Source organism: Actinoplanes sp. NBRC 103695, assembly GCF_030269485.1.
GTDB lineage: Bacteria > Actinomycetota > Actinomycetes > Mycobacteriales > Micromonosporaceae > Actinoplanes.
Genome location: NZ_BSTL01000012.1, coordinates 170,870 through 227,603, shown reverse-complemented (window position 1 = coordinate 227,603; position 56,734 = coordinate 170,870). Strand labels below are relative to the sequence as shown.

Here is a 56,734-nt window from a genome sequence, read left to right as displayed (position 1 = left end):
CCGCGGCACGGCCGGACCGGCGACGGTGTGCTGGTCGCGCCGCTGAGCGAGGCGGCCGGGCTGGACGTCGACGAGGTGTTCGTACTCGGGCTGGCCGAGGACATCGTGCCGGGCCGGCGCGGGACCGACGCGCTGCTGCCCGACGAGCTGCGCGAGCTGACCGGCGGCCGCCTGCGCACCACCCGCGACCGCATCGAACGCCGGCGCCGTCAGCTGCACGCGGCGTTCGCGGTCGCGCCGGTGGTGACCGCCTCGTACCCGAGGGGTGACCTGCGGCGCAGCACCGAACGCCGGCCGTCGCGCTGGCTGCCCGAGGCGCCGCTGACCGAGCTGCCGTCCTACGCGTCGGCGCTGTCCGCCGCGACCGAGCTGGCCACCGACCAGGAGTGGCGGATCCGGGCGGCGGCCGCGGACCGGCTGGACGACCCGATCGTCGCGCTGTCGGCGGAGATGCGGCAGCAGCGGGAGAGTCCCGGGCTGACCCGTTTCGACGGCGACCTGTCCGGCCACGACCTGCCCGATCCGACCGCCGGGCGGGTGGTGTCGCCGACCGCGCTGGAGGCGTGGACGCGCTGCCCGCACGCCTACCTGATGGAGAAGCTGCTGCGGATCCGGCCGGTGGAGTCGCCCGAGGAGCAGCTCACGATCAGCCCGATCGAGCTCGGCAACCTCTACCACCACACGCTGGAACGGTTCTTCGTCGAGCAGGACCACGTGGGCGCGGTGCCGGGCGGCGCGACGCCGTGGTCGGCCGGGCAGCGTGCGGCGCTGCGGCAGACCGCGGTCGAGGTCGCTCAGGATCTTTCGGTACGCGGTCAGACCGGTCACCGTCTGCTCTGGCGCCGCGAACTGGCCGCCGTGCTGTCCCGGCTGGACGCGTTCCTAACGCTGGACGACGAGGTGCGCGCCGCGACCGGCCGGCACCAGGTGCGCTCCGAGCTGCGCTTCGGGCTGTCCGACGATCAGCCGCCGGTGCCGGTGCCGCTGCTGGACGGGCGGGTGCTGCTGATGCACGGCAGCGCGGATCGGGTGGACCGGGCCGGCGACACGATCACGGTGGTCGACTACAAGACCGGATCGGCGCACTCGTTCAAGGGCCTCGGCGTCGACGACCCCACGCGGGGCGGGACCAAACTTCAACTCCCGGTGTACGGGCTGGCGGCGTGCCTGGCCCTCGGCGCGCTGGACGTCCCGGTCACCGCCGAGTACTGGTTCCTGCACTCCGACGCGGGCAAGCGGGTCGAACTGCCGATCACGCAGGCCGTGGCCGACGCGTTCATCGCCTCGGTCACCGTGATCGCCGACGGGATCGCGGCCGGGCTGTTCCCGCACCGGCCGCCCGGCGACGACGGGTTCGGCGGGCACATCCCGTGCCGGTACTGCGACCCCGACGGCATGGGCGCCGGTGAGCTGCGCGACCGCTGGTCCCGTAAACGGCAGGACCCGCGACTGGACGGCTATCTGCGGATGATCGGGGACGTGTGATGTTGTCGGACGCTGATGCGCGGCGGGCGATCCGGGAAGACCTCGACCAGACCCTGTTCGTCGAGGCCGGGGCGGGATCGGGCAAGACGTCGTCATTGGTCGACCGGGTTGTGGAAAACGTGCTGACGGAAGGCGTACCCCTGCGGTCGATCGCAGCGGTGACCTTCACCGACAAGGCCGCGGCAGAGTTGCGGGGCCGGCTCCGCCGGGAGCTGCTTCCGCACGCTTCGAGTGCGGCGGCACGCGAGGCGATCAATGAGATCGACACGGCCGCGATCGGTACGTTGCACGCGTTCGCGCAGCGCATCCTGACCGAGCATCCGATCGAGGCCGGGCTGCCGCCGCTGATCGAGGTCCGCGACGAGGTGGCGTCCGGTGTGGACGCCGACGCCCGCTGGACGACGCTGCGCAACGACCTGCTCGACGACGAGGACCTGACCGACACGCTGGTCCTGGCGATGGCCGGTGGCCTGAAGCTGGACGATCTCCGGGCGATGGCCGGCACGTTCAACGCGAACTGGGACCTGCTGCCCGCCCGGGTGCTCGCCGTGCCGGTGCCGGACCTGCCCGCCGCCTTCCGCGGCGAAGCCTTCCACGGCGAGGGCACGGGCGCGGCCTCTCTCGGCGAGGGCACGGGCGCGGCCTCTCGCGGCGAGGGCACGGGCGCGGCCTCTCGCGGCGAGGGCACGGGCGCGGCCTCTCGCGGCGAGGGCACGGGCGCGGCCTCTCGCGGCGAGGGCACGGGCGGCGTGGCCGCGATGATCGCCGAGGCCCGCCGCCTGGCCGCGCTCGCCGACGGGTGCGCGGAGGCCGACGACAAGCTGCTGGAGCCGCTCGCGCAGCTCGGGCTCTGGGCGGACCAGCTGGACCAGGCGCCGGACGACGCCGCCCGGATGACCGTCCTCGGCGACGCGGTCGTCAAGGGCTGGCACCTCGGCCGGGCCGGCAACTGGCAGTTCTACGGCGCGGGCCGGCTCCGCGACGAATGCCGCGCGGTCGGCGAGCGGGCCCAGCGACTGCGCGACGAGATCATCGACGTGACGTTGCGCCGCCTCGCCCACCGGATCGCCGCGGGGGTGCTGGACGCCGCCCGGGCCCGCCGCGCCGAGGGCCGGCTGGAGTTCCACGACCTGCTGGTGATGGCCCGTGACCTGCTGCGCTCGCCGGAGCACGGCGCGGCTGTCCGGTCCCGCCTCCAGCAGCGTTACCGCCGCCTGCTGCTGGACGAGTTCCAGGACACCGACCCGATCCAGATCGAGCTGGCGGTCCGCATCGCCGGCGGCGCCGACGCCACCCAGGACGAGTGGGCCGACGTGCCGGTGCCGGCCGGCAGCCTGTTCGTCGTCGGCGACCCGAAGCAGTCCATCTACCGTTTCCGCCGGGCGGACATCGCCACCTACCTCGAGGCACAGTCCGCTCTGGGCCGGGAGGTGGTGCTGAACGCCAACTTCCGGACCACGGCACCGATCCTGAGCTGGGTGAACGTCGTTTTCGGGCAACTGATCCAGGCCGCCCCCGACTCGCAGCCGCCGTACCGGGCGCTCACCGCGACCCGGGAGGAGGCGCCGGTCGGGCCGCCGGTGGTGACCCTGGGCGCGGCCGGGCACACGGACAATCCGAACGCGGCGACCCTGCGCGAACGGGAGGCCGCGGACGTGGTCGGCGCGATCCGGACCGCCCTCGACGAGAAGTGGCAGGTCTCCGACGGCCCCGGCTGGCGGGACATCACGCCGGGCGACATCGCGGTCCTCGTCCCGTCGCGCACCTCGTTGCCGCAGCTGGAGAACGCCCTCGACGAGGCCGGGGTCGGTTACCACCCGGGGGCGACGTCGCTGGTCTACCGCAGCCGCGAGGTCCGGGATCTGCTGACCGCGGCCCGCGCCTGCGATGACCCCAGTGATCAGCTGGCCCTGGTCAGCGCGTTGCGGTCGCCGCTGTTCGGCTGTGGTGACGATGACCTGTGGACGTGGCGGCAGGCGGGTGGCCGCTTCTCGATCTTCTCCTCGATTGCCGGGGATCATCCCGTCGGACGGGCGCTCGACTATCTGCTGCGGTTGCACAACGAGAGCCGGTGGCTGTCGCCCGGCGAGGTGCTCGGGATGCTGATCGCGGAGCGGCGGATGTTCGAGCAGGCGGTCGGCCATCCGTCGGCGGCTCAGTCGCGGACCCGGGACGTATGGCGCCGGCTGCGTTTCGTGGTCGACCAGGCCCGGGCGTGGTCCGAGTCCGAGCACGGCAGCCTGCGCGAATATCTGGCGTGGGCGGCTCGCCAGGGCAGCGACGTCGCCCGGGTGGCCGAGGCGGCGCTGCCGGAGACCGACACCGACACCGTGAAGATCATGACGATCCACAGTGCCAAGGGCCTCGAGTTCCCGATGGTGATCGTCTCCGGGATGACCACCCGGCTGACCCGGCGCAACGCCGGTCTGCGGGTGCTGTGGCCGCGCGGCGGCGGCTGCGAGATGAAGCTGCACAGCACCGTCAAGACGGCTGATTTCGACGCCGCCCTGCCGGTGGACGAGCAGATGGGTCTCGACGAGAAGATGCGGCTGCTCTACGTCGCGTGCACGCGACCTCGTGATCATCTGGTCGTCTCCCTCCATCGTCGTGGCTCCGGCACGTCCACCAGCGCCGAGCTGCTGGCCGGTGCGACGCCTCCCGTGCCGCGCTTTGCCCCGCCCTCGCTGTCCGCGGTGATTCGTCCCAAGCCGGATGTCCGTTCGCCACAGACCTTTGGGCAATGGGCCGCCGGCGCCGCCGAGTCACGCGCCGCGGCGGCACGGTCGTTCGCGGTCACCGCGTCCGGATTGGAAGGAACGTTGCCCAGTCCCGATCCGGGCCTGGCGAAGGGTCCGCGGAACCTGGAGCTCGCGCCCTGGTTCAAGGGCCGGTACGGCACCGCGATCGGCCGGGCCGTGCACGGCGTCCTGCAGTCGGTGGATCTGACCACCGGCGCCGGCGTGGACGACGCGGTGGCGGCGCAATGCCTCGCCGAGGGTGTCGTCCCCTACGCCGGCCTGGTCGCCCGCCTGACCTCGTCGGCCCTGGCCGCGCCGCTGGTCAAGCGGGCCGCCGCGCGCCGGCACTGGCGCGAGACGTGGGTGGCGACGGCCATCGGCGACCGGGTGCTCGAAGGGATCGTCGACCTGCTCTACGAGGACGATGACGGCCTGGTGGTGGTCGACTACAAGACCGACGTGGTCACCGCCTCCAGCCTGTCGGCGCGGGCGGATTTCTACCGGCCGCAGATGGCGGCGTACGCGGCGGCGGTGGAAGCCGCCACGAGCAGGCCGGTCGCCCGGTGCGTGCTGCTCTTCCTGCACCCGAACGGCGCCGAGGCCTGGGAAGTGCCCGATCTGCAGGCCGCGGTGACGTCGGTACGTGCTCACGTGCTCACCTAGTTGTATATTGGTGCGGCTCTATGGAAGCGCTCCCAAATTTCTGAGGTGACCCCGTGAAGATCCTCGCCTTCCTTGCCGCGGCCCTCGTCGCCGTCACGCCCGGTGTGGCGTACGCCGACGAGACCGACCTCATCATCAACGGCGGCTTCGACACCGAGGTGGCCCCGTGGTGGTCGAGCGCGCAGGCGCCGATCACCCTCGTCGACGGCCGCGCCTGCGTGGACATTCCCGGCGGCACCACCAACCGCTGGGACATCGTCGTCGGTCAGAACGACATCCCGCTCGTCGCCGGTGAGACGTACCGCTTCGAGTTCTTCGCCACCGGCACCTCCATCGTCCGCGCGGTGGTGTCCCAGCCCGATCCGCCCTACGCCACCTACTTCGAGGAGTCGCCGCTGCTCAGCGCGGCCGGCGACGACCACGTGTACACCTTCACCTCGACCGTGACCGGGCCGTCCTCGGTCCAGTTCCAGCTCGGCGGCAGCCCCACGCCGTGGCGGTTCTGCCTCGACGACGTGGCCTTCGTCAAGGGAGCCACCCCCATCCCGTACGAGCCGGACACCGGACCCGCCGTCCGCGTCAACCAGGTCGCCTACCTGCCGGACGGCCCGAAGAACGCGACGCTGGTCTCCTCGTCGCCGACGCCGGTCCGCTGGGAGCTGCGCAATCGCCGCAAGGCCATCGTGGACCACGGCCTCACCAAGCCGCGCGGCAAGGACGTGACCAGCGGCCAGGACGTGCACTCCATCGACTTCAGCCGGTTCCGCGGGCGGGGCACCGGCTTCGAGCTGACCGCCGCCGGCGAGACCAGCCGGCCCTTCGACATCGACCCTTCCGCGTACGAACGGCTACGCGCCGATTCGCTGAAGTTCTACTACACGCAGCGGTCCGGCATCGCGATCAGCGACGAGCTGCGACCGGGGTACGCCCGGCCGGCCGGCCACGTCGACGTGGCACCGAACCAGGGCGACGGGAACGTCCCCTGCCAGGCCGGCGTGTGCGACTACCGCCTCGACGTGACCGGCGGCTGGTACGACGCGGGCGACCACGGCAAGTACGTCGTCAACGGCGGCATCTCGGCGTGGCAGCTGATGAACCTGTACGAACGCCGCCACGGCAACGTCGGACTCGCGATCCCGGAGAGCGGCGACCGGACCCCCGACATCCTGGACGAGGTGCGCTGGGAGCTCGACTTCCTGCTCGAGATGCAGGTGCCGGCCGGGCAGCCGCTCGCGGGCATGGTCCACCACAAGATCCACGACCGGGCGTGGACCGGCCTTCCGCTGCTGCCGCACCTCGACCCGCAGCCGCGCGAACTGCACCCGGTGTCGACCGCGGCCACCCTCAACCTCGCCGCCACGGCAGCGCAGGCCGCCCGGCTCTACCGCCGGTACGACCGCGCGTTCGCCGACCGTTCGCTGGCCGCGGCACGCACCGCGTTCGCCGCCGCGGTCGCCAACCCGGACCGGCTCGCCTCGCCGGACGACGGCACCGGCGGAGGCGCCTACTCCGACGCGCAGGTCGGCGACGAGTTCTACTGGGCGGCCGTCGAGCTGTACCTCACCACCGGCTCACCGGAGTACGCCGACCGGGTCCTGGCCTCGCCGTTCCACACCGCCGACGTCTTCGGGCCCGGCGCGTTCGACTGGGGCAACACCGCCGCCGCGGCCCGGCTCGACCTGGCCACGGTGCCGAGCAAACTGCCCGGCCGCGCCCGGGTGGTCCGCTCGGTGGTGCAGGGGGCCGACAAGTACGTGGCCGTGCAGCGCGCCAACCCGTACGCGATCCCCTACGCCCCCGCGAACAACAGCTGGGACTGGGGCTCGAACAGCCTGGTGCTCAACAACCTGAGCGTCATCGGCACCGCCTACGACCTGACGCGCCGCCCCGCCTACCGCGACGCCGTCGTCGAAGGCATGGACTACATCCTCGGCCGCAACGCCCTGAACTACTCCTACGTCACCGGATACGGCGAGGCGGCCGCCCACAACCAGCACAGCCGGTGGTACGCACACCAGCTCGACCCGACCCTGCCCAACCCGCCGGCCGGCACCCTGGCCGGCGGCCCGAACTCGTCGCTGCAGGACCCGTACGCCCAGAGCAAGCTCGCCGGCTGCGTCGGCCAGTTCTGCTACATCGACGACATCCAGTCCTGGTCCACCAACGAACTCACCATCAACTGGAACTCCTCCCTGGCCTGGGTGGCGTCCTTCGTCGCCGACCAGAACGCCGGCTGACACGTTTCTTCGGAGCCGGGCCCGCCCCTCACGGGCGGGCCCGGCCGATCGAGGGCCATCCTGTCATGATCACCGCTCGCCGCGGCGGGTGAAGAGAACCCCCGCGGTCAGGAACGCCACCACGAGAATGCCGCCGAACCAGGCCACCGCGGTCGCCGCCTCGGCCGCGACCGGCGTGCCGATCATCAGCCCGCGCAGCGTCTCGATCACCGGCGTCAGCGGCTGATGTTCCGCGAAGCCGCGCAGCACCGCAGGCATCGTCTCGACCGGCACGAACGCGCTGCTCAGATAGGGCAGGAACAGGATCACGAAGCCGAACGCCGAAGCGCTCTCCGGTGTGCTCGCGATCAATCCGAAGCACACCGCCACCCAGGACATCGCCAGGATGAAGAGCGTCAGCACGGCCAGCGCGAGCAGCCAGTCGAGCGGCCCCGCCACCGGCCGGAAGCCGATCACGAACGCCACCGCGAGCACGAGCAGCGTGGAGAACAGGTTGCGCACCACGCTCGCCATCACATGCCCGATCAGCACCGCCGACCGCAGGATCGGCAACGACCGAAACCGGTCGACGGCGCCGGTCGTCATGTCGTTCGCGATGGGCACCGCCGTCCCGGCCGCGCCGTAGCCCGCGCACAGCAACACGATGCCGGGCACCACATAGGTCACGTACGCACCGTCCGGCGAGATCGCGCCGCCGAACACGTACACGAAAAGGAAGAGCAACATCACCGGCAGAAGGACCCCGAGCAGCAGCGTGTCCAGCGCCCGGGACGCGTGGCGGAGGCTCCGCCCGATCATGATCGAGGCGTCGTCGATCGCGGCAAGCATCGTCACTCCCATCGTGGTTCAGCCCTTCGTCATCGAGAGGAAGACGTCGTCGAGGGTGGGGCGGTGGACCGCGACCTGGCCGACGTCGACGCCGGCCGCGTCCAGGCGGTTGAGCAGCTCACGAACCTCACGTGCCGTCCCGCCGGTCGGCACCATGAGCCCGCCACGAGCGGCGACCGCACCGGCGCCGGCCAGCTCGAGCGCCCGCCCGGCCGCCTCGGGAGCGTCGATCCGCAGCTCCACCCGCTCCCCTGCCAGCTGCGCCTTCAGGTCGGCCGGCCGGCCCATCGCGATGATGTCGCCGTGGTCGAGGAAAGCGATGCGGTCGGCCAGCTGATCGGCCTCCTCGAGATATTGCGTGGTGAGGAAGACGGTCACCCCCGCGGCGGAGAGCTCGCGGACCGCGGCCCAGGTGGTCTGCCGGCTCCGCGGATCGAGCCCGGTGGTCGGCTCGTCGAGGAACAACACGCGCGGCGCCACCACCAGGCTGACCGCGAGGTCGAGGCGGCGGCGCATGCCCCCGGAATAGGTGCGGACACGCCGCCGGCCGGCCCCGGCGAGGTCGAACTGCTCCAGCAGCTCGGCCGCCCTCTGCCGCGCGCCCCGCCGGCCGAGACGTCTCAGCCGGCCGAGCAGAACGAGGTTTTCCTCGCCGGTCAGCAACTCGTCGACCGCGGCGGACTGCCCCGTCAGGCTGATCGACCGCTGGACCTCGCGCGGATCGGCGGTGACGTCGAAGCCGCACACCCGCGCGACACCGGCGTCGGGCCGCAGCAGCGTGGCCAGGATGCGAACCGCTGTCGTCTTACCCGCGCCATTGGGCCCGAGCAGCGCGAACACCTCCCCCGGCCGGACCTCCAGGTCGATGCCACGGAGCACCTCGACGTCGCCGAAGGACTTCCGCACCCCCGTCAACGTAACTGTGTATGTCGTACGCATATGTTTAGGCTATACGCAGTTTTAAGATGGGGTCAATGGACCTCAGCTGGCTTCCTCCGAACCTGGTCGTGCTGTACGAACCGCGCGACGGCCAGCGCCGTGGCCCACGACCGGCGATGAGCCTGGCCGCCGTGATCGAGGCCGGCGTCGCGATCGCCGACGCCGAGGGCCTGGCCGGGGTGTCGATGGCCAAGGTCGCCGAGCGGCTGGGCCACACGACCATGTCGCTGTACCGCTACGTCCGTAACAAGGACGAACTGCTCCTGCTCATGGCCAACTCGGCGAACGCCGAACCACCGCCCGCCCCCGTGCCGGGTTCATGGCGCGACGGCCTGGAGTCGTGGGCGTCAGGCATCTTCGGCCTTTACCGCCGGCACCGCTGGCTCCTCCAGGTGCCGATCAGCGGCCCACCGGCCGGTCCCGCGCAGCTCATGTGGATGGAGGCCGGCCTGGCCAACCTCGCCGAGCTCGACCTCCACGACGGCATCAAACTGCAGATCATTCAACTGCTTCACGGGTACGCCCGGGGCGAGGCTCAACTGAGCAACGACCTCGACAGTCTCGACCCGGCGGCCAACACCGCCCAGCGGTACGGGCAGATCCTCCGAGCGGTGACCACGCCCGAGACGCATCCCGCGCTGGGCAGGCTGCTGGCGAGCGGGGTGCTCGACGCGCCCACCCAGTACGACGAGGAGATGGACCTCGGATTCGGCCTGCGAACCATCCTCGACGGCGTGGCCCGGCTGGTGGACAGCATGACCACGCCGCAAGCCTGACCTATGGCCACCGCCGCAGACCCGACTGACCACGCCGCAAACCCGACCTATGGCCACGCCGCAATTTGACCTCGCCGCCGGCGACCCGGTCATCCTCGAGCGGATCGAGGCGTCACGGCTTCCGGTTTTACGTCCTCTTGCCGTCACCCTTCGCGGCGTCGCACCTTCGCGGCGTCGGCGCACTGTCTCTCTGCGGGTGGCCGTCAGGGGAACTGCATGCGGCGCGGCCGGGGGATCACCGGCGGAGGCAGCGGCAGGTCGTCGAGGTGGCTCCAGTTGAGGATGCCGTTGTCGGTGGACTTGACCTCGCCGAGGCAGGCGCGGAGCAGACCCAGGTTCGGCGCCCCGGCGAACCCGGCGATGACCACCTCCGGCTTGGGGTCGAGCTGGGCGATCGCCGCGCAGATCTTCGCCACCTCACGCTCGTCGACCGCGTCGAGTGGCAGCGGCGCCTCGGCCGGCGGCCGGCGCCACGGCGGCCCGAAGCGACGAAGCAGCTCGCGGGCGAGCCGCCCGAACGAGCGGCCGACCTCGGCGTCACGCATGGACTCCCGGGCCGACTGGCCGTAGCACCACGGCACCACGACGTGCCCGTTGATCACCACGAGCTGGTAGACCGATTTCGGGACGCTGATGATCTCGGCGCCCGGCAACGTCCCGAGGAAGAGGACGAGCTCTTCGTACGGGAGAGGCCAACGCGGGTTGACGAGCACGCGTTCGGTGGTCTGGGTGGTGTGCGGGTGCGCGTTCACTTCACGGTCGATCGCGGTGCTCAACGCCTCGGGAACCCGGGTCCAGAGTTCGGCGGCGACCTTGTCACCGAACTGCTCGACCACCCACTCGCTCGGACCGACCAGAACGTCTGGACGCATTCCGTACCACCACCGTCCGTGTCGCTGGCGCTACTGCTGGCTAGAAGAGTTCCACCTCCGGTGATCGACTGGAAGAGGGAACCTGCGGTATCTCAAAAACGCTCATGAATGAAATCCAGTCGATCGCTCAATCCGCTGTTTCGACTCTGGATCAGCAGGCCCCAGGGCTGCGAAACATGCAACTTGCACGGCGCACCGCACGTGCAAGTTGCATGCCGGCTTCGCTATTCGCCCCAGTGGATCCATCCAACCGCACTCTTATTTCACTGCGGTGTCCATCATGCAAACAAAGCCTCACCACAACCCTGTGCAGGAAGAATGCCGCGATCACCAAAAACCCCATGAAGATCGACCACCCACTGTGGACAATGATCAAGACGCGGATCCCACCGGCCGACGAAGCCGAACCCTCCCGGCAAGCTGTCATATTGCTGACACTGTGCATTTTTGAGCGACAATCACACTCGCCAAGATCGTCGGCGGGACCAATCAATATCGGTCAGGCAAATACTCTGACAATCCCAAAGGAATCATTGTCAGCCCGGCGCGCCCAACAGATAGGGCAGCCATAGGTCCCGCTGGTCCTCGAAGGGACTCGTGCCCTCCGGCATGGCCACCACCCCGGTCCGCGGGTGGCTGATCGCGATGAGGAAGTCGACCGAGCGGATCAGCGCCAACACCAACGGCGCGGCCGACAACTCGCCGAACAGCACCCGCGCCTCCGCCAGCCGGATGTCTTCGTCACCGCCGGTGTAGTGCACCTCGAACGCCGTGGGGAACGCATCGAACATCGTTCGTTCGCCGTTGGTGCGCCAGTCGGGCTCCCACATGTCGTTGAGGACGAGCTCACCGCCGACGCGACCAGGCCCCAGCCGGGCCGGGCGTCCGAGGATGAGCTGGCCACGGCTCCCGCGCTGGATCTCCAGGCCGGCGAGCGGCGCAAGCACATCGGCGGTGATCTCCGGCGATCGGTCCGTCATCACGAGGATGTTGTCCCACGAAGACACGTGCCACACCCCCTCGTCACGGAAGCTCGATCATGCTGCCGTCGCCCAGAATGACACGGATGCGGTCGGGCAGCGCGGAGCCGTGCGCGACCTGCTTGCCACGTGCGCGTTCGTAGCCTGTCCTTGCCGTCTCCTCGGTCAGACCGACGCCGCGGCCGTCGATCACCATGTCGCCTCCGCCGACATACGCCACCTGCTTACCGGCGTCGGTGATCCGCTGCGAGACAGCACCGCTCGACGAACTCTCCAGTGTCTTGAACTCGGTCACCGTGCCCATGTCGCCCGGGCCCGTCCGCACCATCGCATCCGGACTCTTCTCGCCCTCGGTCAAGCTGCGGAGACGAGGGTGAACCATTTCGCCCTCGGCGGCGAGACGCTCGGCGACTGCTGTTTCCTTCGGCTTGAAGCGTCGCTCCGGATCGTGCACGCCGGGACCGAAGTCGTCGCCGAGTGGGGCCCTGTGTAGACCGCCGTCGAAGTCGGGGTCGCCGGGCCGCGGTCCGGACGGTGCGTCCCGGCCGGCGCCACCGCCCGGGCCGGCGTCGTTGTGCATGGGGTCGGCGCCGAGGAGGCGCTTGAGGAAGTCGATGAGGCGGCGGAGGCGTTCGCCGTCGCCGAGGAGTTTGCGCAGGCTGGCGAGCAGGCCCCGCAGCCAGCCCGCGATCCGCGCGCCCCAGGCCGCACACAACGTCGCCACCTGCTCGGCCACCAGCGGCGTCGCGAGCCCGGCGCTGGCGAGCACCTCGCCCGCGTAGACGATGAGCCGCGACACCACCGTGGCGACCGCGTCCCGGACCATCAGGCGGACCGTGCCGATCAGCGCACCGGCGCCCTCGGTGAGCAGCGCCATCGTCTCCGACGCCTGGCCCAGCGCTCGCAGCGCCTGCTCCCGGCCGGAGGCCCAGCTCCGGTACGCGTCACCCGCCGCGCCCGTCCATCCGGCGACGTCGCCGCGTACCGCCCGGCCGAGCGCCTCCGCCTCGGCGGCCAGTGTCGCCGCCGCCCCGCGCCAGGCCTGCGCGTGCGCGGCGATCGCCGCCGGGTCGCCGGCCAGCCAGTCGAGTGCCTCGGACAGCGGCTTGACGTGCTCGATCAGCCACGCGATGCCGTACTGCAGGAGGGCGCCGACCGGGTCGGAGATCAGCGCGAGTCCGTCCAGGCCGGTGCTGACCACGCCGATGGCGCCGTCCACCCAGTTTCCGTCGCGCGCACCCTGCGCGATGAGCTCGATGTCCTCGGCGATCCAGACACCGGCCCACGGGCTCGGCTCGCTCATGAGCCCGGCGCGCCTGCCTTGGGGGCGGACGAGGACCGCACCGCCGAGGCGTTCCCGGCATCCGTCGTCTCGTAGTCGGTGGCTGTCGCGCGCAGCCGGGAACCGGTGTCCCGCAACGATTCCGCCGCCGATCCGATGCCGTCGACCAGGGTGTCCTGCAGAACGTTCAGCAGGACCGGCACCATCGTGCAGAGTTTCCCGTACGCCTCGTTGCCGGCTCGTGTGGCCGCACCGGCCCGCGCCGCCGTGTCCACCCGCCCGGCGATGTTCTCGACCGCGCCGGCGTGCGTCACGAGGTCAGCGGGCCGCACCCCGAGTTGCTCAGCCATGGCGAGCCGCGTACGAGGCGATCACGGCCTTGCCCGTCTCGGAGTCGGCGCCGACCGTCTCCTCGGTGACCACGGTGGCGGCGGCGGTCAGTTTCACCCGCGCCTCCCGCATGGTGGCGAGGATCGCCGCCGCGGTCTCCGTGGCCGGGCGCCGCCGGATGCCCTCGGCCAGTTCCAGGCCGGTCAGGCCGGTCGCGTCCACGGTGACCGTGACAAGCTTGTCCTCGCTCCGCGCCGACGCCGTCAGCCCGGCCAGCCGGGACGCGAGCTCCCGCGCCTCGGCCGCCCGCCGCTCCAGGCCGGCCTGCCACTCGTCCACCCGCTGCTCCGCGGCGTCCAGGTCGTCTCCGTCGAACATGCGCCCACGCTATCGGCGTGGCACCCCGGCGGTCGTCCGCCTGTGGACAGACATCGGTTGTGGACAACCGCGGCATCCGATCCTGACCGTGCTACCAGCGAGCATCAGCCGGCGACGCGCAGCGCCAGGCGCATCAGCTCGGCCGCCCGATAGCCGTTCCACCCGTGCACCACCTGCAGCCATTCCTCCGGAATGCCCGACACTCCCCACCGCGCGCCGAGCAGCGCCCCTGCGATCGCCGCGACGGTGTCCGTGTCGTTGCCGGCGTACACGGCAGCGGAGGTCGCCTTCCGGAAGTGATCGTCCTCGGGCGTGCGGGTGATCGCCGACCACGCCGCCTGCAACGCGGTGACCACGAACCCGTTGTTCGGAAAGTGATCAGGCGGGAACCGCTCGGCCTCGTCGAGCCACCCGGCCCACTGCTGCCGACGCTCGGCCGTAAGCAGTTCGACGCCGGCCCGCACCCCGTCGAAGGTCCCGTCCAGCACCGCCCGCCGCAGCCCTTCGCACCAGATCACGCACGCCTCGCCGGCGAGCGGATCGCGATGGGTGAGCTCGCTGACGGCCCGTGCCGCCTCCGCCAGCCCCGCCGGGTCGTCGAGGTACGCGACAGCGACCGGCCCGGTACGCATGAGCGACCCGTTGCCCGCCGACCGTCCCGTCTCCGCATGCAATTGCTGGGCGGCCGCGGCCATCGCCGCGCCCAGGCCGACCGTGTTCCGGCCGATCACCGAGTCGAGCACCCGCGCCGTCTGCACGCCGATGTCGGTGGCGCCCTCGGCACGCCAGCGCAGGAACTTGGCCGCGATCAGATCGAGCGCCTCCGAGTCCCGCAGGTCGGCGCCGGTCGCCGCCACCTCCGCGACGCAGACCGCCATCTGGGTGTCGTCGCTGTACTCCCCCGGCGCGTAGTCGCCCAGCCCGCCGCCGAGCATCCGTGGCTCCCCGGCGAGCGCCCGGCTGCCGAACTCGTACGGCACACCGAGGGCATCCCCGCAGGCCCCGCCGACCAGCACGCCGGCGATCCGATCGCTTCGCTCATCCACCGCGCGAGGCTATCCCGTCCCCTCGGCCCCGTCCCCTCGGCTGGAATCGGGCCCGTCACCCGGCCGGATCGGGTGAACCGGCCACCGTCACTATCGCGCCCTCGGCGGTGGCCGCCCACCGTTTGGCCCACCCGTCCCGGCAGGTCTCGAACTCGGCGTCGGACAGCCCGTAGGTCGACACGATGATCTGCATGGCGTTCGGCGGCGACGCGTCCAGCGGCCGGTTGCCCGCCGTCACCACGAGATGCCCGTCCGGGTCGACGGTCCAGGCCACGCGGCTGCCGACCCGCTGCCATCCGGTGTCGGCCAGCCCGAGTGCCTCCCCGCCGGTGCATTCGCCGGTCAGGTAGATCGTCCGGCGTACGCCCTGGGGGTTGTGCTCGAGCAGGAAGCGCAACTGCACCAGGAAGGCCTTCCACCCCTCCTCGATCGCGTCGAAGTGGTCGGGACCGCTCGCCGGCGGCCCTTCCCGCACCACGCGCACCACGCTCTGCCCGGCGTCGCCGATGATCTCCAGATAGGAGCCGTCGGCCCAGCCCATCCGTTTCTCCCGGGCGACCCGCGTCACCGCTTTCACGAAGATCTGCTGGATCTCGGCGTCGAGTCCCACGTAGTCCCAGCCGAACCATCGGTGCAGCACCGGCGGCTTGCTGACCGCCTCCCACACCCGATCGCGACCGGCCCGGACCGGCATCTCGACCTCGTACGCCTTCAGTCTGCGCTCGTGAGTCACGCGTTCCATCCTGGCCGTTCACGGATCGTCACGCCACGCCCTCTCGACCCCATCAGAGAGCCTTCAGTCCGGTTATGGGCGGTGGCGGGGCTGGGATGGCCGGTGAGCGCATGCCGGCGGTCAGCCCGGAGTGGATCGTGGCCCGCGTCTCGGCCCGGCCCAGCCCGCAGCGCCAGGCCGCGGTCTCCAGTTCGCGCCGCACGTCGGCCGACCGCAGCAGGCCCCCGCCCACCAGGCGGCCGAGCCGGAAGGCCGCCCGGTTCAACGTGTCGTTGCGGGTGCCGGCCGGGGCGTTCGCCACGCGTTCGACGGATGCCGTCAGGGCCGCCTCGGCATAGCGCTCCGGGTGGCCGATCGCTCCGCCCGGCGGCTCGTACGCCGGACCGCGCACCAGCTCGCGCAACGTGTCCGAGGCGTCGGGCAGCACGCCACCCGGCCGGCGCACCCAGGAGTAGGCGGAACCACTCGCGTGCCGTGACGGCGGGGCGATCACGTAGCCGCCGGCTCCTCGCCAGTCGAGACCGGGCAGCAGGCGCACCCGGTTGCCGTACCCCAGAGGTCTGAACCAGAAATGCCACCCGCCGCCGCCGGTGCGGACCTCGGGCCCCGCGGGGATCGCGCCTCCGAAGAGGTGGCGCAGCGCGTGCCACCCGGTCACCGAGTCGACGTCGGCGACATCCATCACGACGCCGGTGACCAGGCCCAGGTTGGCCGTCGGCCACCTGTCCCACCACATCTCGATCCGCCGCGGGTCGGTGCTCGCGTCGCGCAGCCCGTGGCGCAGCAGCGGATGCTTTCCGGGCCGGTCGCAACCGGGTCTGCCACATGAACACCCTCCGTCCGCGGCAGGGGCGTGCACCGGCACGACGGGGATGCCGTGCCGGGCGTGTGCGAGCGCCGCGGTGAGGGACATTAGAACAAATGTACGACAGGAACAAGCCGTCAGTCCGGAGTCAGCGAATGCGGCACGTGGGAACCGACGGATCAGCGGCGCCAGGTCCAGGCCGGACTCCATCTCGAAGATCGGCAGGATGCTCGCCGCGGCCGGCGGATCGAGGTGATGCAGCGCCGCCGGCTCGCCGCGGCGCGGTCGCAGAATGGGCCGGTACCTCACGTTCCGCACCGGGGACGTCTACTAAAAGTAGCCGCAGAGGTTTTCCACAGCGTTGCGGGAAACTGTCGGAGGTCCGAGTTACCGTCCTGTCCGTGCCCATCGCAACGCTGCCCCTGAGCCCATCCGCCGAGGCCGACCAGGTCATCGGCGCGGTCCTCGCCGACCTCGCCGAGGGCGACCACCGCGGCGTGGTCGTCGACTCGCCGCCCGGCGCCGGCAAGTCCACTCTGGTCGTTCGCGCGGCCGGTGAGCTGGCCGCCGCGGGTGAGCCCCTGATGATCGTGGCGCAGACGAACGAGCAGGTCGACGACCTCATCGACCGGCTCGGCGTGCGGTCGCCCGAGCTGCCCGTCGGCCGGTTGTCGGCGGTCGACTACGTGCCGGCCGAGCGGGTGCGCAACCATCCGCGGTGCCGGGTGGGCGCCAAGGTGGGCGACCTGGGCAGCCCGCTGATCACCATCGGCACGGCCGCCAAGTGGGCCACGGTCACCGAGGGGCTGTGGCCGTGGGCGATCGTCGACGAGGCGTACCAGATGCGGTCCGACGCCCTGCTCCGCGTCGCGGCGCGGTTCGCCCGGGCGTTGTTCGTCGGCGACCCCGGTCAGCTCGACCCGTTCTCCACGGTCGAGGTCGACCGGTGGACCGGCCTGTCGTGGGATCCGATGCAGAGCGCGGTCGCGGTGCTGCTGCGGCACAACCCCGACCTTCCGGTGCATCGGCTCCCGGTGTCCTGGCGGCTGCCCGCGTCCGCCGCGCCGGTCGTGGCCGAGGCCTTCTACCCGTTCACCGGCTTCCGGTCCGGCACCGGGCCGGGCGACCGCACGCTGTCCTTCAGCAGGCCGGCCGGGTCGCCGCTGGATGAGGTGCTCGACACGGCCGCCGCGACCGGGTGGGGGCTGCACGAGCTACCGGCACGGTTCACCGTGCGCACCGACGCCGAGGCGGCCGCGGCCTGCGCCCAGCTCGCGGCCCGGGCGCTGGCGCGCGGCGGGCACACCGAGGCCGCACCCCTGACGCCGGGCCGGGTGGCCATCGGCGCGGCGCACCGCGACCAGGCCGCCGCGATCCGGGCGTGCCTGCCGCCCGAGGCCACCGGCGTCACGGTCGACACGGCAAACCGGCTGCAGGGCCGGGAGTACGACCTGACGGTCGTCCTGCATCCGCTGTCCGGCCGGCAGGACGCGACCGCGTTCCACCTGGAGTCCGGCCGGCTGTGCGTGCTGACCTCCCGGCACCGCAACGCGTGCGTGGTCGTGGCCCGCGCCGGCATCGCCGACCTGCTCGACGCGCATCCCTCGACGGAACCGGTCCACCTCAACGTCCCGGTCAAGTTCCCGGACGGCTGGGAGGCCAACCAGGCGATCCTCGCCCACCTCGGCACCGTGGCCCGGTCCTGATCATGAGCCGCGTGGCCGACAGCCTGATCAGGAAGCGCGTGGCTTGGGCACCGCCGAACGCACCCGCACCCCGGCGCCGGTGTCGGTGATGGTCGCCATCCACCGGCCGTCGGCGGACGAGATCGAGTCTCCGGTCTCCGCCGCGGGCACCGGCCGGTCGCCGTCGAAGCTCAGGCGGCTGGTCTCGGCCGTGCAGGCGTTCGGCTCCTGGCTGGTCAATACACCCCGGCGCGTCCAGATGCGCACGGTTCCGTCGGCGCAGGCCGTCGCGATGCGGGTGCTGGTCCCGTCGATCGCGACCGCGGTCAGGTCGGCGGGGTGCTGGCGCTTGAGGATCAGCCGGCCGGTGCGCAGGTCACGGACCTTGAGGTGTTCGCCGCCGGCTGCCGCCAGCAGGCTGCCGTCGGGGGCGAAGGCGACCGCGCGGACAGGGCTGCCGAGCAGATCGTGCACGAAATGGCGCAGCGGCCGGCCGGTGTCCACGCGCCAGAGGCCGACCAGGCCGTTCGAGCCGCCGATGGCGAGCAGGGTCGCGTCGGGGCTGAACGCCAGGCTCACGCAGCGGTACTCGTCCAGAGTGACGGCGAACACACCATCACTCAACCACCGGACCGCCGTGAGTCCAAGGGGTCTGTGCCGGGTCGGGGAAGGCGGCGCCGGGGCGGAAGGCGTCGCTCAACGTCGTCAGCAGGAGGCGTTCGCCGACCGCGGGGACGCTGCCGGGCTCGGCCACCAGCTTGCGGCCCATCCCGCCGGAGAGCTCCAGCAGCACGTCGGCCCCGTCCGGGGTGGGCGTGATCGAGACGACCTTGGCCTTCTGCGCGGGGCGGGCCGGGGAGGTCAGGTTGGCGCCGGCCTCCACGCGTACCGGCTCGGTGGTGGCGACCATGATGCGCGGCCGCAGCACCGGGCGTTTGCCGGTCTCGTCGACCCGGTCGTCCTTCGCCATCGTCACGACCCCGGCGAAAGCGGCGCCGGTCAGCCGGTGCTCGGCCATCACCAGCGGGTCGTCGAGGGCGCGCTGGACGCCGTACCGGGTGGCCGCGTTCTCCAGCCGGTGCAGCCGGGACGCCGCGGCCACCGGCCCGTCCCGGCGGGGCTGCGGCGGCAGGCCCTCCTCGATCCCGGCGACGTAGGCGGAGAAGCCGTCCCGGTCGGCGTCCCACCGCGACGCCACCCGTGCGCCCGGCGGCAGGGCGCGCAGCAGGGACAGCGCGTGCCACATCTGGTCCCACACCGGCTGCAGGACGTCGCGCAGCGCCGTCGTCAGCCCGGGCACGTCGTCCGCCTCCATCAGCGGGGCGAGCACCTTGTTGTCGAATTCCGGGTCGGTGGCCGGGCCGGCTGCGGCGCCCTCCGCGGCGCGGGCGGCGTCGCGGCCGGTCATCCCGGGCGGCGGCGAGATCCAGGCCAGCTGGGCGGCCAGCTGCGCGTCCTCGGCGCCGCTCTGCCCGGTGGCCCAGTGCAGCCCCAGGGCCTGCACCATGTTCAGCAGCAGCGACGAGCCGGGCATCTCGGCGGCCTGGCCGAAATAGGTGAGCCACCGGCCGAGCAGCGGCACGCCGGGCGGCACGGGGTAATCGCCGTCGGTACGCCGGAAACGGGTCGACCGGCCGAGCAGCTTGACGAACTCGACGCCGCCGGTGTTCGGCACCCAGAGCTGCGGCGCGTCGGTGAACCGGTACCGCACGTCACGGCCGCGGTCGACGGCGATCGGCTCGGCCATGCCGGTGAACGAGTCCACGTACGGCAGGAGCACCTCGGCCAGCTCGGAGGCGAAGCGGAAACGCTGGTCGCGGTTGCGTGGCTGCGGCACGACCAGCAGAGTCGGCGACATCTGCGAGGCGCCGGCCAGGGCGGCCAGCGGCGCATTGGCCTCACCGGCCATGGTCAGCGGGACCAGGACGAACGGCTTTCGGTGCAGGTGCAGGTGGCGCACGGTGGCGATTGGTTCGGCCTCGCCCGACGCGACGGCCTGGGCGCGGGCGAGGGCGGTCAGCGTGCTCACGGAGGCGGCGCCCCCAGCGCCTCGGCGCGCAACCGCGCGGCGGTCCGGAGCAGGGCGGCCGCCTCGGCCTGGTCCTCGTTCGCCGGGCGGGCGCCACCGGCCAGGGCCAGCGCTTCCTCCACCGTCGCGATCCCGCCCAGCGCGTCGCGGACCGGGCGGCCCAGCGCGGCTGTCGTGCCCGCGGCCTCGTTCCGGCAGTAGGAGGCCAGCTCGCAGGCGGAGAGGCACTCCGGCGCGTAGCGGGCCGACACCCCGGCCAGGGCGTTGGCCAGCGTCTCCGGCGGCAGCGCGAGGTCGAACGAGGTGTCCGGGGGCAGCGCGGCGACCAGGGTCGCGGCCGACGCCATGCGGGCGAGCTGGCGGCGCAGGGTGGCGAGTTGCTTGCGCACGTCCAGCACGACGGCGACCGGGCTGAACGAGAAGTTCTCCGGGCAGACCAGCACGACCTCGTGGCTGACCAGGCCCGGGTCCTGACCGAGCGAGGAGAGGAGGTTGCGCAGGGCGAGGACGTAGACGGCGGCCTGGGTGGCCGCGGCGGAGACCTTCGCGCTGTCCGCCTGGCCGTCGATGATCGCGAACGACTTGATCTCGACGACCTGCAGGCGGCCGGCTCGCTGGAAGGCGATCAGGTCCGGTTCGAGGAAGACGGTCTGGCCGGCCACGTCCAGCATGAGCAGGGGGTGGTCGATCAGGGCGGCGCCGGCCTCGTCGCCGAGCAGTTCCCGGGTGCGGGCGTGGCGCTGGGCGAGCGTCTCGTCGGCGTCGGCGCCGAGGTCGTCGTAGCCGACCTTGAGCGCCGGGTAGCCCAGGGCGGTGAGCAGCAGGGCGCCCTCGTCGGCCTTCAGCATGGCCTCGAAGCCGTTGCCGCGGGCCAGGGCGAACCGCGACTGGCCGAACTGGCCGGGGAACCCGACCCGCTCGGAGAGTTTCGGCTTGTCGATGCCGGCCGCGTCCAGCACGGCGCGCCGGTTGCAGCCGGGATTGCTGGTCAGCGCGGCGATGGTGCGAGCGTTGTGCCGCTTCCGAGGCGAAGACCCGCGAAGTCGCTCGAGCGCGGGATCGACCGAGGGCGGCGCCGGCCGAGCACGGTCGGCCGAGGGTGGCGCGGGGCGAGCACGGTCGGCCGAGGGCGTGGTCTGCGCAGGCTGACGCGGGATGGCGCCCGTCACGCGGGCCCCCGCTGGTGCGGCAGGGCGGGGACGCCGAAGAGGCGGTGGCGCTCGTCGAGGTGCTCCGCGCGGGCGAGGGCGGCCAGCCGGGCCGGTTCCTCCGCGGCGGCGGCAGCGGCCAGTGCCGGGTCGTCCAGCGCGGCACGGGCGGCCTCGGCGAGGTCGAGTGCCTCGGGACCGCCGGGTACGTCGGCGGCCAGCCGGCGCAGCAGCTCGTGCGCACAGGAGCCGGCACCCGAGCGAACCGCGGCGAACTCCGCGATGCGCACGGTCGCGACCAGCGCGTGGGCCCGGGCCAGCGCGGGCGAGCTCAGCCTGTCCTCCACCGACCAGGTCGAGAGCGTGACGATCCCGCGCGACGCCGTCAGATCATGCTGCAGAGCAGGGCAGACGAAGAAGGGTGGCGGCTGGGTGCGCGACCGCTCGTCCTCACGCATCAGCGTGGCCAGCCCCGGCACCGAGAGGTCGCCGTCGAAGAAAGCCGCGTGCACCTCGGCCACCAGACGCGCCGGTGCGGGCACGCCCAGCAGGAGCAGGGCGTGCCGTGCCTGCTCTCGCAGGCTGGGCAGCGTGCTCTGGCGGGTCATCTCGGCAGCCTTCGTCGGGGGGGTTCGCCGGTCGACACTAGATCTTCGCGCACCGGACCGGCAATGTCCGTGCGACGCACCGCGATTCACCCCGCGGAGCTGAATAAACCCCGCATATCGGACCGCGGGCGTCACACGCGCTACGTTCGATCCATGCCGAAGGCCATCTGGAACGACGAGATCATCGCCGAGAGCGACGACACCGTGGTTGTCGAGGGCGTCACCTACTTCCCGCGCGGCTCGCTGCGCGAGGAAGTGCTGCGCCCCTCCGACACGCACACCGTCTGCCCGTGGAAGGGCAAAGCGTCCTACTACACGCTCGAGTCCGGTGACCACGTCACCGCTGACGCGGTCTGGTTCTACCCCGAGCCGAAACCGGACGCCAAGGCCGTTCGCGACCGGGTCGCCTTCTGGAAAGACGTCAAAGTAGTCGCCTGACCCCGCACCCGACACTCTCACCCGAGGCCCGCTCACGCTATGCGTGGGTGGGCCTCCTCGATCGCGGTGACCTCCAGATAGTCGAGCATGTCCCGCTGCTCGGCCGCGTCCAGCGCGTAGAAGGCCTCGTACGCCGAGGACCGCGAGTGCGCCGTCTCCGCCGCGAGCAGCGCGATGATCCCGGACCAGGCGAGCGACACCCGGTCGAAGAGCCGCGCCGTCCGCAGCGAGGACAGGCGGCTGAGCATCGCCACCTTCGTCGCCGCGTCGTCGTCGTGCGCTATCCGGTCGGAGAGTTCGAAGAGCGCCTTCCCCCGGTACGGGTGCTCCGACTCGATCAACCTCGCCAGCTCGGCGTTGTCCATGCTCTCCACCGGCGGCGCAGGCCCGCGGCTCGGCAGCGGTGTGCTCACTACTTCCCGTCCCCTCTCGAAAAGTTTGTCACCTTTGAACCGACCGTAACGGTCGGTCGCCCGGTCCGCTCAGCGCGCTCGGCTGTCCCGCCCACTCTCGAAACCGTTCCCGGGCGACTGATGCGGTAATGACGGCTTGCTCTGGAACGTGGGGAACGGCGGCGGCGAGGGCATCACGGGCGCGACCGGCTCGTCGTCCGGCACCGCCGGGAACCGTTGCGCGAAGCTCTGCAGAACCGCGCGTCCGGTCTCCGACTCGAGCCCGACCGTCTCGGTGACGGCCACCTCGACCGCCTCGGCCAACCCGGCCTGAGCCCGCCGGATGGTGCGCATGATCTCCGCCGCGAGCTCGGCGTCGGGCAGCACCAGCTCGATGATCGCGCCGCCACTGTCCACGCGTACGCGAATCCTGCCGTCCCCGCCGGTGGCGGCCGCCTCCAGCCGTGCCACCCGGTCGGCCAGCGTGGCCGTCGCCTCCGCGCGCCCGGAAGGCTCGGAGCTCCACGAACGCTCTGGCGCCTCCGCGTCGTCCAGATTGCGACCAAGCACAGTTTGTCCTCCGTTGCCGACTTTCATCCTGTGTTGGCGTCCTATGAGATCACGGACGCGCAACCCCCGGTGACCCGGTGTGCGGACGCGCCATGAGGTCACCCGACCTGGCGACCGCTACGTAATCTGGGCGCGGTTTCACATTCGCGTCGGAGGCGCCGGGACCGGGGACGGATGCGGAACCGGGCCAGGCAATACATTGACGATTGCCGTCCGGCAAGTATCCGATCGGCGGAAGGAGCCGCGTTGACCGACCAGGAGCACATCGCGGAGTGGCGTTCGGAGATGGTCGATGTCTCCGGGCTGACCCTCACAGAACTCACCCAGCTCACGAAGGGTGACGAATCAGTTCTGAGCCGTTCGCTGCGACGACTGGCGGACGACCTGAGCGACCCGGACGAGCCGATCGCCGGCTTCAACTCGGCGCTCTGACGTGCGGCGGCACGCGCTCACCGACAGCGATTTCACCGCCCTGGGCGCGGGCCGTCCGTCACCCCACGTGATCGATGAGTTGCGGCGAGGACAGCGCGGCCGGAACCTGCTCCTGCTGCGGGCGCTCGCCGTCGAGGCGTACCCGGAAATTGATCTTGCGGACCCACTCCTCGGAGCGTGGGCCGCCGCACGCCTGCGCAACCGGATCACCTGGCCGGCGCCGGCCGAGCGCCCAGCCGTCAGATTTCTGACGGCCGAGCACGACAAGATCATCATTTCGGTACGCCTGGACGACCGCGACGAGCGCCGAGGCCTGCTGGGACTCACGCCGTCGCCACCGCTCACCGACGCCGAGGCGGACCACTGGCAGCGGTGCCTGAGCGACGCGTGGCGCCTGCTGGTCACCCGCCACCGACCGGCCGCACACCGGCTGGCCGACGTGCTGACCTGCATCGTCCCGGTCGAGTCCGACGCCGGCGCGGCCGGGATCAGCGCCACGTCGGCGGACGCCTTCGGAGCGGTGGCGATGTCCCGCCCCGCCGACCCGACCGGCCTGGCGGTGGCCCTGCTCCACGAGGCCCAGCACAGCCTGCTGAACGCGACCGCCTACCTCTTCGACCTGCACGAGGAGCCGCGCGCCCGGGGCTACTCGCCGTGGCGCGACGACCCGCGGCCGACCTCCGGCATCCTGCACGGCGCCTACGCCTACCTGGCCGTGACCCGCTTCTGGCGGACCGAGTCCCGGGCGGGCGGCGACCCGCTGGCGACGTTCGAGTTCTGCCGCTGGCGGGAGGCGGTGGCGACGACGGCCGAGCGCCTCCTGGCCACGGTCCGGCTGACCGCCGCGGGACGCCGCTTCACCGGGGCGCTGCTCGACGAGGTCCGGCCGTGGCTGGCCGAGCCCGCCGACCCGCGGATCACCCGTCTGGCGCGGGTGGCCAACGACGACCACTACGTGCGGTGGCGGCTTCGCAACATGCGCCCGGATGTCGATGCGCTGCTGACCGCCTACCGACGCGGTGACCCGCCGCCTCCGGTGACGTCCCGCCTGGTCACCGACGACCGGCGTGCCCTGTCTCACAGTCCGCGGTTGAGGGAGATCCACGCCCTGCTGCGCCGGGATGCGCCTGTGGATAACTCGGCCGAACTGTCGGACCCGAGCGCTACATTGACGCCCGCCCAGAGGGGTGGGGGCGGTGGCGGTGGCCGCGACCCGCGCAAGATCGACAACCGGACCGTCGAGACCGCTCTCCTCGCGGGTGATAACGGGACAGTTCGGCACGCGTACACGGGCAAAGATCTCGATCTTGAATTGACCGCACTGATCATCGCCGGTGGGGTGGGTGCGCGGGCCGAAGAGGTTGCCGCTCTGGTGGCGGCCGGGAGCGACGCGGTGGCGGTGGTCGACTGGATTGTCGGCTGACACTTCTCAAGTGGGCGCGTCCGGGACCGATGTGGTCGCTCGGAGGTGAGAGCCATGGGGCAGAGCACGGCAATGGACCGCGTACGCCGGGTGGTCGACGCGGCCATGATCTTCGGGTCTCTGCTCATGCTCACCTGGCCGGTGCTGTTCGCCGCGCCCGGCAGTGAGCGTGGCAGTCTGCTGGTTCCGATCGGCGTGGTGCTGTGTCTCGGGATCGGCGTGATCGTGCTGGCCGGCCGCTGGCCGCTGCTGCAGTACGCCCCGATCGCATCGGCCGTGCTGATGGCCGGCTGGTGGCACTACCACGACGGCCAGGTCACCACGGAGCTCACCGGACTGATCATCGTGGTCTCGGCGATCATCCTGCTGCGCCAGTTCCTCGGCGCCCGCACCAACGACCGGCTGATGCGCGACCTGTCGAAGCAGCGCGCGATCCTGACCCGGCAGGCCCACTACGACCCGCTCACCGCGCTGGGCAACCGGAAGCTCTTCATCAACCACGCCACCGACGTGCTCTCCGACGCCGACGACACCATCACCGGGGTGATCCTTGTGGACCTGGACGGCTTCAAGGAGATCAACGACGCGTACGGCCATGCCGCCGGCGACGAGTTGCTGGTCAAGACCGCCGAGCGGCTCAACGCCAACGTGCGCGGCAACGACACCGTGTCCCGCCTGGGCGGCGACGAGTTCGTCGTGCTGCTGCCCCGGCTCTCCGACGACACCATCGCCGACACGGTGGCCAACCGGATCCTGCGGGACCTGGCCGCGCCGCTGGAGATCGGCGACGAGGTGCTGAGCATCCGGGCCAGCGCCGGCATCGCGTTCGCCCGGGGCAGCGGCGTCGCCGTGGACGCGGTCATGCGCGACGCCGACGTGGCGCTCTACCAGGCCAAGGCCGACGGCAAGGGCGTAGCGCGGCGGTTCGACCCGGCCCAGTTCGCGCTCGCCGAGCAGCGCCGCCGGGACGAGGCCGACCTGCGCCGGGCCGCCGACGCGAACGAGTTCGAGGTGCACTACCAGCCGATCGTCGACCTGGCCGGCGAGCGCACAGTGGGCGTGGAGGCGCTGGTCCGCTGGCGGCACCCGAGCCGGGGGCTGCTCGCCCCGGCCGCCTTCCTCGACCTGGCCGAGGAGATCGGCCTGCTGCCCCGCATCGGCGGCTGGGTGCTGGAGGAGGCCTGTCTGCAGGCCGCCGGCTGGCAGCAGGCGCTGCCCGGCTTCGAGCTGAACGTCAACCTGTCCGCCTCCCAGCTGAGCCGCCCCGACCTGGTCGAGGAGGTGGGCGGCGTCCTGGAGCGCACCGGCCTGCCGCCGCACCTGCTGGTGCTGGAGCTGACCGAGTCGGTGGCGCTGACCGACCTGGCCGAGTCGGCGCGGGTGCTGAGCTCGCTGAAGACCCTCGGCGTCCGGATCGCGCTGGACGACTTCGGCACGGGCTTCTCGTCGCTCAGCCACCTGGGCACGCTGCCGGTGGACGTGGTCAAGATCGACCGTTCGTTCGTCGCCGCGATGCAGGGAACGTCGGGCGCGTCGGTCGCCGAGGCGGTGCTGCAGATCGCCCGCACCTTCCGGTTGTCGCCGGTCGCCGAGGGCGTGGAGGACGCGATGCAGGCGGCCCGGCTCCGCGAGCTCGACTGCGCGCAGGCACAGGGCTACCACTTCGCCAAGCCGATGCCGGCCGGTGAGCTCACCGATCTGCTGACCCGTCAGGAAGCGCTACAAGGGCGGTAGGTCGATCTCGGTCTCCAGACGTTCGCCTGCGGCAGCGCGGGTCAAGATCGGATGATTTTCCCCGTACGCCTTCGTCAGCGCCGTCATCTCCTGTTCCAGGGCGGTCTCGTCGCCGGCGTCGAAGGCGACGTTCCACGCGCAGGCGGCGGTGTCCGGATGATCCGACCCGCGCACCGTCCGCGAGCGCACCAGGGTGTCCGCCGCGATCTCCCGCGCCTGCTGCCCCTCCCCCGTCTGCCGCAGGTCGGCGGCCAGTCCGTTCGCGCAGGACAACGTGAACGGATGGTCCGGGCCGACGCTGCGGCGCAACCCGACCAGCGCCTCGGTGTCGAGCGTCCGCGCCTCCGCGAACCGCCCGCTCGCCCGGACCACTCCGGCCAGGTTCGCCGCCGCGGCCAGCGTGAACGGGTGGTCGTCGCCGAGCACCGCGTGGTAGCGGGCCACCGCGCGCTCCAGCAGCCGATGCGCGCCGTCCAGGTCGCCGTCCACCTTGGCGCAGTTGGCCAGCCCGACGATCGCGCCGAGCGTCTCCGCGTTCAGGTCGCCGAAGCGCTGCCGGAACCGGGCCACGTTGGCCTCGGCCAGCTTGCGGGCGTGCGCCTGGCCGCGGCGGCGGGCGGCCAGGGCCACGTACCGGCGCAGCAGCAGCACCATCGGGTGGTCGGCGTCCAGGCCGTGCGGCAGCCCGAGCACCTCGGCGGCGCCGGCGAAGTCGCCCAGCCCGACCAGGTCGAAGCCCAGCGCCCCGCGCGACGAGATGATCTCCGGGTGGTTCTCCACCAGCACCGACGACCGGTGCTTGAGGGTCTGCTCGTCCAGTGCCCGGGCGCCCCGGAAGTCGCCGAGCAGCCGCAGGTCGGCGGCCAGATTGTTGGCGCAGCGCATCGCGGTCGGGTAGCTGTCGCCGTACAGCCGGCGGTAGCGCACCAGGTTGTCCGAGTCCAGCAGCCGGGCCTGCTCGAAGTGGCCCTGCATGCGCAGGTCGGCGCCGACGCTGTTGGCCGTGGCCAGGGTGGTCTCGTCGTCGCCGCCGAGCACCTCGCGCTGCAGCCGCAGCGTCTGCGAGTTGAGCGCCCGGGCCTCCGGGATGCGGCCCACCGCGCGCAGCGCGTTGGCCAGGTGGAAGGAGACCAGCAGGGTCTGCTCGTCGGTCTCGCCGACGGTGTCACTCCACCGGGACACCGCCTGGGCGGCCAGGTCGCGGCTGGAGTCGTAGTCGCCGCTGGCGTACAGGTAGCGGATGCAGTGCACGACGAGCTGGCGGGACTCCTCGCTGGCGCCGCCCAGCGCGTCGGAGTGCACCAGGTGGGGGACGATCTCGGCGTACCGGAGCCAGGCGGTCGGCGCGTCCGGGTCGCCCGGGTCGGCGGCGGCCAGCATCCCGCGGACGGCACGCATCTGCGCGGAGTGCCGGTCCGAGCTGAGCTCCTGGCCGAGCATGCCGCGGACCAGCGGGTGCACGAGCAGGCGTTCGCCGGAGGGATCCAGGTCGGCCAGCCCGTACCGGCCGATCAGACGCATCGCGGCCCGCAGCCGGCGCTCCAGCCGGACCGTCGGGGCGAGCTCGGCGGGCAGGTCCCGGCCGCGTGCCGCCCACAGCAGCTGCCAGGAGACGGGCGCGCTGGCCAGGAACGCGCACAGCTCCAGCAGCTGCGCGGCCGGGAGCGAGGCGGCCCGCAGCGCGTCCGAGGCCAGCCCCCAGGCGATCCGGATCGGGGTGGGGAAGGTGAGCTCCATGGCACGTTCGTCGTAGCGGCGCACGTACTCCGCCGTGGACCAGCCGGCCGCCTGCCGCACCGCGACGGCCTGGTGCAACGCCATCGGCACGTCCTGCAGCCGGTCGGCCAGGCGCTCGGCGTCCGCGGTGCTCAGGTCGGCGAGGCGCCGGCGCAGGAAGTCCACACTGTCCGCGCGGTCGAACACCGGCACCGGCACGGCCTGCGCGATCTCCGACGTCCAGCGCGGGTTGCGCGAGGTGACCAGCACGTGGCCCGCGCCGCTGGGCAGGTAGGGCTTGATGTCCTCCGGGCGGTTGGCGTTCTCGAAGACGACCAGCCAGTTCCGGTACGGCTCGCCCCGGCTCAGCGCGTCGCGGACCGCGCCCAGCGTGCGGTTGATGTCCCGCGCCTCCGGCAGGCCCAGCCGCTGGGCCAGTCCGACCAGCGAGGCGCGCATCCCGGCGGTCTGTTCCGCGGGAATCCACCACACCAGGTCGTACGTATCGGCGTAACGGTAGGCATACTCGATCGCGAGCTGGGTACGTCCCGTGCCGCCGAGTTGGTGTTCCGCCGCCGGCAAGAGCGCCACCGGACCGTTGCCGAGCAGCCCGCGGATGTCGGTCAGCAGGTCTTCACGACCGGCGAACCGCGGGTTGCGCGGCGGCAGTCCACCACGGATAGGCACGACGGGCCCCTCTCGCACAGAGACATGTTCACTACGAAAGGTAAGGCCTCTCCGTTGTCCGAGGAAGTAGTGGCCAGACTGGACCGTGCGGACGGCGTCACCACCGTGGCCCTGACGGGCGAGGTCGACGTGCTGACCGTCGATCAGGTACGGACGTCGCTGGCCGAGGCGATCGCCGATCGGCCGCGGTCCGTGGTGGTCGATCTGTCCGATCTGTCGTTCATCGACTCGACCGGGCTGGGCGCGCTGATCCTCGGCTTCCAGCGGGCCCGGGACGCCGGCATCGCGTTCCGGTTACGGCGCCCGAGCGGCGGCGTACGCCAGATCCTGGTCGTCAGCGGCCTGCTCGAGGTCGTCGAACTGGAGGACTGAGGTGCCGTCCCTGCTCGAACCCGTCGTGCGCCCCGGCACGATGAAGGCGCGCACCCAGCCGGACATCCACGACGCCGGCCTGACGCTGCGCCCGTGGCTGCCGTCCGACCGGGCGACCGTGGTCTCCGCGTACGCCGATCCGGGCATCCGCCACTGGCACTGCCGCTCGATGACCAACGAGGAGGCCGCCGACTGGATCGCCCACTGGCCGGGCCGCTGGCGGGCCGAGTCCGGCGCCGGCTGGGCGATCCTGGACGCCGGACGCGTCGCCGGCCAGATCAGCCTGCGCCGGATCGACCTGCCGCTCGGGCTGGCCGAGGTGTCGTACTGGGTGCTTCCCGCCGCCCGGGGCCGCCGCGTCGCCCCGCGCGCGCTGGCCGCCCTGTCCGCGTGGACGTTCGGCACGCTGGGCCTGCACCGCATCGAGGTCGCCCACTCGACCGCCAACGAGCCGTCCTGCCGGGTGGCCACGACCGCGGGCTTCCCGCTCGAGGGCACCAAGCGCGCCGAGATGCGGCACGCCGACGGCTGGCACGACATGCACCTGCACGCCCGCCTGGCCACGGACCCCTAGAAAGATCTTGCTGTTCAGGATCGGACCTGCCAGAGGGCGCTGACCGGCATCGCGCGTAGGCGGTCGCCGAACGGCAGGGTCGACGTGCCGGTGTAGAGCACGACGCCGGCGACGAAGTCGTCGCCGAGTCGGTCGGCCAGCCGGCGCAGGCCGCGGAAGTCGGCCGGGCCGACGGTCGTGGCCGCCTTGACCTCGATGCCGACCACCTGGCCGGATCTGTTCTCCAGGACGGCGTCGACCTCGAACTTGCTGTGATCGCGGTAGTGGGAGAGGTCGACGGGCTGCTCGGACCAGGTGAGCTGGCGGGCGAGCTCGGAGATGACGAACGACTCGAGCAGCGGCCCGAACGGTGCCCCGGGCCGGAGCAGGGCGCGAGCGTCCACACCGATCTCGTTGGCGGCGATGCCCGAGTCGACGAAGACCAGCTTCGGGGCGGCCGTGGCCCGGGTGCCGAGGTTGCGGGACCAGCCGGGGATCCGCTTGATGAGGAAGATCTCCTCCAGGGCCTGAAAGTAACGCGCGACCGTCGACCGGCTCAGGCCGAGGGCCGACTCGAGCGCGTTGGGCGCGATGATCGTCGCCGACCTGGCCGCGAGCAGCCGCACCAGCTTGCGTAACTCGCCCTTGTGGTGAATGTCGGACAGTTGCCTGATGTCACGCTCGATGAGCGCTTGGACGTAGGCGTCGAAGAACCTCTGGCGGCGCTTGGCCTCGTCGCGGGATGCCGCCTCGGGCAGGCCGCCCCGCACCAGACGTGCGGCGTAGTCGGCCCGTGTGACCGTCGACTCGTGACGAAGCTCCGGTCCGAGCGTGAAGATGGTGTCGACGAAGCCGTCCGGTCCGCCGTCGAGCTCGCCCTGGGACAGCGGCCAGAGCTCGACCGTCTCCATGCGGCCGGGCAGCGCGTCCGGAGCGGCGATCATCCCGAACAAGCGCGACGATCCGGTGAGTAGGAAGCGGCCCGGTCGTGGATCCTCGTCGACCGACGCCTTGATCGCCAGGAGCAGATCGGGCGCGCGCTGAATCTCGTCGATCGCCAGCAGCTCGGGAGAGTCGACGAAGCCGACCGGGTCGGCGAGAGCGGCGGCCCGGTCCTGGGGACGGTCGAGGTCGCGACGCTCGGCCAGGCGGTCCCCGGCGACGACTCGCACCAGGGTGCTCTTGCCGGTCTGGCGTGCGCCGCTCACCAGAACGACACGGGTGTCGGCCAGCGCGGCAACGACCTGTGCGGCGACGCGACGTGGGATCAGATGGGGCGTGGCCATACCCTGATCCTATCGGCGCCGGTCCCGATCCGCGAGCACCAAACTCTACATATGCGGCGGTGAAACTTTACATATGCGGCGCTCGAACGCGCGATCCGCGACAGCCTAAAGCTCGATCTGCGTCGACTGAACGCTCGATCTGCGGCGCGGCGGTGCAGCGGCGGGGCAGCGGCGCGGCGCGGGCGGCCGTGGGCAGCGGCGCGGGCCGTGGCCCGTCTGCTGTCTTGCGCGCACGGACCCGGAAGGGCGAGGGGCACCGTTCAGGTGGGCCCCTCGCCCGGTGCCCGCGGGAGCATACGGTCCGTACCCCGACGGACGCGGGTAAAGAAAGCACTTGATCTTGATCTGACGGGGTCGGCGAGGGGTCAGGCGGACTTGGCGGGGATGGCGAGGCCGATGCCGGGGGCGATCGGCTTGAGGTGGCGTCCGGCCAGCAACGCCAGGCTGAGCAGGGCGGCGACGATGGCCAGGCCGCCGGCGCCGTACCAGGCCAGGTCGTAGTCGCCGAGGCGGTCGCGCAGCGTGCCGGCTACGACGGCGGCGATGGCCGCGCCGATCTGGTGGGAGGCGAAGACCCAGCCGAAGACGACCGCGCCCCGGTCGCCGAAGTATTCGCGGCAGAGGGTGACCGTCGGCGGGACCGTGGCGACCCAGTCGAGGCCGTAGAAGAGGATGAAGACGACCATGCTCGGATGGGCGGTGGCCGCGAAGAGGGACGGCAGGGCCAGCAGTGACAGGCCGCGCAGCGCGTAGTAGCCGCCGAGCAGCAGGCGGCTGTCGACGCGGTCGGTGAGCCAGCCGGAGGCGATGGTGCCGACGATGTCGAAGAAGCCGACCAGGGCGAGCAGACCGGCGGCCGTGGTCTGCGCCATGCCGTGGTCGTGCGCGGCGGGGATGAAGTGGGTGCCGACCAGGCCGTTGGTGGTGGCGCCGCAGATCGCGAAGCCGCCGGCCAGCAACCAGAACGGGCCGGTGCGGGCGGCCTGCCGCAGAGCGCTCAGGGCGTTGCGGGCGGCGTTCCCGGCGGGCGGCGTGACCGGAGCCGACGGCGGCGTGACCGGGGCCAACGGCGGCGCAACCGGGGCGGCGGCTGCGGCGGCAGACGAGACCGGGGCGATGGGTGCGGTCGCGCCGTAGGGAAGGACGCCCAGGTCGGCGGGGCGGTCGCGGAGGCGCCAGAGGACCAGGGGCACGACCGCGAGGGCGGCGATCGCGACGGTGAGCGCGGCCGTGCGCCAGCCCGAGTTCTGCGACAGGTTGGCCAGCACCGGCAGGAAGACCAGCTGGCCGGCCGCGCCGCCGGCGGTCAGCACCCCGGTGACCAGGCCGCGGTGCTTGACGAACCAGCGGCCGGTGATGGTCGCCACGAAGGCCAGCGCCATCGAGCCGGTGCCCAGGCCGACCAGCACACCCCAGCAGAGGATCAGCTGCCAGCTCGCGGTCATGAAGACGGTGAGCCCGGACCCGGCCGAGACCAGCAGCAGCGCGAACATCACCACCCGCCGGATGCCGAACTGGTCCATCAGCGCCGCGGCGAACGGCGCGGTCAGGCCGTAGAGCAACAGGTTGACCGAGACGGCGGCGGAGATGGTGCCGAGCGACCAGCCGAACTCGTCGTGCAGCGGGGTGAGCATGACCGACGGGGTGGCCCGGAAGCCCGCGGCGCCGACCAGCGCGACGAACGCGATGGCGGCGACGAACCAGGCGGGGTGGATGCGGTGGGTCTTCGACACCAGCAAAGTCTGCGGAATTCGGCACGGAACGACGAGTGGCCGGGAGGCCATGATGCGCAAGAATCAGGCCATGGTCCATCGCATCGCCGTCCTCGCCCTCGACCGGGTGGTCGCTTTCGACCTCGGCGTTCCGCGTCAGGTCTTCGGCTCGGCACGCACGCCGACCAGGCAACCCCTCTATCGGGTACGGGTGTGCGGACCCGGCCCGGTTCGCAGCACGGCCGACTTCACCGTGACACCGGATCATGACCTCTCCGAGCTCGCCGACGCCGACACGGTGATCGTCCCGGGTGTCGGGGAGAGCTCCGCGCCCGCCCGGCTCGGCACCGTCGATCCGGCGGTGGCCGAGGCGCTGCGTGCCGCCTACGCCCGCAAGGCGCGCATCGTCTCGATCTGCACCGGCGCCTCGGTCCTCGCCGCGGCCGGTCTGCTCGACGACCGCGTGGCCGCCAGTCACTGGTACTACGCGGACGTCTTCCGGCAGCTGTATCCGCAGGTGAAGTGGGACTTCGATGCCCTCTTCCTGGACGACGGCGACGTGCTGACCTCGGCCGGGGTCGCCGCCGGGATCGACCTCTGCCTGCACATCGTGCGCAGCGACCAGGGCAGCGAGGTGGCCAACCGGGCGGCCCGCAGCTGTGTGGTGCCGGCCTGGCGGGACGGCGGGCAGGCCCAGTTCATCGAGCGCCCGGTGCCGGTCACCGCCGGCGCCGGCACGGCGGGCACCCGGGAGTGGGCGATGGAACGGCTCGGCGAGACGGTCACCCTGGAGGAGCTGGCCGGGCACGCCCGGATGAGCGTCCGCACGTTCACCCGCCGCTTCCGCTCGGAGACCGGCCTCAGCCCGGCCCGCTGGCTGCTCCAGCAGCGGGTGACGCACGCGCGGCTGCTGCTGGAGTCGACCGATCTGCCGGTGGACGTGGTCGCCCGGCGTACCGGCCTGGGCAGCGCGTCCGCCCTGCGCCAGCATCTGCACGCGGCGATCGGGGTGTCCCCGACGGCATATCGGCGCACGTTCCGGCTATCCACCACGCAATCGTCCGAATAAGGGCAAAATCGGCTGTGCTAGCCGTGCACCGCGCCCTTTGAAGGATGTTGTGGATCAGACCTTTCGCCCGCTGCTGGATGCGCTGAAGCAGATCGGTGTCGACGCGGCCGCGGTGGATTCCGCGGCCGACGAGGCGCTGCGCAGCGGCCGGTCCGTGCGCGCGGTTCTGATCAACGACTCGGTCGTCACCGAGGAGCAGCTGACCGAGGCCGCGGCCAAGGCGTTCGGCATCAACACGCTGGACCTGGTCGGCTACAGCCCGGACCCGGCCGCGCTCAAGCGCATCCCGTTGCCGGTGGTGCTGCGGCACCGGGTGCTCGGCCTGTCGATGAGCGACGGCGAGATCGTGGTCGGCGTGACCGACCCGGGCGACGTGGTCGCGCTGGACGACGTCCGGGCGGCCACCGGCCTCACGGTCCGGCCGGTGGTGGTGGCCCGCAGCGAGGTCCGGCGGATCATCGAGCGCCTCCAGCGCGAGGACAGCGACCTCGGCGACCTGGGCGACAGCTCGCTGGACGACCAGTCCGGGATGGCCGCGCAGGGGGCCGGCGCCGACGACGCCCCGATCGTCCGGTACGTGAACAGCCTGATCGAGCAGGCCGTCCAGAACCGCGCATCCGACCTGCACCTGGAGCCCACCGAGGACGACATGCGGGTGCGGTACCGGATCGACGGCGTGCTGCACGAGGTGGACACCGTCCCGCGCAACGGCATGGCCGCGCTGATCTCGCGCCTGAAGATCATGTCCGGCGTCGACATCACCGAGAAGCGGATCCCGCAGAACGGCCGGATCACCGCGCTGATCCGGGACCGCACGGTCGACCTGCGGACCGCGACGCTGCCGACGGTGTGGGGCGAGAAGATCGTGCTCCGGGTGCTGGACACCGGCGGCATTGACCTGGAGATGACCAAGCTGGGCTTCACCGAGCACAACCTCAGCCGGTTCGCCGAGTCGTTCACCAAGCCGCACGGCATGGTGCTGGTCACCGGCCCGACCGGATCCGGCAAGTCGACCACGCTGTACGCCACCCTGGGCCGGATCAGCCGCCCGGAGATCAACGTGATCACCGTGGAGGACCCGGTCGAGTACCGCCTCCGGGGCGTCAACCAGGTGCAGGTGAACGCCAAGGCCGGCCTGACCTTCGCCGCGGTGCTGCCGGCCATCCTGCGCTCCGACCCGGACGTGGTGCTGATCGGTGAGATCCGGGACAGCCACACCGCGCAGATCGCGGTCGAGGCGTCGCTCACCGGTCACCTGGTGCTCTCCACGCTGCACACCAACGACGCGCCCGGCGCGGTCACCCGGCTCACCGAGATGGGCATCGAGCCGTTCCTGGTCGGCTCGTCGCTGGACTGTGTGCTGGCCCAGCGGCTCGCCCGGCGGCTGTGCGACTGGTGCAAGGAGGCGTACCAGCCGACCGAGGAGGAACTGGTCGGGGCGCGCTGGCCGTACCAGGACCTGGCGGTGCCGGAGATTCTCTACCGCCCGGTCGGCTGCCGGAACTGCGCCAACACCGGCTATCGCGGCCGGCTCGCGCTGCACGAGGTGATGCCGGTGTCCGCGGAGATCGAGTCGCTGACCATCCGGCGGGCCTCCTCCAACGAGATCCGCGAGGTGGCCGTCGCGCAGGGCATGTACGACCTGCGCGCGGACGGCCTGGCCAAGGCCGCGGGCGGGCTGACCAGCGTGCGCGAGGTGTCCCGGGTCGCGATCTGACGACGTTACCGGGTCCGGATCGGCGCCGGGCCAAATCCCCTGAATAGCCCCTAAACCACGGCTCGTCCGTGCCGAATGAGGAGGCGTCAGAACCCGCGAGAGATTGTCGGTGCCGCAGATGTACCAGCTCGACCACGACGTGCCGCAGCAGGCGGCGCCGGTGGACGCCGTACCGGCGGACGACCTGGCCATGCTCGACCACATGCTCGTCTCGCTGGTCGAGTCGCGCGGTTCCGACCTGCACCTCACCGTCGGCTCGCCGCCGATGATCCGGGTGGACGGCAGCCTGCGCCCGCTGCCCGGCTACGGCAAGCTGAACTCCGCGGACACCGCGTTGCTGGCCCGCGCGGCGGTCAACGCCGAGCAGTGGGACGTCTTCCAGCGCGACCACGAGATGGACTTCGCGCACAGCATCGTCGGCGTCTCCCGGTTCCGCGGCAACCTCTACATCCAGCGCAACTCGTGCGGCGCGGTCTTCCGGGCCATCCCGCACAAGATCAAGCCGCTGGACGAGCTGGGCATGCCGGAGTCGGTGTCCCGCTTCGCCCACCTGCCGCGCGGCCTGGTGCTGGTGACCGGTCCGACCGGTTCGGGCAAGACCACCACGCTGGCCTCGGTGCTGGACCTGGCCAACCGCAGCCGCGCCGCGCACATCATCACCATCGAGGACCCGATCGAGTTCCTCCACCCGCACAAGCGCAGCGTGGTGAACCAGCGTGAGGTCGGCACCGACACACAGACCTTCGCCCAGGCGCTGAAGCACGCGCTGCGGCAGGACCCGGACATCATCCTGGTCGGCGAGCTTCGGGACCTGGAGACCACCGCGACGGCGCTGACCGCCGCGGAGACCGGTCACCTGGTGCTGGCGACCCTGCACACGCAGAGCGCCACGCAGACCATCGACCGTGTCATCGACATCTTCCCGCCGCACCAGCAACTCCAGATCCGGGCTCAGCTCGCGGCCTCGCTGCAGGGTGTGGTCACCCAGGCGCTGGCGCCGAAGTCGGACGGCAAGGGCCGCGTGGTGGTCAGCGAGATCCTCACCGCGACGCCGGCCATCCGGAGCCTGATCCGGGAGGGCAAGTCCCACCAGATCCCGTCGTTCATGCAGGCCGGTGGCAACGAGGGGATGTTGTCCTTCGATCAGCACCTGGCCGAGCGCGTACGCGAGGGACTGGTCTCGATGCCGAACGCCTTGGAGATCTGCCACTCGGCGGAAGAGCTCAAGCGCCTGATCGGACGGGTGTGATCGCATGCCGGCCACCAAGACCTTCCACTACAACAGCATCGACTCGACGGGCCGCAAGACGAAGGGCACCGTCGAGGCGGCCAACGAGGCCGCGGCGATGCACATGCTCAAGACCCGCGGTGAGGTTCCGCTCGAGCTGAGCGCGGCCGGCCGGGGCCTGCAGTCGGATCTGAAGATCCCGGGCCTGGGCGGTCGCACCAAGCTCAAGGACCTGGCGGTGTTCTCGCGGCAGTTCGCGACGATGACCTCGTCGGGCATGTCACTGCTGCGCTCGCTGTCCATCCTCGAGGAGCAGACCTCGGCGCCGGCGCTGAAGAAGGCGGTCGCCGAGGTCCGTACCGACGTGGCCGGCGGTGTCTCGCTGTCCTCGGCGATGGCCAAGCACGACAAGCAGTTCCCCCGCCTGATGGTCGCCATGGTCCGGGCCGGCGAGGCGGGCGGCATGATCGACCGCGCTCTCGAGCAGATCGCGGACAGCCTGGAGAAGGACGCGGCGCTCCGCGGCAAGATCAAGAGCGCGCTGACCTATCCGGCGATCGTGCTGGGCTTCACCTTCGTGCTGATCGCGCTCGTGCTGATCTTCATCGTTCCGATCTTCGAACAGATGTTCAAGAACCTGGGCGGCGAGCTGCCGGGCATCACCCAGTTCCTGGTCGACGCCAGCCACAACATGTGGTGGATCGGCCCGCTGTTCATCATCCTGGTCGGCGGCACCAGCACGGTCATGAAACGCAAGCTACGGACGAGCGCGGAGTTCCGGCTCACCATGGACCGGTTCAAGCTGCGGCTCCCGGTCTTCGGATCGCTGTTCCGCAAGCTCGCGATGAGCCGCTTCTCCCGCAACCTGGGCCTGCTGCTGAACGTCGGCGTTCCGGTCATGCAGGCGCTGGCCGTGGTCGGCGAGACGACCGGCAACGAGGTCATCGGACACGCGATGAAGGACGTGCAGGCGGCGGTCCGTGAGGGCCAGCCCATGTCGTCCGCGCTGCGCCGCCACAAGATCTTCCCCGAGATGGTCACACAGATGATCGAGGTCGGCGAAGAAAGCGGCCAAATCAGTCAGATGCTGGACAAGGTTGCCGATTTTTATGACAGGGAAGTCGACAGCGCCGCCGAGTCCCTGACCGCATCGATCGAACCGATCATGGTCCTCGTCATGGGAGCCGTGGTCGGCGGAATGGTGATCTGTCTGTACCTGCCGATGTTCACCATCTACCAGAACATCCAGAGCAACTGACGCCCTGGTGAAAAGTACGGCCGGTCCCTCCGGTCGACGTCGGGCACCCGAGCCCGAAAGGTTCCATCCCCGCCACACCCCTGACGCCATACTGGAGGCACCCCCAATGCAGGACATCATTAAGCGGCTGCGCGCCAAGAAGGACGACGAGGGCTTCACCCTCATCGAGCTCCTGGTCGTCGTGGTCATCATCGGTGTGCTGGTCGCCATCGCCGTCCCGGTCTACCTGAACTACCGGGCCGGAGCCGCCGACAAGTCGGCCCAGTCCGACGTGCGCGGCGCCATCTCGGCGATCGAGCAGTACTACACCGACAACGGCAACTCGTACCCGGCTGCCACCTCGGGCGACAACACCGCCGGCGCCACGCCGTCGATCTCGGTCGGCTCGCAGAAGATCACGCTGTCGGACAAGACGATCCTGTACTACGCGTACGTCGCCAACGCGACCTCGTACAAGATCTGCGCCCGCAACGCCGGCGGCACCACCGGCAAGTGGTACCTGTACGACAGCTCGGTCGGTGGCTCCGTGAAGTCGATGGCCGCCGCCCCGGCGACGCCCGCCAACTGCGGCGCCTGATTCCCGGATTCATCGCTCCCGACGGGTGGCGGCGCACTCGGCGCCGCCACCCGGCACCACCTCGACAACCCCACGCGTACGAGAGGAGCCGGCCATGCTGCTCAGCATCGCCGCCCTTTTCGGTCTCGCGATCGGCTCGTTCCTGAACGTCGTGATCCACCGGGTTCCCGGGGGCGTGTCGCTCTCGCACCCCGGATCGCACTGCCCGCACTGCGATCACGCCATCCGCAACCGGCACAACGTCCCGGTGCTCGGCTGGGTGCTGCTGCGCGGGAAGTGCGCGGACTGCCGGGCGCCGATCAGCATCCGGTACCCGCTGGTCGAGGCCGGCACCGCGGCGCTGTTCGTGGCCGTGACCGCCCGCTTCGGGCTCTCCTGGGAACTGCCGGCGTACCTCTACCTGGCCGCGGTCGCGGTCGCGCTCGCCATGATCGACATCGACGTGAAGCGGCTGCCCGACGCGATCGTGCGGCCCTCGTACGTCGTCGCCCTGGTCCTGCTCGTGCCGGCCGCCGTGCTCGGGCACGACTGGCGGGCGATCGCCCGCGGCCTGATCGCCGCCGCCGCGATGTGGATCTTCTTCGAGATCGTCGCGTTCTTCGGCGCGATGGGCGGCGGCGACGTCAAGCTCGCCCCGCTGCTCGGCTTCTACCTGGGCTGGCTGGGCTGGGGCGCGGTGGCCATCGGAGCCTTCGCCGCCTTCGTGCTCGGCGGCGCGGTCGGCGTCGTGCTGCTGGCCACCCGGATGGCCAAGCGCAAGACCCGCATCCCCTTCGGTCCCTACATGCTCGCCGGCGCTTTCCTCGCCGTCTTCGCCGCGGCGCCGATCGCGAACTGGTACCTGCACCTGCTCACCACACCCATCGCCTGAGGGAAGGGAACCGATGGCTGGCATCACTCCGATCGGGCTGGACATCGGCTCGTCGTCCATCCGCGCGGTCGAGGTCCGCCGCGCCAAGGACGAGCACACCCTGACCAACTTCGGGCAGGTGCCGCTCCCGCCGGGCACCGTGCAGGGCGGCATCGTCCAGGACCAGGTCGTCGTCACCACCGCCCTCAAGCAGCTCTGGGCGGCGTGCAAGTTCGACACCAAGAAGGTCATGGTCGGCGTGACGAACCCGCAGCTCGTGGTCCGCGAGATGTCGGTGTCCAACCTGCCGCCCAAGGAGATGCAGAAGTCGCTGCCGTTCCAGGTGCGCGACGCGCTGCCGCTGGCCGTCGAGCGGTCGGTGCTCGACTTCCACCCGCTGGAGGACCCGGGGACCAACCCGACCGTACGCGGGCTGCTCATCGCCATCCCCAAGGACGCCGTGCTGGGCGCGGTGCTGGCCGTCGAGAAGGCCGGCCTGCACGTGGTCGGCGTCGACCTGGCCTCCTTCGCCCTGCTGCGCGCCGCCTCCCGGCTGGACGCCCAGGTCGAAGCGATCGTCGACATCGGCGCCGAGGTGACCAGCGTGGTGGTGCACGCGGACGGCGAGCCGCTGATCGTGCGTACCGTGCCGCGCGGCGGCCACGAGGTCACCGACAGCATGGCCACCCGGCTGGGCATCCCGGTGCCGGAGGCCGAGGTCCTCAAGTGCCGCTTCGGTCTGCACGGCGACGGCCGCCCGGACACCGCGACCGCGGCGAGCGACGCGATCCGGCCGCTGGTGAACGAGCTGCGCAGCTCGTTCACCTACCTGGCCTCGGGCGAACGGCAGAAGCAGGTCACCCGGATCTCGCTGTGCGGCGGCAGCGCGCTGATGCCCGGCCTCCCCGAGCACCTCCAGCAACAGCTCAACGTCGCCGTGATGTACGCCGACAGCGCCGGCCGCCTGCGCGACACGCGCAAGGCCCGCCAGCGTGGCTTCGACAGTTTCGTGCCGTCGGCCGCCGTGTCGATCGGCCTGACCCTGGGAGCGGCAGCCTGATGGCGCAGACCACCCTGATGCCCCTGGACCCGGCGCTGTCACCGCAGCAGGTCACCAGGGTGCTCACGATCACCGCCGATCTGCTGCCCGAGGAGGTGACGGCGGCCCGCCGCGCCCGCAAGACCCGCGGCTGGGTGCTCGCCGTCGTCGGTCTGGTCGTGCTCGCCCTGGTCGGCTGGTACCTGGTCGCCGACAAGGGCACCAGCGACGCCAACGCGGAGCTGGAGACGATCACCGCCGAGCAGGCCCGGCTGCAGCGCAAGCAGACGAGCTACGGCGACGTGGTGAACACGCAGAGCGAGAACGCCGCCATCACCAAGCAGCTGAGCACGCTGATGAAGTACGACCTGCGGTGGGCGGCCCTGCTCGACACGGTGCGCGACACCGCCGCCGACAGCGACGCGACCGTCGAGGGCATCAGCGCCACGCTGACGGCGAACACCGGCACCGCCGCGACGACCACCACGCTGCCCAGCACCAGCGGCGCCGCGTCGGTCGGGACGATCACGCTCACCGGCTCGGCACCCGACAAGCCGTCGGTGGCCAAGTTCATCGACTCGCTCAACGACATCAATACCCTGGCCAACCCGTACGTGAGCAGTGTGGTCCAGCAGAAGGACAAGACGGTGGACTTCATCATCACCGTGGACTTCACCTCCGAGGCGCTGTGCGGCCGGTTCACCACCAAGTGCAAGACCGGAGGCAACTGATGGGTGCCCGTCACGCCGACCGGCTGTGGATGATCGGCGGCGCCGCCGTGATCGTCGCGCTGGCGCTGATCAGCTGGTTCTTCCTGATCAACCCGAAGTACGCGGAGGCCTCCGACGTCCGGCGGCAGGCCGAGGACACCGAGATCCAGATCACCATGCTGAACAAGCGGATCGCCGAGCTGGAGAAGCAGAAGTCGAAGCTGCCGCAGTACCGCGCGGCGCTGAAGGTCAGCCAGCGCGCCCTGCCGGCCGACTCCGGGGTGCCGGACCTGCTGCGCCAGCTCCAGAAGTCCGGCGACGACCTGGACGTGACCGTGGGCGGCGTGGTCGTGAACGGCGCGTCGGTGCAGAAGGACCTGCCCAACGTCTACGCCCTGCCGATCAACCTGACGCTGGAGGGCAGCGCGGAGAACCTGGGCACGTTCCTCACCCAGCTCCAGCAGTCGCAGCCCCGGGCGGTGCTGATCAATTCGGCGGCGATGACCACTCAGGTCAGCACGGAAGGTGCCGAAAACACCGGGCAGCCGACGATCAACCTGTCCCTCGTGGCCTTCGTCGCGGTTCCGGCGGGGCAGGGTGCTCCGTCGATCGCCACCACCACGCCGAGCAAGTAGTGGAGCCCGCGATGCGCAGACGAACCCGCAAGAAGGACGACGGCTTCACGATCGTCGAGGTGATCACCGGCATAGCCGTGATCGCGGTCGTGCTGGCCGGCGCCACGGCGTTCTTCATCCAGTCGATGAGGACCGTGGACCTGCAGGGCCAGAAGCAGGCCGCCGTCCAGGTCGCGAACAGCGAGATGGAGACGGTGCGGCAGATGCCGGGCTCGGATGTCGTCGCGTACATCAACGCGCACCGCACCGACACCGCCACGCTCAACAACGTCGTTTACACCGTCGAATGGGACTGCGTCGACGCGTCCAGCAGCAGCCCCTGTGTCGGGGCTCCGTCCGCCGAGGCCACCTGGACGAAGGTTCTGCAGCCCGAGCTGAAGGTCACCTTCCGGGCCGGGGGCTGCTTGGCCGCCGGCTGTGTCTTCGCGATGAAGACACAGATCAGCAACAGCACCACCAAGTCCGACCCGATCTTCTGACCGAGGGACAACACCGTGATCGCATGCATCGGGCGTCTGGTCCGCCGCCGCCGGGACGACGCCGGCTTCTCCATGATCGAGGTCATGGTCGGCGCGGCCATCATGTCCACCGTCATGGCGATCGCCAGCCAGGGCTTCCTGAGCATGTACCAGTCGGCGAACCGGGCGGAGGCCGCCGCGGTCGCGCAGACCCAGCTGGCCACGGCCTTCCAGAAGATGGACCGCGAGATCCGGTACGCCTACCGGGTCAACGTCCCCTACACGTCGGGCGGCGACTACGCGGTCACCTACGTGGTGCCGGACGCCAACAACAGGCAGCTCTGCGTCGAGCTGACCCTGCCGACCGGCGGCGGCACCATGATGCGTACGCAGTGGGTCCGCAAGCCGAAGCAGGGCGAGACCTACGAGAAGTCCACCGGCGCGGTGGCCACGAGCCTGGTGCCGTTCACCGCGGGCAGCACCCCGTTCGAGCGCATTCCGAGCGGCACCGCCGACGACGGCGCGTCGAGCAACTTCGACCGGCTCAAGATGAATGTGGTCAGCACCATCGGCCTTTCCACGAAGAACGCCCGCCGCGAGTACAAGCTGAAGTTCACCGCGGTGAACACCGCGGGCGCGGACGCCACCAACGACTACAGCTGCGTCAAGCCGGCCTGATGGCGTCCGGCGGCGTGGTCGAGGGGGCCATGCAGACCCCCGACGGCGCCTGGCGGGTGGAGATCGTCCGACGTGGACGCGCCCGCTGGTACCGGGTGGTGCACGGCGACGAGGTCGTCGACTGGCTCTCGATCAGCTCGGTGGAGCGAATCCTGCACGACGCGGGTGTGGATCGCGACCAGCTGATCGATGCCCATCCACCGATCGGTTGACCGCGGCCGCCTGCCGCTGGTTGATGGAACCCGGTGTGCGCGCCACGAGGCTGGACGCATGCCAGTCATCGATGTCAGAAACTTCCGCAAGGAATACGGGGCGACCGTCGCCGCCGCCGATGTGACGTTCTCCGTGGAGCGCGGCGAGATCTTCGGCATCCTGGGCCCGAACGGCGCCGGGAAGAGCACCACGGTAGAGGCGATCGCCGGTCTGCGTAAGCCGGACGGCGGCACCATCGACGTGCTCGGCCGCAAGCCCGCGGACCCGGCGCTGCGCCGGCTGGTCGGGGTGCAGCTGCAGGAGTCCGAGCTGCCCGACCGGATGACCGTCCGCGAGGCCCTCGAGCTGTTCAGCGCCTTCTACCCCGACCCGATCGACTGGCACGAGCTGGTCCGCGACCTCGGCCTGGGCGAGAAGCTGAAGACCAAGTTCGGCAAGCTCTCCGGCGGCCAGAAGCAGCGGCTCTCCATCGCGCTCGCCCTGATCGGGCGCCCGGAGGTGGCGATCCTCGACGAGCTGACCACCGGCCTGGACCCGCAGTCCCGGCGGGACACCTGGGACCTGATCGAGGGCATCCGCGACCGCGGCGTCACGGTTCTGCTGGTCACCCACTTCATGGAGGAGGCCGAGCGGCTCTGCGACCGGATCGCGGTGATCGACCACGGCACGGTGATCGCCCTGGACACGCCGGCCGGGCTGGTCGCGCGGGTCTCCACCGAGCAGCGCATCCGGTTCCGCCCGTCGGCGCCGCTGAACGAGAAACTGCTGACCGACCTGCCGGAGGTGCGCGAGGTGCGCCGGCACGGCCCGTCCGTCGAGGTGATCGGCACCGGCGGGCTGCTGCAGGCCGTGACCAGCGTGCTCGCCACCCACCAGATCATCGCCGCCGACCTGCGCCTGGAGCAGGCCAGCCTGGACGACGCGTTCGTCCAGCTCACCGGCCGCCCGGCCGAGGACTGAGAGGACACGTCATGCATGCCTTCACCAAACTCACCGTCTCCGAGTTCCGGCTGCTGCTGCGTGAGCCCGTGCTCGCCTTCTTCGGCCTGCTCTTCCCGGCGCTGCTGGTCGCCATCCTGGGCAGCATCCCGGTGATGCGCGAGCCCAGCCCGGAGATCGGCGGCCTGCGGGTGATCGACCTGTACGTGCCGATCGCGCTGGTCCTGTCGATCGCCTCGCTCGGCCTGCAGGGGATGCCGCAGATCCTCGGCACCTACCGGGAGCGCGGGGTGCTGCGCCGGATGGCCACCACCCCGGCGTCCCCGGTCATGATGCTCGGGGCACAGGTCACCACGGCCGCACTGACCTCGATCGGCGCCGGTCTGCTGGCGCTGCTGGTCGGCCGGATCGCGTTCGACGTGTCCTTCCCCCGCAGCCCGTTCGTCTACCTTGTCTCGTTCCTGCTCTGCGCGGCGGCGGTGTTCGCGATCGGGCTCTTCGTGGCGGCGGTCGCGCCGAGCGGCAAGGCCGCGAACGGCATCGGGATGGCGCTGTTCTTCCCGCTGATGTTCTTCGCCGGGCTGTGGACTCCGCGGGAGGCGATGCCGGGGTGGCTGCAGCGGATCGGCGAGCTCACCCCGGTCGGCGCCGGGCAGGCCGCCATCCAGGCCGCCTCGGTCGGCGACTGGCCGCCGCCGCAGTGTGTGATCGCGCTGCTGGCGTACCTCGGGATCTTCTCCTACGGCGCCGTGAAGTTCTTCCGCTGGTCGTGAACACGGGTTACGGTCCTGGATCGCGGAGGGCAGGGTGCGTCCCATGACCGCTTTCGCCTTCCAGGCCGTACCGCTGAACGCCGCCGAGTGGATCGAGACCGCACGCAAGGCCGAGGCCAACGGCTTCGACACGCTGCTCACCCCGGACCATCCGGGCATCTGCGCGGCGCCGCACGTCGCGCTGGCCGCGGCGGCCGCGGTGACAACCACGATCAAACTCGGCGCGTACGTCGTGAACGCCGGCGTCCGCGAGCCGATGCTGCTGGCCGCCGACGTGGCGACGCTGGACGTCGTCTCCGGCGGCCGGGCGCTGCTCGGCATCGGGGCCGGGCACAACCCGAACGAGTGGCGGTGGGTCGGGCAGACCCGGCCGGACGTGCGTGGCCGCGTCGACCGGTGCATCGCGGTGGCCGAGGCGACCCGGCGGCTGCTCACCGGCGACGAGGTCACAGTGGACACCGAGGAGCTGCGGATGTTCGGCGCCAAGCTGGACCAGCCCCGCCCGGTGCAGGAGAAGATCCCGCTGCTCTTCGGCGGGGGCAACTCCCGGCTGCTGCGCTGGGCCGCCGAGGAGGCCGACATCGTCGGACTGTCCGGGCTCGGCAGGACGCTGGCCGACGGTCGCAACCACGACGTCCGCTGGGCGCTCGACCAGATCGACGAGCACGTGGCGCCGTTGCGCGGCAAGGTGCTCGAGGCGCTGGTGCAGAAGTTCGAGATCACCGACGATCCCGAGGCGGCCCTCAAGGACCTGAACGACACCGGGCTCAGCATCGACGAGCTGCTGCGGGTTCCGTTCCTGATGGTCGGCACGATCGAGGAGATCGCCGGGCGGATCCGCGAGCACGAGCGGCGCTGGGGCATCACCCGGTACGCCCTGCGCCGCAGCTCCTTGGACCACCTGCCGGCCCTGCTCGAGGCGTTGAAGAACTAGTCGAAGAGCTCCTGCTCGACCTTCGCCCGGTAGTCGATGTAGATCTGCTTGTAGCGGGCCACCGCACCGGCCCGGTCGCCCGCTTCGAGCAGTTCCAGGATCGCGTCGTGGCCCTCGATCCAGGTGCTCCACAGGTTGCTCTCGGCGGACATCGCGAGGATCCGCATCGTCCGGGCGACGACCAGGTCGACCATCGACTGGAGCTCGCGGTTGCCGCTGGCCAGGATCACCGTCGTGCTGAAGTCGGCGCCGGCCGCACCGGCCGCCAGCACGTTGCCGGCGGCGAGCGCCTCGACGAACTCCTTCTGCCGCTGGCGCAGCATGTCGAGGTGGGTCTCGGTCAGGTTGTCCACGCCCCACTCGAAGCCCGCGCAGGCCAGCACGCTCATCACGTCGACCAGTTCGAGCGCGTTCTTCTGGGTCACCTTGGTGACGTGCCGGGTCCGGTTCGGCGCGATGTCGATCAGACCCTCGACGGAGAGCTGGGCGATCGCCTCACGCACCGGCGTGATGCTGACGCCCAGGCGGGCGGCCAGTTCGGCGTCCTTGATCAGCGTGCCGGGGGGCAACTCGCCGGAGACGATCTCGTTGCGCAGCTGCCGGACGACGGCCGCCGTTCTCGTCGGCGGCACCGCATAAGACATACGGTAAGCCTACTCACCGTGACCTACCCCTCGCGGCCGGGGCAGGCGCAGAATGTGACCATGGCGGGCATTCCCCTCATCGACCTGGACACGGCCCCGCCACCGGAGCGGGTCCGGTCCCCGGTCGGCGGGTTGCGACAGTTTGCGCCGCGCCCGTTGCTCGCCGTGATCTTGGCCGTCCTCGTGCTGGCCGGGCTGGCCGCCTCCACGGCGCCTCGGCCGCTTCTGCGTCAGGTGCTGGCCGCGGGAGGCACCGCGGCGGCGGCCTTCGAGCTCGGCCGGGACACGCTCTACACCGCCCACTACGGGAGCAACCCCAACAGCGAGTCCGCGGTACGCCGGTACGACCTGCTCACCGGGCACGAGGTGTGGGCGGTCGCGCTGCCGCAGGGCGTACAGAATCTGGTGATCGACGACGCGTCCGGGGTGCTGATGGCCCGGTCCGGCACCGACCCGCGGATCAGCTTCCTGGACGCCGCCACCGGCCGGGTGCTGTGGACGAGCAACGAGGTGAACACCGCGGCGATCACCATCGACGGCGCCGGCGTGCTGTTCACCACCGACCAGGCCGAGGGACCGGCGCTGCGGCTGGCCGACCCGCGTACCGGAGGAACGATCTGGACCCGGACCATCGGCACGCGGGTCTACTTCGGACCGCAGCTGGTGCCGCTCGGCGGAGCCGAGCGCATCGTGCTGGCCGACGCCGCCGGCGCGGTCCGGGTGATCGACTTCGCCACCGGCGCCGAGTTGTCCACCGGCAACCTCGGCGGGCCGCTGAATCCGGCGCGTTTCCCGGACGTCGGGGGGTCGCTGCTCGGCACGGTCGGCGACAACCGGCTGGTGCTGCGGAGCAAGACCGGCGGGCAGGCGTCGATGACCGCGTTCTCGCTGGTGCCGTTCGCCCGGCTGTGGGAACGCACGTCCGGGCCGACCGGGCTGGCCGAGGACTGCGGCGAGGTATGGTGCGTGGCCGGCGCGGTGCCCGGGATCAGCGCCCTCGGCGACCCGTCCGCGGTCGGCGTCAGCGCGGTCGATCCGGGTACCGGGGCCCCGCTCTGGACGAACGACAGCCTGGCGTTCGCCTTCCGCTTCGACGGGCACACCGTGCTGGCCGGCGACGACCAGGAGACGCCCGAGGTCACCCTGCGCGACCAGCGGACCGGCCGGCTGCTGCAACGCCTCGGCGCCACGGTCTGGGCCGGTGACCTGCTGCTACACCCGGACACCGAGGCGCCCGGCTGGACCTGGGTCCAGACCCACGACCAGGGCCGGGTCCGCCCGGTCGGCGTGGTGCCGGTCGCCGCGCCGTTCGGCTGCGAGCCGCGTGACGACTACCTGGCCTGTCCCACCATCAACGGCCCGACGCTGGTCTGGCGCATTCCGCACCGGTGACCACCAAATCGGCGGAACCCCGGCGCGACGTACGCCTCTTTTGCTAGCTTTTCACCCGGTTAGCTCAACCAGGAGGTCATCGACCGTGAGAGTCCAGCGCCGGACCCTGCTCGGCGCCGTCGTCGCGGCGGCCGGGCTCAGCGCGTGCGGAGACGGCGACAAGGCCGGCACGAGCAACGGCAGCACGTCCATGTGGATCTGGCCCGGCGGGCTCGACGCCGCCATGGTCACCCAGGCGGTGCAGCATTTCGCGTCGAAGACCAAGCTGACCGTCACCACGCTCGAGGGGAACTACCAGGACCAGCTCTCCCCCGTGCTCGACGGCTCCGGCGTACCGGACATCGCCGGCATCAAGGGCGAGGACATGAGCGCCGTGCTCCCCCGCGCCGACCTGTTCGTCGACCTGAACACGCTGGGCGCCCGCGAGCTCCAGGACAACTACCTGGACTGGAAGTGGCAGCAGGGCAGCACGCTGGACAACCGGCTGGTCGGCTTCCCGATCGACACCGGCCCGACCGCGCTGTTCTACCGGCACGACGTGTTCCAGAAGGCCGGGCTGGCCGCCGAACCCGACGACGTCGCAGTCGCGATCAAGGACTGGCACGCCTACCTCGACTTCGGCCGGAAGCTGGTCAGGAAGGTGCCCTCGGTCCGGCTCTTCTGCAACGCCGCCGACCTCTTCTCCAGCTGCATAGGGCAGAGCAACCGGCGCTACGTCAGCGAGTCGAACAGCTACATCGGCGACACCGACACGGTGCGCACCGCCTGGGACCTGGCGGTCGAGTCGATGGGAATGGGCATCAGCGCCGGGATCCCCAACGCCTCCGACAAGCGGTTCCCCGCGTACGAGGCCGGTAAGGTCGCCAGCGACACCGGCCCGGCCTGGCTGTCCCAGGACCTCGCCAGCTCGTGCGCCAAGTCGGCCGGGAAGTGGCGGGTCGCCAACGGCTGCGCGGACGGCGCCAACCAGGGTGGCTCGTTCCTGTCCATCCCGGCGAAGGGCGACGACCACGAGACCGCCTTCGAGGTGATCCAGTGGCTGCTGTCGCCGGAGAACCAGGCCAAGATGTTCGCCGGCGCCAAACTGTTCCCGTCCGCACCGGCCGCGTACCAGATGCCCGAGCTGCAGGCGCCCGACCCGTTCTTCGGCGGGCAGCGCACCACGCCGGTCTTCGCCACCTCGGCCGGCAAGGCCAAGCTCTCCTACGAGGCGCCGTCCGACTTCGCCATCGAGCAGATCTTCATCACCCAGCTGGAGAAGCTGGAGTCCGGCGGCACCACCGCGGCGGCCGCCTGGCGCGACGCCGTCGACGGCGGCCGCAAGCTGGCCGCGAGCAAGGGCGTCATCACCGGATAGGTCGTGTCTCGTGGTTCATTCAGCCAGGGCCGCGGCGTGGCCCACGAGACACGACCTAACGTGCGTCGGCGAGAGGCAGCAGGTGGTCGCTGAGGTGCGTGACGATCTCGCGTACGACCAGCTGGGCCGCCTCCGCGCGGGACTTGGTCGAGGACTGCCGGGCCAGGATATCCGCGGCGTTCGACCGGGTGATCGGCAGCGCCGGGGTGACGACCCATCCGGACGGCAGGGTGAGGCTGCGCTTGGCGTACCCGGCCTGCAGATGCCCCGCGACCGCGCCCTGAACGAACGTCTCCGGCGACACCAGCGCGTAGTCGCCGCGCTGGACCGCACGCACCGAGATGTCGTCCAGCCCGAATCCGGCGCCGATCCACGGCCGGGTGGCCTGGCCGCGCAGCCGGGCCAGGTTGCGGGCGTCGCTGTCCCCGGTGCCGACGAACGCCACCGCCCCCGGGTTCGCCTCCACCATCAGCTGCCACGACTTCATGTTGGCCGCCGGGTCCTGCTTGGTGTCGAACGGCCCGAGCAGCCGGACCTTCGGGCGCACCAGCGGCAGCCGCGAGCGCAGGCCGGCGATGCGCTGGTCGAGGGCTTCCGCCCCGGGCACCGAGGTGCCGAGCACCACCATGCCGTCGGCCGCCGGGGGTAGCAGCGCGGCGATCTGATCGGCCAGCAGCTCGCCCATCGCGAAGTTGTCGTTGCCGACGTAGAGCGTGACCTCGGAGCCGGGCGCGGGCGGTGTGTGCACGGCGATCACCGGTGTGCCGCTCTGCTCGGTGTCCGCCATCGTCCCGGCCAGCAGTTCCGGATACCAGGTGAACACGGCGATCCCGTTGCGGGCGTGGCCGTGCAGTTCCTGGAGCATGCTCATCTGTCGGGCGGTGTCGCCGATCGGCGGGCCGGCCTCGGTGTGCCGTACCCCGCCCGACTCGGCCACGGCGACGGCGAAACCGGCCGTCATCTCGCGGACGTAGCCGACGCCGGCGTCCGCGGTCAGGAAGCCGACGGCCGGGTTCTGGATGTCACGGCGCAGGGTGCACCCACCCAGCGAGAGCACGAGCGTCACGACTGTCACAGCCACCACGATCTTGCGGGTCGGCACCATGCCTTCTTCTTCGGCACGGGCGCGTCCGGCCTCCAGCGTTTTGGTGACGAACCTCAAGCCCAGGTCAACCCGGCCGAAGTTGAGGCGACGGATCCACGGCGAACGAGGGGGACCGACAGAGTGCGAGCGACCTGGATGCAGCGCAGAGCGGTGGCTCGAACGGCCATCGCCGCGCTCGCCGCAGGTCTCACCCTGCTCGCCGGCCTCGCCCTGTACAGCAGCCGCAACACCGCGCAGGCCACCGCCAAGATCGCCGCCGCGGAGCAGGTCACCCAGCAGTGGAGTCAGGTTTACCTGCGGATCGGCATCGAGTACGAGCAGCTCGTCGACTTCGTCCGGGCGGACAGCGCGTCCGGCCGTGGCCCGCTGATCTCCTCGATCGGCTCGGCCGAGGAGAACCTGCGCTGGCTGCACGCGCACGGCGGCCCGTCCGACTCGTTCCAGGCGCAGGCCCTGCAGAACACCTACGGCGGCTACAGCTACACGCTGCGCGACCTGGTGGACGCCCAGAAGCACGGCGATCGCGTACGGATGGAGGAGGACGCCAAGCTGGCCGCCCTCAGCGCCTCCGCCCTGCGCAAGCAGGCGTCGGTGAACATCGCCCGGAACAACCTGGAGATGAGCGGGCTCCTCAAACAGGCCCAGGAGGACAACGAGGCGGTGTTGCTGGCGGTCGAGGTGATGTCCGTGGTGGACCTGCTGCTCGTGGGGTTCTGCGCGGTGGTGCTGCTGGCGTACCAGAAGAGCACCGAGCGGCAGGCCCGCGAGAGCCGCTACCAGGCCATGCACGACAGCCTCACCGGCGTCGCCAACCGCAGCCTGCTCCTCGAACGGCTGGACGAGGCGGTGGCGACCACCGCCCGCCCGGGCGCCGGCACCGGCCTGCTACTGCTCGACCTGAACCACTTCAAGGAGGTCAACGACACGCTCGGCCACCTGGCCGGCGACCGGTTGATCCAGGAGGTGGCGTCCCGGTTGTCCGAGTCGGCCCGCGACGAGGACACGGTGGCGCGCCTGGGCGGCGACGAATTCGCGGTGGTGCTGCCCGACGTCAGCTCGACCGAGGACCTGATGAAGGTCGGCCGGCGCATCCTCGACCAGCTCTGCCGCCCCGTCGACCTGGACGGCTTCCTCGTCGACGTGAGCGCCAGCATCGGCGCCTCGCTCTACCCGATGGCCAGCGGCAACGCCGCCGAGCTGCTCCAGCACGCCGACGTCGCGATGTACGCGGCCAAACGCAACCGCCTCGGCGTCGCCCTCTACGACCCGCGGCACGACGAGAACACCACCGAGCGACTGGCGGCCGGCGCCGAGCTGCGCCAGGCCATCGAGGGCGGCGAGCTCGAGGTGCACTACCAGCCCAAGGTCCGGGTCTCCGACGGTTCCCCGACCGGCGTGGAGGCCCTGGTCCGCTGGCGGCACCCGATCCGCGGCCTGCTCGGCCCGGACCAGTTCATCCCGGTGGCCGAGCAGAACGGCCTGATCCGCCCGCTCACCGACGTGGTGCTCTCCACCGCGATGGAGCAGATGCGGGCCTGGCGCACGGCCGGCCTGACCATGCCGGTCGCGGTCAACGCCGGCGCCGACTGCCTGCACGACCTCGGCTTCCCCGCGCACGTCGCCGAGCTGATGGACCGCTACGACACCCGCCCCGGCGAGCTGACCGTAGAGATCACCGAGAGCATGGTGATCACCGACCCCGAGCGCGCCGCCTCGATCCTGGCGGAGCTGCGTGTGCTGGGCGTCCGGGTCTCGATCGACGACTTCGGCACCGGCTACTCGTCGATGAGCTACCTGCAGCAGATGCCCCTGGACGAGCTGAAGATCGACCGCCGCTTCACCGCCCGCATCGAGCAGGAGGGCAGCGGCCGGGCCATCGTCGCCGCGATCGCCGACCTGGCACACGCCTGCGGCCTCCAGGTCGTGGTCGAGGGCGTCGAGCACGCCGACACGGTCCCGATCCTCGACGAGATCGGCTGCGAGGCGGCCCAGGGCTACCTCTTCTGCCGCCCGCTGCCGGCCGACGACCTCACCGCCTGGGCGATCGCCCGAGCAGCCGTTCCCGCCTGACCCCGTCGAGGCGGACGCCGCGTAACAAAGGGAAAGAACGTTCGTTCTTCCGGAACGTCGTCCGGTTACGCTGCCGGGTCCAGGTCTTTGGATCAGCCGGGAAGTTCCGCCCCCTGGCGCCGTCGCGCGGCACCGGGTGCGTACCGCTCCCGCATGATCGGTCCGGCCGCCGGGCCCGCGGTGAACACGTGCTGGTCGTGTCGACGCGCTCGCCCGTGGCGGCGTCGACCACGACCGGCTCGACCTCGCGCCCGGTGTCCGCGTCGATCAGGATCATCGCCCGTTCCTCCGGCGCCAGTTGCGCGTTGCGCCAGGCGGCCATCGCCACCAGCACCGGGCGCAGCGACCGGCCGAATTCGGTGAGCACGTACTCGTACCGCACCGGCCGCTCCTGGTAGGCACGGCGCTCCAGGATGCCCCGCTCGACCAGCGACCACAGCCGGCTGGTCAGCATGCTCGACGACAGCCCGACGTTGGCCTGGAACTCGTCGAACCGGGAGTACCCGTCGAAGCAGTCGTGCAGGATCAGCAGCGTCCACCACTCACCGACGTAGCTGAGCGCCGTGGACAGCGGGCACTCCCGGTCCTCGAGCCGAATCTTCCCGCCCATGCCGGCGACGCTAGCCGACCGGACACCGGTTTGAAGATCACCGCTCGCCGCCCGTTGTCCCGGGCATGACCGGCAAAGCGACCCTGTACGCCTCCCGCACCATCGAGGCGCTCCTCATCCTGTGCGGCATCATGATCTTCGTGGCGCCGACCACCATCGGCACCTTCCTGTGGACCGCGCTGTGGGGGGTGCTGGCGGTGCTCTACCTGGCCATCCGCGTCACCCGCCTGCGCCGGAGCAAGCACGGCACCCGGATGGAGTGGCTCACCCGCGGCATCGGCGGCGGGTACGGCCTGCTCTTCACCGTCCTCACCAGCGCGGTGGGCATCGGCTCGGGCTTCGCCATCGTGCTGAGCGAGAACGAGGACGACAAGTTCCTCAGCTCCGCCGCCGGCGTTCCCTGCGTCCTGCTCGCCTGGGCGATCCTGCACTTCGGGTACGCCGAGCGCTATGCGAAGAGCTACTACCGGGCGCCCGAAGCCGAACGCCCCCTGGCCTTCCCCAACACCGAGGCCCCCACGTTCGTGGAGTTCAGCTACTTCGCGTTCACCATCGGCACCACGTTCTCGGTCTCCGACGTCGAGACCCAAAGCTCAGCGATCCGCTCGCAGATCCTGGCCCACTCGATCCTCTCCTTCCTTTACAACACCGCCACCATCGCCATCGTCATCGGTGTGATCTCCGGCTGACCGTGCGGGATTCGTCGCGTCCTCCGTGCCACGCCCGGGCGTTCAGCCGCGTCTTCCACTGAGGACATGTCCCGCTCTCCGTGGAGGACGAATGCGACACGCAGTGATGGCCGCCGTGGCGGCCGTCGGCATCGGCATACCGGTCACCGTCGCCGGCATGCCGGCCTGGGCGGCCGACGGGCCGGCGACGATCGTGGTGAGGGACGGCGCGACCCAGCCGGTCTTCGACTACGGCCAGGCGATCAATGAGGAGATCTGGGTCGAGGTTCCGCTGGACAGCGACGGGGACGGGACGCGGGACCGGGTACACCTGGATGTCACCCGGCCGGGCGAGACCGAGACCGCGGGACTTCGATCCGGGGCGCTGATGATCGCCACGCCGTACATGGGCGACTTCGTGGACGTGCCGTACCACTCGGTGGATGTCGACGGGCTGCCACAGAAGAGGAAGAGGGCAGCCGTCGCCCGCGCGGGGGACGACGAGCAGGGCTACCCCGAGGAGGGTCTCTGGGAGTACTTCGTCCGGCGGGGCTACGCCATGATCACGATGGAGAGCCTGGGCACCGCGCGGTCCACCGGCTGCCCGGACGCCGGCGGCCCGCACGAGGCGGCGGCGACGCGCGCGGTGATCGACTGGCTCGGCGGGTCCGGCCGGGCCTACGACGCGGCCGGGAAGGTGGTGTCGGCACACTGGTCGGCGCACTCCGTGGGGATGTACGGCGTCTCGTACAACGGCACTCTGCCGCTGGCCGCCGCCGTCACCGGCCGCTCCGCCCTGAAGACCGTCATCCCGATGTCGGCGGTCTCCAGCTGGTACGACGAGTACCGCGCCAACGGGCTGGTCGTGGCGCCGTACGAATGGCAGGGCGAGGACGTCGACATCCACGCCCGGGTCGTCCTGACCCGGGAGAATCCGGAGCTCTGCGCGGCCGCCATGGACCGGCTGACCCGCGAGCAGGACCGCGTCACCGGCGACTACTCCGCATTCTGGGCGTCACGTGACTACGCGTCGAAGGCCGGCAACATCGAGGCCAGCGTGTTCATCGTGCAGGGCATGCGCGACTGGAACGTCAAGACCAAGCAGGGCCTCCAGCTGTGGGACGCGCTCGGCCGGCACGGCGTCGACCGCAAGCTGTGGCTCTACGACGGCGGCCACGGATCGGCGAACGCGCCCCAGTTCTTCCCGGCGATGCGCCGCTGGATCGACCACTACATCTACGACGTCGACAGCGGCATCGAGGACGAGGCGCCGGTCACCTTCGAGGACGCCGACGCGGCGGTGACCGGGACGACGTCGGCCTGGCCGGTCCCCGGTTCGGCGCCGGCCACCCTGCCGCTGGCGGTGGGCAAGCCCCGGACGGACACCTTCGTCGACAGGGGCCGCGACGTGGTCGCGGAGGAGCTGCTGCAGCCGTCCGGCAACTCCCTGGCCTACCTGACGCCGGCGTTGCGCACCGCGGCCCGGCTCAGCGGCACGCCGCGGGTCACGCTCGACGTCAGCATCGACAACCGCACGGCCGCCAACCTGACCGCGTTGCTGGTCGACTACGGCCCCGCCGGAACGGATCCCGTCATCGTCACCCGTGGCTGGATCGACCCGCAGAACCGCGGATCGCTCACCCGGTCGTCGCCGGTCACTCCCGGCAAGACCTACCGCTTGAACTGGGACATGCAGCCGCAGGACCACACCTTCGCGTCCGGTCACCGCCTCGGCGTGGTGGTGCTCTCCACCGACTACGACTACACCTTGCGGCCGTTGCCCGGCACGCGGATCTCGGTGCGGCCGACCAGCAGCTCCATCCAGCTGCCGATGGTCGGGGGTCGCGCCGCGCTGAAGTTCTAGGACGGCCGCCGGCCGCCGTCCGAGGAGGCCGACCGGCACGCGGGTCACGCCGACATCATCCGCGAGCAGCTGGACAACAGCACCGGCCGTCAGGTCGTCTTCTTCGGGTAGCGGCAGGCGGTCATCGCGCCGGCGGCGGACGCGTCGGGGGACAGTTTCTGCTGGTCCAGGTGCTGGACCGAGCCGGTGCTGGTGGCCGCGGCCAGGTGCATCGCCGCGCTGGGCGCGCTGCCGCCCAGGCAGGCCACCGCCATGATCACCCGTTGGCTGGCGCCCGTGGCGGGCGCGGCGGCACTGCTCCAGGAGGCGCGGAAGTTGTCCTCGTCGGTGAAACCGGTCTGGCGCCACGGTTTCTCGCCGATGCCCTTCCCCGTCTCGTCGACCCACTGCTCGGCGAAGCCGACGATGTCGACGTGCACGCCGCTGGCCGTCGCGGTGATGCTTTCCGGATCCAGTGGATCGGCGGTGATCGACACCGTCAGACTCTCCGGCGGCGGCCGGTCGCCCCGGCATCTCGTCGGGCCGACGGTGCGCGGCGGGTTGCCGTGGATCCGCCCGGACGGGACCATCGAGCCGTCGGTGAGAATGAACCAGCGCACGTCCGGTGTGTGCGCGGTGGCGTCGGTCTGCTTCTCCCCCACGCAGTAACCCGTGAAGCCGAGCACGCAGTTCTCCGCGATGGTCTGGGCCACCGGCGCGGTCGTCGACGCCGCGTCGTACGCGAGAACGCCGGCGCCGTAGGTCTCGCCGGTGAACAGCGACCGCCCGCTCAGCTTGGGGCAGGCGGCCGCCCGGCCGGGCTGCTGGAGGACGACGGTGACCGCGATCGCCGCGGCGACGAGGACGACCGCGGCGAGAGCGAGCAGCCTGGTCCGCCTCTTGCGCGGCGGATCCTGCACGCTCTCCCGGACCTCAGGCTCGGCCTCCTCCGCGGTGAACAACGCGTGCCACCGCTGGGTCCAGAGTTCGCGATCACCGTCGCAGGCGCCGACGTACGCGAGTACCACCTCCAGCGTCGGGATGCGTACCCCGCGCGCCGCGTCCGACAGGCTGGTCGCGCTGTACCCGG

At 71.2% G+C, this 56,734-nt stretch carries 54 protein-coding genes (2 of these 54 cut by a window edge); 31 read left to right on the top strand and 23 right to left on the bottom strand.

All coding sequences use genetic code 11. The features are described from left to right. The 3 genes in view from QSK31_RS23010 to QSK31_RS23000 are tightly spaced (at most 53 nt apart) and all read left to right on the top strand, a layout consistent with a single transcriptional unit that may run on beyond the window. Positions 1-1,485, top strand: the 3' portion of a protein-coding gene (locus QSK31_RS23010; RefSeq protein ID WP_285686354.1) for a PD-(D/E)XK nuclease family protein. It extends 1,329 nt beyond the left edge of the window; the window shows 1,485 of its 2,814 coding nt (coding positions 1,330-2,814); its start codon lies off the left edge, out of view; it ends in the stop codon at positions 1,483-1,485. Further along, positions 1,485-4,886 (top strand): UvrD-helicase domain-containing protein, encoded by a 3,402-nt coding sequence (locus tag QSK31_RS23005; protein WP_285686353.1) that lies wholly within the window; start codon positions 1,485-1,487, stop codon positions 4,884-4,886. The genes QSK31_RS23010 and QSK31_RS23005 overlap by 1 nt, the downstream gene beginning before the upstream one ends. A gap of 53 nt (positions 4,887-4,939) precedes the next feature. After that, positions 4,940-7,123: a glycoside hydrolase family 9 protein gene (locus tag QSK31_RS23000; RefSeq protein WP_285686352.1), complete on the top strand. Its 2,184-nt coding sequence runs from the start codon at positions 4,940-4,942 to the stop codon at positions 7,121-7,123. A 69-nt stretch (positions 7,124-7,192) separates the two neighbouring features. On the opposite strand, the gene QSK31_RS22995 is transcribed toward QSK31_RS23000, so the two are convergent. Next, positions 7,193-7,951: an ABC transporter permease gene (locus QSK31_RS22995; RefSeq protein WP_285686351.1), complete on the bottom strand. Its 759-nt coding sequence runs from the start codon at positions 7,949-7,951 to the stop codon at positions 7,193-7,195. Positions 7,952-7,969: 18 nt separating this feature from the next. Further along, entirely contained in the window at positions 7,970-8,857 is an 888-nt protein-coding gene (locus QSK31_RS22990; RefSeq protein ID WP_352244476.1) for an ATP-binding cassette domain-containing protein, read from the bottom strand. 68 nt (positions 8,858-8,925) lie between these two features. Between QSK31_RS22990 and QSK31_RS22985 the strand changes: the two genes are divergently transcribed. Further along, positions 8,926-9,666, top strand: coding sequence for a TetR/AcrR family transcriptional regulator (locus QSK31_RS22985; protein WP_285686349.1), 741 nt, complete (start codon positions 8,926-8,928; stop codon positions 9,664-9,666). A 203-nt stretch (positions 9,667-9,869) separates the two neighbouring features. On the opposite strand, the gene QSK31_RS22980 is transcribed toward QSK31_RS22985, so the two are convergent. From QSK31_RS22980 to QSK31_RS22945, 8 genes are all read right to left on the bottom strand, one after another. Beyond that, positions 9,870-10,538, bottom strand: coding sequence for a hypothetical protein (locus QSK31_RS22980; RefSeq protein WP_285686348.1), 669 nt, complete (start codon positions 10,536-10,538; stop codon positions 9,870-9,872). Between the two features lie 536 nt (positions 10,539-11,074). Next, positions 11,075-11,518, bottom strand: a complete 444-nt coding sequence (locus QSK31_RS22975) for a hypothetical protein (RefSeq protein WP_285686347.1) — start codon at positions 11,516-11,518, stop codon at positions 11,075-11,077. Between the two features lie 43 nt (positions 11,519-11,561). After that, positions 11,562-12,821, bottom strand: a complete 1,260-nt coding sequence (locus tag QSK31_RS22970) for a WXG100-like domain-containing protein (protein ID WP_285686346.1) — start codon at positions 12,819-12,821, stop codon at positions 11,562-11,564. After that, the gene (locus tag QSK31_RS22965; RefSeq protein ID WP_285686345.1) at positions 12,818-13,150 is read right to left on the bottom strand and encodes a type VII secretion target; all 333 of its coding nucleotides are present in this window, start codon (positions 13,148-13,150) and stop codon (positions 12,818-12,820) included. The genes QSK31_RS22970 and QSK31_RS22965 overlap by 4 nt, the downstream gene beginning before the upstream one ends. Next, the gene (locus QSK31_RS22960; RefSeq protein WP_285686344.1) at positions 13,143-13,508 is read right to left on the bottom strand and encodes a YbaB/EbfC family nucleoid-associated protein; all 366 of its coding nucleotides are present in this window, start codon (positions 13,506-13,508) and stop codon (positions 13,143-13,145) included. Before QSK31_RS22960 ends, QSK31_RS22965 begins: the two co-directional genes overlap by 8 nt. 104 nt (positions 13,509-13,612) lie before the next feature. Next, positions 13,613-14,554, bottom strand: a complete 942-nt coding sequence (locus tag QSK31_RS22955) for an ADP-ribosylglycohydrolase family protein (protein WP_285686343.1) — start codon at positions 14,552-14,554, stop codon at positions 13,613-13,615. A gap of 55 nt (positions 14,555-14,609) precedes the next feature. Continuing rightward, positions 14,610-15,287: an SRPBCC family protein gene (locus QSK31_RS22950; protein WP_285686342.1), complete on the bottom strand. Its 678-nt coding sequence runs from the start codon at positions 15,285-15,287 to the stop codon at positions 14,610-14,612. A gap of 52 nt (positions 15,288-15,339) precedes the next feature. After that, complete coding sequence (locus tag QSK31_RS22945; protein ID WP_285686341.1) at positions 15,340-16,200, bottom strand: bifunctional DNA primase/polymerase; 861 nt, start codon at positions 16,198-16,200, stop codon at positions 15,340-15,342. Positions 16,201-16,493: 293 nt separating this feature from the next. Here QSK31_RS22945 and QSK31_RS22940 point away from each other — a divergent pair, with 293 nt between their 5' ends. Continuing rightward, positions 16,494-17,798 carry an AAA family ATPase gene (locus QSK31_RS22940; protein WP_502873000.1) on the top strand — a complete coding sequence of 435 codons (1,305 nt, stop codon included), beginning with the start codon at positions 16,494-16,496 and terminating at the stop codon, positions 17,796-17,798. 27 nt (positions 17,799-17,825) lie between these two features. On the opposite strand, the gene QSK31_RS22935 is transcribed toward QSK31_RS22940, so the two are convergent. From QSK31_RS22935 to QSK31_RS22920, 4 genes are read right to left on the bottom strand one after another with little or no spacing between them, the layout of a single operon-like run. Beyond that, a complete protein-coding gene (locus tag QSK31_RS22935; RefSeq protein ID WP_285686340.1) occupies positions 17,826-18,389 on the bottom strand; it encodes a WD40 repeat domain-containing protein in 564 nt (187 codons plus the stop codon). A 4-nt stretch (positions 18,390-18,393) separates the two neighbouring features. Beyond that, a complete protein-coding gene (locus QSK31_RS22930) occupies positions 18,394-19,806 on the bottom strand; it encodes a hypothetical protein (protein WP_285686339.1) in 1,413 nt (470 codons plus the stop codon). Continuing rightward, the gene (locus QSK31_RS22925) at positions 19,803-20,975 is read right to left on the bottom strand and encodes a hypothetical protein (protein WP_502872999.1); all 1,173 of its coding nucleotides are present in this window, start codon (positions 20,973-20,975) and stop codon (positions 19,803-19,805) included. Before QSK31_RS22925 ends, QSK31_RS22930 begins: the two co-directional genes overlap by 4 nt. After that, on the bottom strand, positions 20,972-21,562 hold the full coding sequence (locus tag QSK31_RS22920; protein ID WP_285686338.1) for a hypothetical protein: 591 nt from the start codon (positions 21,560-21,562) through the stop codon (positions 20,972-20,974). The genes QSK31_RS22925 and QSK31_RS22920 overlap by 4 nt, the downstream gene beginning before the upstream one ends. A gap of 153 nt (positions 21,563-21,715) precedes the next feature. Between QSK31_RS22920 and QSK31_RS22915 the strand changes: the two genes are divergently transcribed. Next, the gene (locus QSK31_RS22915; RefSeq protein ID WP_285686337.1) at positions 21,716-22,000 is read left to right on the top strand and encodes a DUF427 domain-containing protein; all 285 of its coding nucleotides are present in this window, start codon (positions 21,716-21,718) and stop codon (positions 21,998-22,000) included. 32 nt (positions 22,001-22,032) lie between these two features. Here the strand turns inward: QSK31_RS22915 and QSK31_RS22910 are convergent, their stop codons facing one another. Together QSK31_RS22910 and QSK31_RS22905 are read right to left on the bottom strand one after the other, a co-directional pair. Beyond that, a complete protein-coding gene (locus QSK31_RS22910; RefSeq protein WP_285686336.1) occupies positions 22,033-22,413 on the bottom strand; it encodes a hypothetical protein in 381 nt (126 codons plus the stop codon). Between the two features lie 69 nt (positions 22,414-22,482). Next, the gene (locus QSK31_RS22905) at positions 22,483-22,962 is read right to left on the bottom strand and encodes a hypothetical protein (protein WP_285686335.1); all 480 of its coding nucleotides are present in this window, start codon (positions 22,960-22,962) and stop codon (positions 22,483-22,485) included. A 246-nt stretch (positions 22,963-23,208) separates the two neighbouring features. Between QSK31_RS22905 and fxsA the strand changes: the two genes are divergently transcribed. From fxsA to QSK31_RS22890, 3 genes are read left to right on the top strand one after another with little or no spacing between them, the layout of a single operon-like run. Next, positions 23,209-23,394 carry an FxSxx-COOH cyclophane-containing RiPP peptide gene (gene fxsA / locus QSK31_RS22900; RefSeq protein ID WP_285686334.1) on the top strand — a complete coding sequence of 62 codons (186 nt, stop codon included), beginning with the start codon at positions 23,209-23,211 and terminating at the stop codon, positions 23,392-23,394. Between the two features lies 1 nt (position 23,395). Beyond that, a complete protein-coding gene (locus QSK31_RS22895) occupies positions 23,396-24,817 on the top strand; it encodes an aKG-HExxH-type peptide beta-hydroxylase (protein WP_285686333.1) in 1,422 nt (473 codons plus the stop codon). A gap of 54 nt (positions 24,818-24,871) precedes the next feature. Continuing rightward, a complete protein-coding gene (locus QSK31_RS22890; RefSeq protein ID WP_285686332.1) occupies positions 24,872-26,551 on the top strand; it encodes a putative bifunctional diguanylate cyclase/phosphodiesterase in 1,680 nt (559 codons plus the stop codon). On the opposite strand, the gene fxsT is transcribed toward QSK31_RS22890, so the two are convergent. Beyond that, positions 26,537-28,954, bottom strand: coding sequence for an FxSxx-COOH system tetratricopeptide repeat protein (fxsT, locus tag QSK31_RS22885; RefSeq protein WP_285686331.1), 2,418 nt, complete (start codon positions 28,952-28,954; stop codon positions 26,537-26,539). The two genes, QSK31_RS22890 and fxsT, sit on opposite strands and share 15 nt — an antisense overlap. 54 nt (positions 28,955-29,008) lie before the next feature. Here fxsT and QSK31_RS22880 point away from each other — a divergent pair, with 54 nt between their 5' ends. Beyond that, positions 29,009-29,326, top strand: a complete 318-nt coding sequence (locus QSK31_RS22880) for an STAS domain-containing protein (protein ID WP_285686330.1) — start codon at positions 29,009-29,011, stop codon at positions 29,324-29,326. A gap of 1 nt (position 29,327) precedes the next feature. Beyond that, entirely contained in the window at positions 29,328-29,900 is a 573-nt protein-coding gene (locus QSK31_RS22875; RefSeq protein ID WP_502872998.1) for a GNAT family N-acetyltransferase, read from the top strand. A gap of 14 nt (positions 29,901-29,914) precedes the next feature. Here the strand turns inward: QSK31_RS22875 and QSK31_RS22870 are convergent, their stop codons facing one another. After that, positions 29,915-31,165 (bottom strand): ATP-binding protein, encoded by a 1,251-nt coding sequence (locus QSK31_RS22870; protein WP_285686329.1) that lies wholly within the window; start codon positions 31,163-31,165, stop codon positions 29,915-29,917. A gap of 365 nt (positions 31,166-31,530) precedes the next feature. Continuing rightward, positions 31,531-32,949, bottom strand: coding sequence for an MFS transporter (locus tag QSK31_RS22865; protein ID WP_285686328.1), 1,419 nt, complete (start codon positions 32,947-32,949; stop codon positions 31,531-31,533). 1 nt (position 32,950) lies between these two features. On the opposite strand from QSK31_RS22865, the gene QSK31_RS22860 reads away from it, so the two are divergent. The 15 genes from QSK31_RS22860 to QSK31_RS22790 all read left to right on the top strand — a co-directional run bounded on the left by QSK31_RS22860 (position 32,951) and on the right by QSK31_RS22790 (position 45,955). After that, complete coding sequence (locus QSK31_RS22860) at positions 32,951-33,946, top strand: GlxA family transcriptional regulator (RefSeq protein WP_285686327.1); 996 nt, start codon at positions 32,951-32,953, stop codon at positions 33,944-33,946. A gap of 49 nt (positions 33,947-33,995) precedes the next feature. Then, positions 33,996-35,663, top strand: coding sequence for a GspE/PulE family protein (locus QSK31_RS22855; RefSeq protein WP_285686326.1), 1,668 nt, complete (start codon positions 33,996-33,998; stop codon positions 35,661-35,663). 118 nt (positions 35,664-35,781) lie between these two features. Continuing rightward, positions 35,782-36,912: a type IV pilus twitching motility protein PilT gene (locus QSK31_RS22850; RefSeq protein WP_285686434.1), complete on the top strand. Its 1,131-nt coding sequence runs from the start codon at positions 35,782-35,784 to the stop codon at positions 36,910-36,912. A gap of 4 nt (positions 36,913-36,916) precedes the next feature. Further along, on the top strand, positions 36,917-38,149 hold the full coding sequence (locus QSK31_RS22845) for a type II secretion system F family protein (RefSeq protein ID WP_285686325.1): 1,233 nt from the start codon (positions 36,917-36,919) through the stop codon (positions 38,147-38,149). Between the two features lie 106 nt (positions 38,150-38,255). Beyond that, on the top strand, positions 38,256-38,726 hold the full coding sequence (locus QSK31_RS22840) for a type II secretion system protein (RefSeq protein WP_285686324.1): 471 nt from the start codon (positions 38,256-38,258) through the stop codon (positions 38,724-38,726). Positions 38,727-38,820: 94 nt separating this feature from the next. Next, entirely contained in the window at positions 38,821-39,597 is a 777-nt protein-coding gene (locus QSK31_RS22835) for a prepilin peptidase (protein ID WP_285686323.1), read from the top strand. A gap of 13 nt (positions 39,598-39,610) precedes the next feature. Next, positions 39,611-40,636 (top strand): type IV pilus assembly protein PilM, encoded by a 1,026-nt coding sequence (gene pilM, locus QSK31_RS22830; RefSeq protein ID WP_285686322.1) that lies wholly within the window; start codon positions 39,611-39,613, stop codon positions 40,634-40,636. Continuing rightward, positions 40,636-41,346 (top strand): PilN family protein, encoded by a 711-nt coding sequence (locus QSK31_RS22825; protein ID WP_285686321.1) that lies wholly within the window; start codon positions 40,636-40,638, stop codon positions 41,344-41,346. Before pilM ends, QSK31_RS22825 begins: the two co-directional genes overlap by 1 nt. Further along, positions 41,346-41,960, top strand: coding sequence for a type 4a pilus biogenesis protein PilO (locus tag QSK31_RS22820; protein WP_285686320.1), 615 nt, complete (start codon positions 41,346-41,348; stop codon positions 41,958-41,960). Before QSK31_RS22825 ends, QSK31_RS22820 begins: the two co-directional genes overlap by 1 nt. Before the next feature lie 11 nt (positions 41,961-41,971). Continuing rightward, the gene (locus QSK31_RS22815) at positions 41,972-42,439 is read left to right on the top strand and encodes a type IV pilus modification PilV family protein (RefSeq protein WP_285686319.1); all 468 of its coding nucleotides are present in this window, start codon (positions 41,972-41,974) and stop codon (positions 42,437-42,439) included. A 15-nt stretch (positions 42,440-42,454) separates the two neighbouring features. Then, on the top strand, positions 42,455-43,096 hold the full coding sequence (locus tag QSK31_RS22810) for a prepilin-type N-terminal cleavage/methylation domain-containing protein (protein ID WP_285686318.1): 642 nt from the start codon (positions 42,455-42,457) through the stop codon (positions 43,094-43,096). Beyond that, positions 43,096-43,308 (top strand): hypothetical protein, encoded by a 213-nt coding sequence (locus QSK31_RS22805; RefSeq protein ID WP_285686317.1) that lies wholly within the window; start codon positions 43,096-43,098, stop codon positions 43,306-43,308. Before QSK31_RS22810 ends, QSK31_RS22805 begins: the two co-directional genes overlap by 1 nt. 58 nt (positions 43,309-43,366) lie before the next feature. After that, entirely contained in the window at positions 43,367-44,269 is a 903-nt protein-coding gene (locus tag QSK31_RS22800; protein WP_285686316.1) for an ABC transporter ATP-binding protein, read from the top strand. Between the two features lie 11 nt (positions 44,270-44,280). Then, positions 44,281-45,021: an ABC transporter permease gene (locus tag QSK31_RS22795; RefSeq protein ID WP_285686315.1), complete on the top strand. Its 741-nt coding sequence runs from the start codon at positions 44,281-44,283 to the stop codon at positions 45,019-45,021. Positions 45,022-45,064: 43 nt separating this feature from the next. Beyond that, complete coding sequence (locus QSK31_RS22790; protein WP_285686314.1) at positions 45,065-45,955, top strand: LLM class flavin-dependent oxidoreductase; 891 nt, start codon at positions 45,065-45,067, stop codon at positions 45,953-45,955. Here QSK31_RS22790 and QSK31_RS22785 read toward each other — a convergent pair. Then, a complete protein-coding gene (locus QSK31_RS22785; protein WP_285686313.1) occupies positions 45,952-46,599 on the bottom strand; it encodes a GntR family transcriptional regulator in 648 nt (215 codons plus the stop codon). The genes QSK31_RS22790 and QSK31_RS22785 overlap by 4 nt on opposite strands. Positions 46,600-46,659: 60 nt before the next feature. Between QSK31_RS22785 and QSK31_RS22780 the strand changes: the two genes are divergently transcribed. Next, positions 46,660-47,991, top strand: a complete 1,332-nt coding sequence (locus tag QSK31_RS22780) for an outer membrane protein assembly factor BamB family protein (protein WP_285686312.1) — start codon at positions 46,660-46,662, stop codon at positions 47,989-47,991. A gap of 85 nt (positions 47,992-48,076) precedes the next feature. After that, complete coding sequence (locus QSK31_RS22775) at positions 48,077-49,348, top strand: ABC transporter substrate-binding protein (RefSeq protein WP_285686311.1); 1,272 nt, start codon at positions 48,077-48,079, stop codon at positions 49,346-49,348. Positions 49,349-49,403: 55 nt separating this feature from the next. On the opposite strand, the gene QSK31_RS22770 is transcribed toward QSK31_RS22775, so the two are convergent. Beyond that, positions 49,404-50,453 (bottom strand): sugar ABC transporter substrate-binding protein, encoded by a 1,050-nt coding sequence (locus tag QSK31_RS22770; protein ID WP_285686310.1) that lies wholly within the window; start codon positions 50,451-50,453, stop codon positions 49,404-49,406. A gap of 150 nt (positions 50,454-50,603) precedes the next feature. On the opposite strand from QSK31_RS22770, the gene QSK31_RS22765 reads away from it, so the two are divergent. Continuing rightward, positions 50,604-52,523: a putative bifunctional diguanylate cyclase/phosphodiesterase gene (locus QSK31_RS22765; protein ID WP_285686309.1), complete on the top strand. Its 1,920-nt coding sequence runs from the start codon at positions 50,604-50,606 to the stop codon at positions 52,521-52,523. Here the strand turns inward: QSK31_RS22765 and QSK31_RS22760 are convergent. Next, a complete protein-coding gene (locus QSK31_RS22760) occupies positions 52,483-53,133 on the bottom strand; it encodes a winged helix-turn-helix transcriptional regulator (RefSeq protein WP_285686308.1) in 651 nt (216 codons plus the stop codon). The two genes, QSK31_RS22765 and QSK31_RS22760, sit on opposite strands and share 41 nt — an antisense overlap. 65 nt (positions 53,134-53,198) lie before the next feature. On the opposite strand from QSK31_RS22760, the gene QSK31_RS22755 reads away from it, so the two are divergent. Together QSK31_RS22755 and QSK31_RS22750 are read left to right on the top strand one after the other, a co-directional pair. Then, on the top strand, positions 53,199-53,822 hold the full coding sequence (locus tag QSK31_RS22755; protein WP_285686307.1) for a DUF1345 domain-containing protein: 624 nt from the start codon (positions 53,199-53,201) through the stop codon (positions 53,820-53,822). Between the two features lie 91 nt (positions 53,823-53,913). Next, complete coding sequence (locus QSK31_RS22750) at positions 53,914-55,665, top strand: CocE/NonD family hydrolase (RefSeq protein WP_285686306.1); 1,752 nt, start codon at positions 53,914-53,916, stop codon at positions 55,663-55,665. 89 nt (positions 55,666-55,754) lie between these two features. Here the strand turns inward: QSK31_RS22750 and QSK31_RS22745 are convergent, their stop codons facing one another. Beyond that, positions 55,755-56,734 carry the 3' portion of a helix-turn-helix domain-containing protein gene (locus tag QSK31_RS22745; protein WP_285686305.1) on the bottom strand. Its footprint extends 121 nt past the window's final position, so the window shows 980 of its 1,101 coding nt (coding positions 122-1,101); its start codon lies beyond the right edge, outside the window — the gene reads right to left on this strand; it ends in the stop codon at positions 55,755-55,757.

What these genes read in the sequence shown, in the direction of transcription:
- QSK31_RS22845 (WP_285686325.1), top strand. Translation starts at nt 36,917, where the DNA reads ATGCCGGCCACCAAGACCTTCCACTACAACAGCATCGACTCGACGGGC.
- QSK31_RS22985 (WP_285686349.1), top strand. Translation starts at nt 8,926, where the DNA reads ATGGACCTCAGCTGGCTTCCTCCGAACCTGGTCGTGCTGTACGAACCG.
- QSK31_RS22980 (WP_285686348.1), bottom strand. Translation starts at nt 10,538, where the DNA reads ATGCGTCCAGACGTTCTGGTCGGTCCGAGCGAGTGGGTGGTCGAGCAG.
- QSK31_RS22995 (WP_285686351.1), bottom strand. Translation starts at nt 7,951, where the DNA reads ATGCTTGCCGCGATCGACGACGCCTCGATCATGATCGGGCGGAGCCTC.
- QSK31_RS22960 (WP_285686344.1), bottom strand. Translation starts at nt 13,508, where the DNA reads ATGTTCGACGGAGACGACCTGGACGCCGCGGAGCAGCGGGTGGACGAG.
- QSK31_RS22750 (WP_285686306.1), top strand. Translation starts at nt 53,914, where the DNA reads ATGCGACACGCAGTGATGGCCGCCGTGGCGGCCGTCGGCATCGGCATA.
- QSK31_RS22790 (WP_285686314.1), top strand. Translation starts at nt 45,065, where the DNA reads ATGACCGCTTTCGCCTTCCAGGCCGTACCGCTGAACGCCGCCGAGTGG.
- QSK31_RS22965 (WP_285686345.1), bottom strand. Translation starts at nt 13,150, where the DNA reads ATGGCTGAGCAACTCGGGGTGCGGCCCGCTGACCTCGTGACGCACGCC.
- QSK31_RS22780 (WP_285686312.1), top strand. Translation starts at nt 46,660, where the DNA reads ATGGCGGGCATTCCCCTCATCGACCTGGACACGGCCCCGCCACCGGAG.
- QSK31_RS22970 (WP_285686346.1), bottom strand. Translation starts at nt 12,821, where the DNA reads ATGAGCGAGCCGAGCCCGTGGGCCGGTGTCTGGATCGCCGAGGACATC.
- QSK31_RS22800 (WP_285686316.1), top strand. Translation starts at nt 43,367, where the DNA reads ATGCCAGTCATCGATGTCAGAAACTTCCGCAAGGAATACGGGGCGACC.
- QSK31_RS22865 (WP_285686328.1), bottom strand. Translation starts at nt 32,949, where the DNA reads ATGGCCTCCCGGCCACTCGTCGTTCCGTGCCGAATTCCGCAGACTTTG.
- QSK31_RS23005 (WP_285686353.1), top strand. Translation starts at nt 1,485, where the DNA reads ATGTTGTCGGACGCTGATGCGCGGCGGGCGATCCGGGAAGACCTCGAC.
- QSK31_RS22840 (WP_285686324.1), top strand. Translation starts at nt 38,256, where the DNA reads ATGCAGGACATCATTAAGCGGCTGCGCGCCAAGAAGGACGACGAGGGC.
- pilM (WP_285686322.1), top strand. Translation starts at nt 39,611, where the DNA reads ATGGCTGGCATCACTCCGATCGGGCTGGACATCGGCTCGTCGTCCATC.
- QSK31_RS22945 (WP_285686341.1), bottom strand. Translation starts at nt 16,200, where the DNA reads ATGTCCCTCACCGCGGCGCTCGCACACGCCCGGCACGGCATCCCCGTC.
- QSK31_RS22850 (WP_285686434.1), top strand. Translation starts at nt 35,782, where the DNA reads ATGTACCAGCTCGACCACGACGTGCCGCAGCAGGCGGCGCCGGTGGAC.
- QSK31_RS22785 (WP_285686313.1), bottom strand. Translation starts at nt 46,599, where the DNA reads ATGTCTTATGCGGTGCCGCCGACGAGAACGGCGGCCGTCGTCCGGCAG.
- QSK31_RS22975 (WP_285686347.1), bottom strand. Translation starts at nt 11,518, where the DNA reads ATGACGGACCGATCGCCGGAGATCACCGCCGATGTGCTTGCGCCGCTC.
- QSK31_RS22920 (WP_285686338.1), bottom strand. Translation starts at nt 21,562, where the DNA reads ATGACCCGCCAGAGCACGCTGCCCAGCCTGCGAGAGCAGGCACGGCAC.
- QSK31_RS22825 (WP_285686321.1), top strand. Translation starts at nt 40,636, where the DNA reads ATGGCGCAGACCACCCTGATGCCCCTGGACCCGGCGCTGTCACCGCAG.
- QSK31_RS22835 (WP_285686323.1), top strand. Translation starts at nt 38,821, where the DNA reads ATGCTGCTCAGCATCGCCGCCCTTTTCGGTCTCGCGATCGGCTCGTTC.
- QSK31_RS22860 (WP_285686327.1), top strand. Translation starts at nt 32,951, where the DNA reads ATGCGCAAGAATCAGGCCATGGTCCATCGCATCGCCGTCCTCGCCCTC.
- QSK31_RS22815 (WP_285686319.1), top strand. Translation starts at nt 41,972, where the DNA reads ATGCGCAGACGAACCCGCAAGAAGGACGACGGCTTCACGATCGTCGAG.
- QSK31_RS22760 (WP_285686308.1), bottom strand. Translation starts at nt 53,133, where the DNA reads ATGGGCGGGAAGATTCGGCTCGAGGACCGGGAGTGCCCGCTGTCCACG.
- QSK31_RS22915 (WP_285686337.1), top strand. Translation starts at nt 21,716, where the DNA reads ATGCCGAAGGCCATCTGGAACGACGAGATCATCGCCGAGAGCGACGAC.
- QSK31_RS22890 (WP_285686332.1), top strand. Translation starts at nt 24,872, where the DNA reads ATGGGGCAGAGCACGGCAATGGACCGCGTACGCCGGGTGGTCGACGCG.
- QSK31_RS22770 (WP_285686310.1), bottom strand. Translation starts at nt 50,453, where the DNA reads ATGGTGCCGACCCGCAAGATCGTGGTGGCTGTGACAGTCGTGACGCTC.
- QSK31_RS22870 (WP_285686329.1), bottom strand. Translation starts at nt 31,165, where the DNA reads ATGGCCACGCCCCATCTGATCCCACGTCGCGTCGCCGCACAGGTCGTT.
- QSK31_RS22795 (WP_285686315.1), top strand. Translation starts at nt 44,281, where the DNA reads ATGCATGCCTTCACCAAACTCACCGTCTCCGAGTTCCGGCTGCTGCTG.
- QSK31_RS22755 (WP_285686307.1), top strand. Translation starts at nt 53,199, where the DNA reads ATGACCGGCAAAGCGACCCTGTACGCCTCCCGCACCATCGAGGCGCTC.
- QSK31_RS22820 (WP_285686320.1), top strand. Translation starts at nt 41,346, where the DNA reads ATGGGTGCCCGTCACGCCGACCGGCTGTGGATGATCGGCGGCGCCGCC.
- QSK31_RS22805 (WP_285686317.1), top strand. Translation starts at nt 43,096, where the DNA reads ATGGCGTCCGGCGGCGTGGTCGAGGGGGCCATGCAGACCCCCGACGGC.